This is a genomic window from Streptomyces sp. NPDC056452 (assembly GCF_042796085.1).
In the GTDB taxonomy this organism is placed as follows: Bacteria; Actinomycetota; Actinomycetes; order Streptomycetales; family Streptomycetaceae; genus Streptomyces.
The window spans coordinates 114690-172360 of the sequence record NZ_JBHTRI010000005.1 but is presented as its reverse complement, the minus strand read 5'-3'; the positions used below and the strand labels follow the sequence as shown (position 1 = coordinate 172360).

The 57671-nt window shown below is 70.1% G+C and carries 46 protein-coding genes (1 of these 46 only partly in view); 18 read left to right on the top strand and 28 right to left on the bottom strand.

Annotated elements, in window-relative coordinates; translation table 11 throughout:
- The 8 genes from ACFQ6X_RS07210 to ACFQ6X_RS07175 form a co-directional block, all read left to right on the top strand.
- A protein-coding gene (locus tag ACFQ6X_RS07210; RefSeq protein WP_383177209.1) for a nitrate- and nitrite sensing domain-containing protein crosses the window boundary here: on the top strand, positions 1 to 2956 show its 3' portion. Its footprint begins 707 nt before the window's first position; 2956 of the gene's 3663 nt are visible here — the last part of the coding sequence; the start codon falls outside the window, past its left edge; it ends in the stop codon at positions 2954 to 2956.
- A gap of 9 nt (positions 2957 to 2965) precedes the next feature.
- Positions 2966 to 3379 (top strand): roadblock/LC7 domain-containing protein, encoded by a 414-nt coding sequence (locus ACFQ6X_RS07205; protein ID WP_168713747.1) that lies wholly within the window; start codon positions 2966 to 2968, stop codon positions 3377 to 3379.
- 134 nt (positions 3380 to 3513) lie between these two features.
- Positions 3514 to 3921: a DUF742 domain-containing protein gene (locus tag ACFQ6X_RS07200; protein ID WP_003966010.1), complete on the top strand. Its 408-nt coding sequence runs from the start codon at positions 3514 to 3516 to the stop codon at positions 3919 to 3921.
- A complete protein-coding gene (locus tag ACFQ6X_RS07195) occupies positions 3902 to 4483 on the top strand; it encodes an ATP/GTP-binding protein (protein WP_128848843.1) in 582 nt (193 codons plus the stop codon). The genes ACFQ6X_RS07200 and ACFQ6X_RS07195 overlap by 20 nt, the downstream gene beginning before the upstream one ends.
- A 349-nt stretch (positions 4484 to 4832) precedes the next feature.
- Complete coding sequence (locus ACFQ6X_RS07190; protein WP_383177206.1) at positions 4833 to 8033, top strand: nitrate- and nitrite sensing domain-containing protein; 3201 nt, start codon at positions 4833 to 4835, stop codon at positions 8031 to 8033.
- A 10-nt stretch (positions 8034 to 8043) separates the two neighbouring features.
- Positions 8044 to 8457 carry a roadblock/LC7 domain-containing protein gene (locus ACFQ6X_RS07185; RefSeq protein WP_006127847.1) on the top strand — a complete coding sequence of 138 codons (414 nt, stop codon included), beginning with the start codon at positions 8044 to 8046 and terminating at the stop codon, positions 8455 to 8457.
- 89 nt (positions 8458 to 8546) lie between these two features.
- Positions 8547 to 9191, top strand: a complete 645-nt coding sequence (locus ACFQ6X_RS07180) for a DUF742 domain-containing protein (protein ID WP_383177201.1) — start codon at positions 8547 to 8549, stop codon at positions 9189 to 9191.
- A complete protein-coding gene (locus ACFQ6X_RS07175; RefSeq protein ID WP_205022613.1) occupies positions 9172 to 9753 on the top strand; it encodes an ATP/GTP-binding protein in 582 nt (193 codons plus the stop codon). Before ACFQ6X_RS07180 ends, ACFQ6X_RS07175 begins: the two co-directional genes overlap by 20 nt.
- 104 nt (positions 9754 to 9857) lie before the next feature.
- Here the strand turns inward: ACFQ6X_RS07175 and ACFQ6X_RS07170 are convergent, their stop codons facing one another.
- The 3 genes from ACFQ6X_RS07170 to ACFQ6X_RS07160 form a co-directional block, all read right to left on the bottom strand.
- Complete coding sequence (locus ACFQ6X_RS07170) at positions 9858 to 10061, bottom strand: acyl-CoA carboxylase subunit epsilon (RefSeq protein ID WP_329207026.1); 204 nt, start codon at positions 10059 to 10061, stop codon at positions 9858 to 9860.
- Between the two features lie 71 nt (positions 10062 to 10132).
- Positions 10133 to 11716 carry an acyl-CoA carboxylase subunit beta gene (locus ACFQ6X_RS07165; protein ID WP_383177198.1) on the bottom strand — a complete coding sequence of 528 codons (1584 nt, stop codon included), beginning with the start codon at positions 11714 to 11716 and terminating at the stop codon, positions 10133 to 10135.
- Positions 11717 to 12000: 284 nt separating this feature from the next.
- The gene (locus ACFQ6X_RS07160) at positions 12001 to 15870 is read right to left on the bottom strand and encodes an endo-alpha-N-acetylgalactosaminidase family protein (protein WP_383177195.1); all 3870 of its coding nucleotides are present in this window, start codon (positions 15868 to 15870) and stop codon (positions 12001 to 12003) included.
- Between the two features lie 356 nt (positions 15871 to 16226).
- On the opposite strand from ACFQ6X_RS07160, the gene ACFQ6X_RS07155 reads away from it, so the two are divergent.
- The 3 genes from ACFQ6X_RS07155 (at position 16227) to ACFQ6X_RS07145 (ending at position 20779) form a co-directional block, all read left to right on the top strand.
- Entirely contained in the window at positions 16227 to 17453 is a 1227-nt protein-coding gene (locus ACFQ6X_RS07155; protein WP_329207032.1) for a glycoside hydrolase family 64 protein, read from the top strand.
- A 207-nt stretch (positions 17454 to 17660) separates the two neighbouring features.
- Positions 17661 to 19409, top strand: a complete 1749-nt coding sequence (locus ACFQ6X_RS07150) for an amidohydrolase (protein ID WP_383177191.1) — start codon at positions 17661 to 17663, stop codon at positions 19407 to 19409.
- Positions 19410 to 19558: 149 nt separating this feature from the next.
- The gene (locus tag ACFQ6X_RS07145) at positions 19559 to 20779 is read left to right on the top strand and encodes a cysteine desulfurase-like protein (protein ID WP_383177188.1); all 1221 of its coding nucleotides are present in this window, start codon (positions 19559 to 19561) and stop codon (positions 20777 to 20779) included.
- Between the two features lie 62 nt (positions 20780 to 20841).
- On the opposite strand, the gene ACFQ6X_RS07140 is transcribed toward ACFQ6X_RS07145, so the two are convergent.
- The gene (locus tag ACFQ6X_RS07140; protein ID WP_383177185.1) at positions 20842 to 21363 is read right to left on the bottom strand and encodes a hypothetical protein; all 522 of its coding nucleotides are present in this window, start codon (positions 21361 to 21363) and stop codon (positions 20842 to 20844) included.
- Positions 21364 to 21617: 254 nt separating this feature from the next.
- Here ACFQ6X_RS07140 and ACFQ6X_RS07135 point away from each other — a divergent pair, with 254 nt between their 5' ends.
- Positions 21618 to 22235: a YceI family protein gene (locus ACFQ6X_RS07135; RefSeq protein WP_383177182.1), complete on the top strand. Its 618-nt coding sequence runs from the start codon at positions 21618 to 21620 to the stop codon at positions 22233 to 22235.
- 88 nt (positions 22236 to 22323) lie between these two features.
- Here the strand turns inward: ACFQ6X_RS07135 and ACFQ6X_RS07130 are convergent, their stop codons facing one another.
- The 3 genes from ACFQ6X_RS07130 to ACFQ6X_RS07120 are packed head-to-tail and all read right to left on the bottom strand — an operon-like array spanning position 22324 to position 24455.
- Positions 22324 to 22956 carry an SAM-dependent methyltransferase gene (locus tag ACFQ6X_RS07130; protein ID WP_383177179.1) on the bottom strand — a complete coding sequence of 211 codons (633 nt, stop codon included), beginning with the start codon at positions 22954 to 22956 and terminating at the stop codon, positions 22324 to 22326.
- Entirely contained in the window at positions 22953 to 23993 is a 1041-nt protein-coding gene (locus tag ACFQ6X_RS07125) for an NAD(P)/FAD-dependent oxidoreductase (RefSeq protein ID WP_383177176.1), read from the bottom strand. The genes ACFQ6X_RS07130 and ACFQ6X_RS07125 overlap by 4 nt, the downstream gene beginning before the upstream one ends.
- Before the next feature lie 15 nt (positions 23994 to 24008).
- A complete protein-coding gene (locus ACFQ6X_RS07120) occupies positions 24009 to 24455 on the bottom strand; it encodes an ATP-binding protein (RefSeq protein ID WP_383177173.1) in 447 nt (148 codons plus the stop codon).
- Between the two features lie 111 nt (positions 24456 to 24566).
- Between ACFQ6X_RS07120 and ACFQ6X_RS07115 the strand changes: the two genes are divergently transcribed.
- Together ACFQ6X_RS07115 and ACFQ6X_RS07110 are read left to right on the top strand one after the other, a co-directional pair.
- Positions 24567 to 25388 (top strand): helix-turn-helix domain-containing protein, encoded by an 822-nt coding sequence (locus ACFQ6X_RS07115; RefSeq protein WP_383177170.1) that lies wholly within the window; start codon positions 24567 to 24569, stop codon positions 25386 to 25388.
- Positions 25385 to 25636, top strand: coding sequence for a DUF397 domain-containing protein (locus ACFQ6X_RS07110; RefSeq protein ID WP_383177167.1), 252 nt, complete (start codon positions 25385 to 25387; stop codon positions 25634 to 25636). Before ACFQ6X_RS07115 ends, ACFQ6X_RS07110 begins: the two co-directional genes overlap by 4 nt.
- 5 nt (positions 25637 to 25641) lie before the next feature.
- Here ACFQ6X_RS07110 and ACFQ6X_RS07105 read toward each other — a convergent pair whose 3' ends face one another.
- Together ACFQ6X_RS07105 and ACFQ6X_RS07100 are read right to left on the bottom strand one after the other, a co-directional pair.
- On the bottom strand, positions 25642 to 26676 hold the full coding sequence (locus ACFQ6X_RS07105) for an RNA polymerase sigma factor (RefSeq protein ID WP_383177164.1): 1035 nt from the start codon (positions 26674 to 26676) through the stop codon (positions 25642 to 25644).
- Between the two features lie 112 nt (positions 26677 to 26788).
- Positions 26789 to 27022: a hypothetical protein gene (locus ACFQ6X_RS07100; protein WP_383177161.1), complete on the bottom strand. Its 234-nt coding sequence runs from the start codon at positions 27020 to 27022 to the stop codon at positions 26789 to 26791.
- 621 nt (positions 27023 to 27643) lie between these two features.
- On the opposite strand from ACFQ6X_RS07100, the gene ACFQ6X_RS07095 reads away from it, so the two are divergent.
- Positions 27644 to 29014, top strand: a complete 1371-nt coding sequence (locus tag ACFQ6X_RS07095) for a cellulase family glycosylhydrolase (RefSeq protein WP_383177158.1) — start codon at positions 27644 to 27646, stop codon at positions 29012 to 29014.
- Positions 29015 to 29202: 188 nt separating this feature from the next.
- Positions 29203 to 30297 carry a cellulose-binding domain-containing protein gene (locus tag ACFQ6X_RS07090; RefSeq protein ID WP_383177467.1) on the top strand — a complete coding sequence of 365 codons (1095 nt, stop codon included), beginning with the start codon at positions 29203 to 29205 and terminating at the stop codon, positions 30295 to 30297.
- Positions 30298 to 30365: 68 nt separating this feature from the next.
- On the opposite strand, the gene ACFQ6X_RS07085 is transcribed toward ACFQ6X_RS07090, so the two are convergent.
- The 4 genes from ACFQ6X_RS07085 to ppk2 all read right to left on the bottom strand — a co-directional run bounded on the left by ACFQ6X_RS07085 (position 30366) and on the right by ppk2 (position 33759).
- Positions 30366 to 31397, bottom strand: coding sequence for an ABC transporter permease subunit (locus ACFQ6X_RS07085; RefSeq protein ID WP_383177155.1), 1032 nt, complete (start codon positions 31395 to 31397; stop codon positions 30366 to 30368).
- Positions 31394 to 32287, bottom strand: coding sequence for an ABC transporter ATP-binding protein (locus ACFQ6X_RS07080; protein WP_383177152.1), 894 nt, complete (start codon positions 32285 to 32287; stop codon positions 31394 to 31396). Before ACFQ6X_RS07080 ends, ACFQ6X_RS07085 begins: the two co-directional genes overlap by 4 nt.
- Positions 32284 to 32673: a GntR family transcriptional regulator gene (locus tag ACFQ6X_RS07075; RefSeq protein ID WP_329207062.1), complete on the bottom strand. Its 390-nt coding sequence runs from the start codon at positions 32671 to 32673 to the stop codon at positions 32284 to 32286. Before ACFQ6X_RS07075 ends, ACFQ6X_RS07080 begins: the two co-directional genes overlap by 4 nt.
- Before the next feature lie 135 nt (positions 32674 to 32808).
- Complete coding sequence (ppk2, locus tag ACFQ6X_RS07070) at positions 32809 to 33759, bottom strand: polyphosphate kinase 2 (RefSeq protein ID WP_383177148.1); 951 nt, start codon at positions 33757 to 33759, stop codon at positions 32809 to 32811.
- A gap of 159 nt (positions 33760 to 33918) precedes the next feature.
- On the opposite strand from ppk2, the gene ACFQ6X_RS07065 reads away from it, so the two are divergent.
- Positions 33919 to 34497, top strand: a complete 579-nt coding sequence (locus ACFQ6X_RS07065; RefSeq protein WP_383177145.1) for an MSMEG_1061 family FMN-dependent PPOX-type flavoprotein — start codon at positions 33919 to 33921, stop codon at positions 34495 to 34497.
- A gap of 58 nt (positions 34498 to 34555) precedes the next feature.
- On the opposite strand, the gene ACFQ6X_RS07060 is transcribed toward ACFQ6X_RS07065, so the two are convergent.
- The 10 genes from ACFQ6X_RS07060 to ACFQ6X_RS07015 form a co-directional block, all read right to left on the bottom strand.
- Positions 34556 to 35953, bottom strand: a complete 1398-nt coding sequence (locus ACFQ6X_RS07060) for a hypothetical protein (RefSeq protein ID WP_383177142.1) — start codon at positions 35951 to 35953, stop codon at positions 34556 to 34558.
- 61 nt (positions 35954 to 36014) lie between these two features.
- Complete coding sequence (locus ACFQ6X_RS07055) at positions 36015 to 39101, bottom strand: glycoside hydrolase family 3 N-terminal domain-containing protein (protein WP_383177139.1); 3087 nt, start codon at positions 39099 to 39101, stop codon at positions 36015 to 36017.
- Positions 39102 to 39139: 38 nt separating this feature from the next.
- Positions 39140 to 41014, bottom strand: coding sequence for a discoidin domain-containing protein (locus ACFQ6X_RS07050; protein ID WP_383177136.1), 1875 nt, complete (start codon positions 41012 to 41014; stop codon positions 39140 to 39142).
- A gap of 21 nt (positions 41015 to 41035) precedes the next feature.
- Positions 41036 to 42445: a GH1 family beta-glucosidase gene (locus ACFQ6X_RS07045; protein ID WP_383177133.1), complete on the bottom strand. Its 1410-nt coding sequence runs from the start codon at positions 42443 to 42445 to the stop codon at positions 41036 to 41038.
- Positions 42446 to 42492: 47 nt separating this feature from the next.
- Positions 42493 to 43488 (bottom strand): ABC transporter ATP-binding protein, encoded by a 996-nt coding sequence (locus ACFQ6X_RS07040; RefSeq protein WP_383177130.1) that lies wholly within the window; start codon positions 43486 to 43488, stop codon positions 42493 to 42495.
- Positions 43485 to 44498, bottom strand: coding sequence for an ABC transporter permease (locus ACFQ6X_RS07035; protein ID WP_329207078.1), 1014 nt, complete (start codon positions 44496 to 44498; stop codon positions 43485 to 43487). The genes ACFQ6X_RS07040 and ACFQ6X_RS07035 overlap by 4 nt, the downstream gene beginning before the upstream one ends.
- A 2-nt stretch (positions 44499 to 44500) precedes the next feature.
- Positions 44501 to 45481, bottom strand: coding sequence for an ABC transporter permease (locus ACFQ6X_RS07030; RefSeq protein WP_383177126.1), 981 nt, complete (start codon positions 45479 to 45481; stop codon positions 44501 to 44503).
- Positions 45478 to 46533 (bottom strand): ABC transporter ATP-binding protein, encoded by a 1056-nt coding sequence (locus ACFQ6X_RS07025; RefSeq protein ID WP_383177123.1) that lies wholly within the window; start codon positions 46531 to 46533, stop codon positions 45478 to 45480. The genes ACFQ6X_RS07030 and ACFQ6X_RS07025 overlap by 4 nt, the downstream gene beginning before the upstream one ends.
- A 19-nt stretch (positions 46534 to 46552) precedes the next feature.
- Positions 46553 to 48232, bottom strand: coding sequence for an ABC transporter substrate-binding protein (locus ACFQ6X_RS07020; protein ID WP_383177120.1), 1680 nt, complete (start codon positions 48230 to 48232; stop codon positions 46553 to 46555).
- 141 nt (positions 48233 to 48373) lie between these two features.
- Positions 48374 to 49348, bottom strand: a complete 975-nt coding sequence (locus tag ACFQ6X_RS07015; RefSeq protein ID WP_329207086.1) for a LacI family DNA-binding transcriptional regulator — start codon at positions 49346 to 49348, stop codon at positions 48374 to 48376.
- A gap of 302 nt (positions 49349 to 49650) precedes the next feature.
- Here ACFQ6X_RS07015 and ACFQ6X_RS07010 point away from each other — a divergent pair, with 302 nt between their 5' ends.
- The gene (locus ACFQ6X_RS07010; RefSeq protein WP_383177116.1) at positions 49651 to 51519 is read left to right on the top strand and encodes a lectin; all 1869 of its coding nucleotides are present in this window, start codon (positions 49651 to 49653) and stop codon (positions 51517 to 51519) included.
- Between the two features lie 9 nt (positions 51520 to 51528).
- Here ACFQ6X_RS07010 and cimA read toward each other — a convergent pair whose 3' ends face one another.
- The 5 genes from cimA to ureA all read right to left on the bottom strand — a co-directional run bounded on the left by cimA (position 51529) and on the right by ureA (position 57605).
- Entirely contained in the window at positions 51529 to 53136 is a 1608-nt protein-coding gene (gene cimA / locus ACFQ6X_RS07005) for a citramalate synthase (RefSeq protein WP_383177113.1), read from the bottom strand.
- A gap of 342 nt (positions 53137 to 53478) precedes the next feature.
- Positions 53479 to 54084 (bottom strand): TetR/AcrR family transcriptional regulator, encoded by a 606-nt coding sequence (locus tag ACFQ6X_RS07000; protein WP_383177110.1) that lies wholly within the window; start codon positions 54082 to 54084, stop codon positions 53479 to 53481.
- A gap of 57 nt (positions 54085 to 54141) precedes the next feature.
- On the bottom strand, positions 54142 to 55167 hold the full coding sequence (locus tag ACFQ6X_RS06995) for an agmatine/peptidylarginine deiminase (protein WP_383177107.1): 1026 nt from the start codon (positions 55165 to 55167) through the stop codon (positions 54142 to 54144).
- A gap of 57 nt (positions 55168 to 55224) precedes the next feature.
- A complete protein-coding gene (locus tag ACFQ6X_RS06990; protein WP_383177105.1) occupies positions 55225 to 56907 on the bottom strand; it encodes an urease subunit alpha in 1683 nt (560 codons plus the stop codon).
- Positions 56907 to 57605, bottom strand: coding sequence for an urease subunit gamma (ureA, locus tag ACFQ6X_RS06985; protein WP_383177101.1), 699 nt, complete (start codon positions 57603 to 57605; stop codon positions 56907 to 56909). The genes ACFQ6X_RS06990 and ureA overlap by 1 nt, the downstream gene beginning before the upstream one ends.
- Positions 57606 to 57671: the final 66 nt, after the last annotated feature.

The window sequence follows — 57671 nt, the reverse complement described above, 5'->3', positions numbered from 1 at the left end:
GGACATGGCGCAGGCGACCAGCAACCCGGACATGATCAAGCGGACCCGCGCCCTGGCGGCCTTCTCCTCCGCCAAGGAGTACGCCTCGGTCCAGCGCGCGATCATCGCCGCGGCACTTCCGGGCGGTGACAGCGCCGACACGCACCTCAACGACAACGACAAGGTGTTCGGCCGCAACGCCAACCGCAAGGAGGCGCTGGCCCTTCAGACGTTCGAAGGCGCCTACACGACCACGGGCAGCGACGCCGCCGAGCTGACGGACTCGCTCAAGAACGGCAACCCCGAGATCACCGCCGCGGACATGTACGCGAAGCAGGTGCTCGACAGCCCGCTGGGCATGGAGGGCCGCAAGCCCCGCACGTACATGGACTGGTACGACCAGAGCTCCAACAAGATCCAGGCCATGAAGACCATCGAGGAGACCCTCCTCGGTGAGATGGAGGGCAAGGCCCGCGAGCTCCGCGAGGCCTCGCAGCGCGACGCCATCCTCAACGGTGCGGTCATCCTCATCGTCCTCGGTGTATCCCTCGTCGGCGCCTTCGTCGTGGCGCGGTCCATGATCCGCTCGCTGCGGCGACTGCAGGACACCGCGACCCGGGTCGCCCAGGACCGGCTGCCCGAGCTCGTCAAGCAGCTCTCCGAGACCGACCCGCAGGACGTCGACACCTCGGTCGAGTCGGTCGGTGTGCACTCCCGGGACGAGATCGGCAAGGTGGCCGCGGCCTTCGACGACGTGCACCGCGAGGCGGTCCGACTGGCCGCCGAGCAGGCGCTGCTGCGAGGCAACGTCAACGCGATGTTCACCAACCTCTCGCGCCGGAGCCAGGGCCTCATCCAGCGCCAGCTCTCGCTCATCTCCGAACTGGAGTCGCGCGAGGCCGACCCGGACCAGCTGTCCTCCCTCTTCAAGCTCGACCACCTCGCGACCCGTATGCGCCGTAACGGCGAAAACCTCCTCGTCCTCGCGGGCGAGGAGCCGGGCCGCCGCTGGACCCGTCCGGTGCCGCTGGTCGACGTGCTCCGCGCCGCCGCGTCCGAGGTGGAGCAGTACGAGCGCATCGAACTGGCCGCGGTGCCCGCCACCGAAGTGGCCGGCCGCGTCGTCAACGACCTCGTGCACCTCCTCGCCGAGCTGCTGGAGAACGCGACGTCGTTCTCCTCGCCGCAGACGAAGGTCCGGGTCACCGGTCACGCACTGCCCGACGGGCGTGTGCTCGTCGAGATCCACGACACGGGTATCGGCCTCTCCCCCGAGGACCTCGCGGCGATCAACGAGCGGCTCGCATCGCCGCCCACCGTGGACGTCTCGGTGTCCCGCCGCATGGGTCTGTTCGTGGTCGGCCGGCTGTCCCTGCGTCACGGCATCCGGATCCAGCTGCGTCCCTCCGACTCCGGCGGTACGACCGCACTGGTCATGCTGCCCATGGAGGTCGCGCACGGCGGCAAGCAGCCGCCGTCGAAGCAGGGTCAGGGCCCGCAGGGCGGTTCCCCCGGTGGTCTCCTCGCCGGTGGCAACGGCTCCGGCGCGGGCGCGGGCCAGCGTCCCGGGCTTGCGGGTTCCCCGTCCGCTCCTCCCGCCAAGGGCCTGGGTTCCGGTCCGCAGCGCGGGCAGGTCGGCACGGGCTCGGGCCCGCGGGCCGCGCTGCCCTCGCGTGACGGCGGTCCACAGGGCCCCGGCAACGGTCCGCAGGGCCCCGGCCGTCCGAACCAGCCCCAGGGCGGCGGCGGCCTCTCCGGCGCCTTCGGCGGCGGCGCCCGGATGGGCGCGCGTGGTCAGCAGGAGTCTCCCGGCCGTACGGACTCCGGCCAGCCCAACCTCTTCGGTCACACGGGGGGTCCGGCCCAGCCCGGTCCGCAGGGCCAGCAGGGCCGTCCGAGCGGTCCGCCCGCCCGGCAGGCCCCGCAGCCTCAGCAGGCACGGAACGATCAGGCCGGCTTCCAGCAGCCCGGCGGCCCCGGCCGTCAGCTGCCGCCGTCCGGCGGTCCCCGGGCCGAGCTGCCCGGTGGCAACCCGCAGCCGCAGCGTCCGCAGAGCGCGAGCTGGGGCGTCGAGGAGCAGGGTGCTCCCCGGCGTACTCAGCCGGACGCGCCGCGCGGTCACGAGGAGCCGGACTCCGGCCGGTTCGCCCGCCCGGGCAGCTCCGCTCCCCACCAGCCGTTCAACGCGCCGAACCAGCGTCCGCCCATGAACGACCGTCAGGGCCCCGGCGCCACGGCCGAGTTCGCCCGCCCGGACTTCTCCGCGCCGCAGGCGCCGGACCCGGCGAGCACCGCGCAGTTCTCGCGCCCGGACTTCAACGCCCCGCTGCCGCAGGACCAGGGCTACGGCGCCCAGGCCCCGCAGAACCACCAGATGCCCGCACCGCGCCGGCAGGACAACGCCGACTTCGGCGCACCGCGTCCGCCGGTCCAGCCCGCGGGTGAGCCGCCGCGCCGTCCGGCGCTGCCGCAGCAGCCCGAGGCGCTGCCGCCCGCCGGTCCGGGTGACGGGCGTACGCCGCTGTACGACACGCTCGAGACGAACTGGTTCCACGGCCCGGGGCAGGGCGGCGCTCAGCCGCCGGCAGCCGAGCCGCAGGCACCGTCGGCTCCTGAGCCCGTCGGCACCCCGGCTCCGCCCATGCCCCGGCGTGGTGCGGCCGATGCCGGCGTCACCAGTTCCTGGCGCGCCTCGCCCAATGACGAGCTCGTTCGTCAGGCGGAGCGGGTCAAGAAGCCCGCTGCGGGCGGGATCACCACCTCCGGGCTGCCGCGCCGGGTTCCGCGTGCCAATTTGGTACCGGGCACTGCTCAGCAGCAGAATCATCAGTCCGGACCTCAGGTTTCGCGTGCGCCCGATGACGTACGCGGCCGTCTGACCAATCTCCGCCGGGGCATCCAGCAGGGACGACAGGCCAACAACGGCTCGTCTACCGGCAGTTTCCAACTCGGCCCCACTCACCAGCAGGAGCGTTAGTTGAGCCCCATGAGTCAGGCCGCGCAGAATCTGAACTGGCTGATCACCAACTTTGTGGACAACACCCCAGGGGTGTCCCACACGGTGGTGGTCTCCGCGGATGGCCTGCTGCTGGCAATGTCCGAAGGTTTCCCGCGCGACCGCGCCGATCAGCTGGCGGCAGTCGCCTCCGGTCTGACGTCGCTCACCGCGGGTGCCTCCCGGATCTTCGAAGGCGGCGCCGTGAGCCAGACCGTTGTGGAGATGGAGCGGGGATTCCTTTTCCTCATGTCCGTCTCGGACGGTTCGTCTCTGGCCGTTCTGGCCCACCCGGATGCGGACATCGGCCTGGTCGGGTACGAGATGGCACTCCTCGTCGACCGCGCGGGGTCGGTACTCACCCCTGACCTCCGCGCCGAACTACAAGGCAGTCTGCTCCACTAGGCGGCCATGCAGCAGACCCCTGACACGATCCCCCCAGGTACTACTCGAAACCCTCACCCGTCCGGCCGTCAAAGACCCCCCACCGGCCCTTCCCGACGGCAAGGCGACACCCTGCTGTCACGCCCGGAGGATTCATGACCCCGCCACCCGCCTCACCTGATCCGTACGGCGCACTGCACCACGCGTCGTACGACGGTGAAGGCGACCAGCCGCTGGTCCGTCCGTACGCAATGACCGGCGGCCGGACCCGGCCGCGCTACCAGCTCGCGATAGAGGCGCTGGTCAGCACAACAGCAGACCCCGCTCACCTCGGGACGCTGCTCCCCGAGCACCAGCGGATCTGCCACCTCTGCCGTGAGGTCAAGTCGGTGGCCGAGGTTTCGGCCCTGCTGTCCATGCCGCTGGGCGTGGCCAGGATCCTGGTGGCGGACCTGGCGGAAGCCGGCATGGTGGCCATCCACCAGCCGGGCAATGGAGAGGCCGGCGGCGCGCCGGATGTGACACTGCTCGAAAGGGTGCTCAGTGGACTTCGCAAGCTCTAGCGGCGGGACGGCCCGCGCAACCACCTCGGCGAAAATCGTGGTGGCAGGGGGCTTCGGCGTGGGTAAGACCACGTTTGTCGGTGCCGTTTCGGAGATCAACCCGCTGCGCACCGAAGCCGTGATGACGTCCGCGTCCGCGGGCATCGACGACCTGACCCACACCGGGGACAAGACCACCACCACGGTGGCCATGGACTTCGGCCGCATCACCCTCGACCAGGACCTGATCCTGTACCTCTTCGGTACACCGGGCCAGGACCGCTTCTGGTTCATGTGGGACGACCTGGTCCGCGGCGCCATCGGCGCCGTCGTCCTCGTCGACACCCGCCGTCTCGCCGACTGCTTCCCCGCAGTCGACTACTTCGAGAACAGCGGCCTCCCCTTCGTCATCGCCCTCAACGGCTTCGACGGACACCAGCCCTACACCCCGGAAGAAGTACGTGAGGCCCTGCAGATCGGGCCCGACGCACCGATCATCACGACGGACGCCCGTCACCGTGCAGACGCCAAGAGCGGTCTGATCACGCTGGTCGAGCACGCGTTGATGGCGCGGCTCAAGTAGCGCGAAGTCGGTATTGATCTACGGAAGTTGCTGTAGTCAAGCGGGGGCGGCCTGTGTCCTTTGACACGATCCGCCCCCGTGTTCATAACATTTCGACAGAGAATTGCAGCGGCATCAACACACGACGCATCCGAGCAGTACCACTGTGCTCACATGAGCCCCGCCTTTTGACGGGGCTCGTTCTTTATGCCCGTTTTATCTGAGGCACGCGCCACCCGGAATCAGGCATTCCGACTGTTTGGAACGCGGCCGGTCCGCGTGCTGCAATGCGTCGAACTACCGAGTAATACGGCCCTGAACGAATAATCCGGCACAACGTAGGTGCCGACGCCGAGAGGTTGTTGGTCGAGTGAGGCGAAGCAACGAGGGCTCCGCGGCGCAGCCGGAACGGGGCAACTTCACCCCGCCGCCGCGCGCTGCGGTGTCGCCTGCGGAGATATCCGAGGCGGAGCCGGCAGGTGGCAGCACCAGTCGGCTGTCGCCGCGCAACTGGCGGGTGCCCACCCGGCTGAACGCGATTCTCCTGATTCCCGCGCTGGTCGGCCTGATCATGGGCGGCTTCCAGGTCAAGGGGTCTGTCGACAGGTGGAACGAGGCCCAGGACGCCGAGAAGACGGCCCAGGTCGTCCGCGCGGCCGCGGAGTACGGTCAGGCGCTGCTCAACGAGCGTGACCTCACCGCCCAGCCGTTGCTGTCCAACAAGCGCACGGCAGCCGAGGTCGAGGACGCCCGCGCCATCACGGACGAAGCGGCGACGAAGTTCGACACCGCCGTCCAGGACATGCCGGACAAGGCGGGGCTTGACCGCCGCCTCAAGCTGTTCAAGGTGGAGGAGCCGCTCCTCCCCGAGCTGCGCAAGGCCGCCTACGCCGAGGCGATGGACCCGGTGAAGACGGAAGAGGGCTACACCAAGGTCCAGCACTCGCTGATGGAGTTCTCCAACGAGCTCGGCCTGGGCAGCAGCAACATCACCACCTACGGCCGGACCGTGTACGCGATCGAGCTGGCCAAGGCTGCCGAATCGCTTCAGCGCTCCATCGGTATGCACCTGCTGGTTCGTCCCAGCCAGAAGGAAGCCACTTTCGACGCCCAGGTCAAGGCGTTCGGCTCGTACAACTACCTGGAGCAGATCGCCCTCGGCGAGTTCGTCTCCGGTGGTACCGAGGCCGACGTGGCGCGGCTCAAGGAAGTCATGGCCGGCAAGGCCGCCGAGGGCGCCAAGCAGCTCAAGGCCGCCAAGGAGCAGGCCGCGGCCACCGGTCAGCCCTTCGTGGCGCCGCCGAGCATCGACGGTTCGGTCTTCGACGGCATGGCCCAGCAGATCGGCCAGGGCCAGCGCCCCTCGGAACTCCGGAAGAAGGGGATCACCCCCGAGACCTGGATGGCCGCCGCCACCGCCAAGTTCGACGGCTACACCACCGTTGAGGACGAGCTCGTCGACAAGGCCGTCACCGAGGCCGCGGACATCTCGTCCAGCGCCCGGAACGACGCCATCGTCAACGCCGCGATCGTGATCATCTCCCTGCTGGCCGCGTTCATCATCGCGGGCCTCATGGCCCGCCAGATGAGCCGCGCGATGCGCCAGCTGCGTACCGCCGCCTTCGGTATCGCCGAGCAGCGCCTGCCGATGCTCGTCGACCAGCTGTCGCGGACCGAGCCCGGCCGCGTGGACACACGGGTGCAGCCGATCCCGATCAACACCCAGGACGAGATCGGCGAGGTCGCCCGCGCCTTCGACCAGGTGCACCGCGAGGCGGTCCGGCTCGCAGCCGAGCAGGCCATGCTGCGGGGCAACGTCAACGCGATCTTCACCAACCTGTCGCGCCGCAACCAGTCGCTCATCGAGGGCCAGCTGACCCTCATCACCGACCTGGAGAACAACGAGGCCGACCCGGACCAGCTGGAGAGCCTCTTCAAGCTGGACCACCTGGCGACCCGTATGCGCCGCAACGGCGAGAACCTCCTCGTTCTCGCCGGCGAGGAGCCCGGCCGCCGCTGGAACCAGCCGGTTCCGCTGGTCGACGTCCTGCGTGCCGCCTCCTCCGAGGTGGAGTCCTACGAGCGCATCGAGCTCACCGGTGTTCCGGAGAGCGAGATCCACGGCCAGGCCGTGACCGACCTCGTGCACCTGCTGGCCGAGCTGCTGGAGAACGCCACCACGTTCTCCTCGCCGCAGACCAAGGTGCGCGTCACCGCGACCCGGCTGCCCGACGGCCGTGTCATGGTCGAGATCCACGACAAGGGAATCGGCCTCACCGCCGAGGACTTCGCCGACATCAACCACAAGCTGGCCAACCCGCCGACCGTGGACGCCGCGGTGTCCCAGCGCATGGGCCTGTTCGTGGTCGGCCGGCTTGCCGACCGGCACGGCATCCGTGTCCAGCTCCGCCCCTCGGGCGAGCAGGCGGGCACCACGTCGCTGGTCATGCTGCCGGACGCGATCACCCATGGTGGCGGTGGCGAGTCGGCGCCGCAGGGCGACTTCACCGTCTCCTCGATCATTCCCGAGCAGCAACAGCCGCAGCCGTTCGAGCTGCCCGCCCACCACGCTCCGATGCGTACGGCGGCGGAACTCGGCTTCGACGACTCGCGCTACGACACCCCGGCTGCGGACTCCCCGCAGCTCGACCCGGTCGGCCGCTCGCTGATGCGTGAGGAGCGCCGGGCCGCGCTGGAGGCGCAGACCGGACCCGAGCACTCGGCGTTCCAGGACAACGGCGCGGGTCAGCAGGGCTACGCCCAGGACCAGTACGGCCAGGAGCAGTACGCGCCCGAGCAGTACGCCCCGGAGCAGCAGGGCTACGCACAGCCCGGATACGACGGCGGCTACGAGCAGTACGGCGCCGAAACCGGCTACCAGCAGCCCCAGCAGGGCTATGCGGAAGCTTCGTACGCCGCACCGGAGCCCCAGCAGGAGCAGTACGCCGACCAGTTCGCCCCTCAGTCCGACCAGTCCCACCAGGGTGATTGGGCGGATCAGGGCGGCTACCAGGGCGGGTACGAGCCGCTCGCGCAGCCGGAAGCGGAATCTGTTCCAAGCGCCCCCGCCGAGCCGCAGGAGCGCGTAGGCTTCGACCGTCCGGGGCCCACCGCGAACAACGGTCACGACCTGACGACCGCGGGTCTCCCGCGCCGGGGCGCCGGCCAGCAGCACTGGCAGCCCACCGGCCGTGGAAACGATCAGCCTGCGGCAGCGGAACAGCAGCAGCAGCGTCCGCCGAAGCAGCAGGAGAAGCCTCAGCCGCCGCAGGCAGCACCGGCGAGCGGGGACGGCCCCGACGACTGGCGCTCGGCGAACGACGAGCGCTGGGAGCGGGCCGAGAAGCTCAAGGATCCGAAGGCGGGCGGAATCACCCCGTCCGGGCTTCCCCGGCGCGTGCCCAAGGCCAATCTGGTCGAGGGAACGGCGGAGCAGACCCAGCAGGGCGGCCCACAGGTCTCCCGTGCCCCCGAGGACGTGCGTGGCAGGCTGAGCAATCTGCGACGTGGTGTCCAGCGGGGACGTACCGCGGGGTCGGACACAAGTAATACCTACAACCAGGAGCGTTAGTGTGAGCCCGATGAGCCAGGCGGCGCAGAATCTGAACTGGTTGATCACCAACTTCGTGGACAACACCCCCGGGGTGTCGCACACGGTGGTGGTCTCCGCCGACGGACTCCTGCTGGCGATGTCCGAAGGTTTCCCGCGTGACCGCGCCGATCAGCTGGCGGCTGTCGCCTCCGGTCTGACGTCGCTGACCGCGGGTGCCTCCCGGATCTTCGAGGGCGGCGCCGTCAACCAGACCGTTGTGGAGATGGAGCGAGGATTCCTCTTCATCATGTCCATCTCTGACGGATCTTCACTCGCCGTCCTCGCCCACCCGGACGCCGATATCGGTCTGGTTGGGTACGAAATGGCGCTTCTCGTAGACCGTGCAGGAAGTGTTCTCACCCCGGATCTTCGCGCCGAGCTCCAGGGAAGTCTTCTTAACTGACAGACAGACAGTGCGTTTCTCGTCACCGCGCCATAAGGTGCGGTGGCGCGGCACCACTGGGATGGCGACCGGCAGTCGGAGGAGGAAACGTGGCAGCACCCACAGGCGGACACCCGTACGAGGGTGGTCGGCGCGTTCCGGGTGAGCAGGGCGACAACCGCTTCAACCACCCCGGCGTGCAGGGTTCGCAAGACCCATATCAGCCGTATCAGCCCTACCAGCAGCCCCAGCAGTCGCCGCAAGGCGCGCAGGGGGGCGGCTGGCCGCAGCAACAGCCGCAGCAGCCGGGGTCCGGGTGGCCGCAGCAGCAGCCCCCGCAGCGCTACGACGCACCTCCGTCGCGCATCCAGCCGGTCCAGCGGCAGGCGCCCGAGCCGTCGAAGCCCGCGGCGCACAACCCGCTGGTCCGTCCGTACGCCATGACCGGTGGCCGGACCCGGCCGCGGTACCAGCTCGCCATCGAGGCACTGGTCAGCACCACGGCCGATCCGTCGAGGCTCCAAGGGCAGCTGCCCGAGCACCAGCGGATCTGCCGGCTCTGCATCGAGATCAAGTCGGTCGCCGAGATTTCGGCCCTTCTCACGATCCCCCTCGGCGTTGCCCGGATCCTCGTCGCCGACCTGGCCGAGGCCGGACTCGTCGCTATCCATCAGCCCGGCGGCGACGAGGCCGCCGGCGGCCAACCAGCCGTGACACTGCTCGAAAGGGTGCTCAGTGGACTTCGCAAGCTCTAGCGGCGGAGCAGCCCGCTCCACCACCTCGGCGAAAATCGTGGTGGCAGGGGGCTTCGGCGTGGGTAAGACCACGTTTGTCGGTGCCGTTTCGGAGATCAACCCGCTGCGCACCGAAGCCGTGATGACGTCCGCGTCCGCGGGCATCGACGACCTGACCCACACCGGGGACAAGACCACCACCACGGTGGCCATGGACTTCGGCCGCATCACCCTCGACCAGGACCTGATCCTGTACCTCTTCGGTACACCGGGCCAGGACCGCTTCTGGTTCATGTGGGACGACCTGGTCCGCGGCGCCATCGGCGCCGTCGTCCTCGTCGACACCCGCCGTCTCGCCGACTGCTTCCCCGCAGTCGACTACTTCGAGAACAGCGGCCTCCCCTTCGTCATCGCCCTCAACGGCTTCGACGGACACCAGCCCTACACCCCGGACGAGGTGCGCGAGGCCCTGCAGATCGGGCCCGACACCCCGATCCTGACGACGGACGCCCGTCACCGCGGAGACGCCAAGAGCGCGCTCATCACGCTCGTCGAGCATGCGCTGATGGCCCGCCTGCGCTGAGGTCCCGGACACGCGAAAGGCCCCGCACTCCCTCGGGAGTGCGGGGCCTTCCTGTGCGTGCGTCCGGGACCCCAGGGGCCCGGAAGGGGCCTGAGGGGCCCTTCTCAGCCCTGCCAGCTGTGCGGGGCACGGAAACCGGGGGTGCGCTCCAGTCGGCGCCATCCGGCGTGGTTACGGCCCCGGTGGGCGGGCGCGTCGGGCTGGGCGGCGGCGCGTGCGAGCAGGACCGCGGTGATGGCCGCGAGCTCCTCGGGGCCGGCCTGGCCCTTCTCGACGCGCAGCACGGACTCGGCGGGAGTGACGCTCATGGTGTCTCCGTCTTCTGGACGTTCTGGGCAGCTGGTCGTCTACGCCTCCGGGGTTGCCGGGGCGGCTGCGACTACTGCGGGGGGTTGCCGTGCTTGCGGGACGGCAGGTCCGCGTGCTTGTTGCGGAGCATCGCGAGAGAGGCGATCAGTACCTCACGCGTCTCGGCGGGGTCGATGACGTCGTCGACCAGACCGCGCTCCGCGGCGTAGTAGGGGTGCATCAGCTCGGCCTTGTACTCCTTGACCATGCGGGCCCGCATGGCTTCGGGGTCCTCGGCGTCCGCGATCTGACGGCGGAAGATGACGTTGGCGGCACCTTCGGCGCCCATCACCGCGATCTCGTTGGTGGGCCAGGCGTAGGTGAGGTCGGCTCCGATGGACTGACTGTCCATGACGATGTACGCGCCTCCGTATGCCTTGCGCAGGATCAGCGAGATCCTCGGCACGGTGGCGTTGCAGTACGCGTACAGGAGCTTCGCACCGTGCCGAATGATTCCACCGTGCTCCTGGTCGACGCCGGGCAGGAAGCCGGGTACGTCCAGCAGAGTGACGATGGGAATGTTGAAGGCATCGCACATCTGGACGAATCGAGCGGCCTTCTCGGACGCCTCGATGTCCAGGACACCGGCCAGCGACTGCGGCTGGTTGGCCACGATGCCGACGACCTGGCCGTCGAGCCGGGCCAGGGCGCAGATGATGTTGCGGGCCCAGCGCTCGTGGATCTCCAGGAAGTCGCCGTCGTCGACGAGCTCCTCGATCACCTTGTGCATGTCGTACGGGCGGTTCCCGTCGGCCGGGACCAGGTCCAGCAGGACGTCGCCGCGGCGGTCGGCCGGGTCGTCGCTCGGCACGACGGGCGGGTTCTCGCGGTTGTTGGACGGCAGCATCCCGATCAGGTAGCGGACCTCGGCGATGCAGGTCTCCTCGTCGTCGTACGCGAAGTGCGCGACGCCCGAGGTCTCGGCGTGCACGTCCGCGCCGCCGAGTCCGTTCTGGGTGATCTCCTCGCCGGTGACCGCCTTGACGACGTCCGGTCCGGTGATGAACATCTGCGAGGTCTCACGGACCATGAACACGAAGTCGGTGAGGGCGGGGCTGTAGGCCGCGCCGCCCGCGCACGGGCCGAGCATCACGCTGATCTGCGGGATGACACCGGAGGCGCGGGTGTTGCGCTGGAAGATCCCGCCGTACCCGGCGAGCGCGCTCACGCCCTCCTGGATGCGGGCGCCGGCGCCGTCGTTCAGCGAGACCAGCGGAGCACCGGCCGAGATGGCCATGTCCATGATCTTGTGGATCTTGGTGGCGTGGGCCTCGCCCAGCGCGCCGCCGAAGATCCGGAAGTCGTGCGCGTAGACGAAGACCGTGCGGCCCTCGACCGTGCCCCAGCCGGTGATGACACCGTCGGTGTACGGCTTCTTGGCCTCCAGGCCGAATCCGGTCGCCCGGTGGCGGCGGAGCTGCTCGACCTCCTTGAACGTGCCGGGGTCGAGCAGGAGCTCGATGCGCTCCCGGGCGGTCAGCTTGCCCTTGGCGTGCTGTGCCTCGGTCGCCCGGTCGCTCGGTCCGCGCCGTGCCTGCTCGCGCAGGTCCAGCAGTTCGGCCACCCGGCCACGCGTGTCACTCGGCTCGCCCGGGATTTCGTCCACAACGGTCATGTATCGACCCTACGAACCCGACCCAGGGAATCGTGCCGTCGACTCCGGACAGTCTCCTGCCCGGTTTCCTGGTGGCACCTGACAGAACCGGCGCGCCATGCAGCCCATCTGCCAGCCCTTGGGGCTGCTCCGTTGTAGGCCTCCCACAAAGAGGGGTCTGTGGTGTGGGGCACATCGGTGGCTGCGCGCCACGCCGCGGATCCACCGGCCCGGCGGACCTCGTACCCACAATGGCAGGGGGCGGAACCGGAACCGGAACCGCCCCCTCGTGAGAAACCCCTGGTTCAGTTTCCGCAGTGGAAGCGGGCGCTGCCCCAGTCGGCGTGGTCGTTGCCGTTGTCGTCGCCGCCGTCCGCGACGGCCAGCTCGACGTACTTCGCGCCGGTGACGTCGGCCTCCAGCCGCCACGCGGTGTCCGCCGCCTTCAGTACGGGCGAGGCGGCCTTCACCGTGCCGTCCGCCGTGACGGAGAACTGCACACTCCCCCGCGAGGTCTGCACATCGTCCACACCGACCTCGGCGGTGAACGAGGTGCACTTCCCGCCCAGGTAGTAGCGGACCTTCGCCGGGGCGTGGGTGCCCAGGCCCTTCTCGTACGCGGCGCCCCCGATCTTCAGGGGCGTGCCGTCGCCGGCGCCCGTCCCTCCGTTGGAGAGGTCTCGCTCGACCGGGCCCCAGCCGTTCTCCGCGCTCGTCCAGTCCAGGTCACTGGCCCAGCTGTCGGTGACGGGCGGCGGGGGCAGGGTCCGCACGGTGGTGGTCGCGCCGAGGGTGCGTGCGGTGCCGGCCACCGTGTACGAGGCGGCGGCGGCCAGGTCGTACGCCTTGTACGCGGCGTCCGCGGGCGGGGTGACCTGCCAGCTCGCCTCCGTCCTCGCGCCGGGTGCGACCCGGTCGACGGTGACGGGGCCGGCGGGCTGTGCCGTCCAGCCCTCCGGGAGGGTCAGTCCGACTTCGACGCCGGTGGCCTCCGTCGCCTCGTGGTTGGTGAAGGCGGCCTTCACCGTGGTGGCCACTCCGGGCTCCAGCGCCTGGGTTCCGGCCGTGACGGCGAGCGTGGCGCAGGCGGCCTGCTCGCCCGCGGGGGCGGGTCCGAGGTCGGTCACAGTGAATCCGTCGAGAACGAGGTCGGCGCCCTCGGGAGCGTCGCCGCGCTTGCGCAGCCCGGTCCAGGTGTCCCCGCAGCCGGCGGTGACGGTCTCGGTGAAGTGACCGGTGGTGAGCTGCCGGCCGATCGGCGTGGCCCGGGTCTCGGTCGAGGCGGGGGCGCCGTCGGCGTCGATCCGGTCGTATCCGTCGACCCACTCGTAGGCGCCGGCATGGCTGGACTGGTAGTCGTACTCGACCTTGTAGCGGCGGCCGTCGGTCATCGGGACGGTCCAGGGTGCGGTCCGGTAGACGAGGCCGGTGTTCTCCTCGTGCGCCTTGAGGGACTCCTTGCCGCCGAGCACGTCGTCGACGAGCTTCCCGTTCCAGCCGGCCTGGGTGTAGGGGGCGTGCAGCTGGGAGATGCTGGTGCGGGGGTCGGTGGAGCCGCCCGCGTCTCCCTTGAGGAAGGGTCCCCAGCCCTGGTCGACATCCTCGAAGTCCTCGTACGCGACGGTGCCCGGTTTCGTCGCCGGGGCGTTGGCGACGATGCGTACGTCGTCGGCCCGCACGGTCGCCGTGCTGCCGCCGGCCGCCTCGATGCGCAGGGTGGTGCGGCCGTCGGCGGGGGCGGTGAAATTGACCTTGGCCCGCTGGAAGTACGTGCCGTGCCGGTCGGACGCGGCGACGTGGTCCTCGGCCGTGGACCGGTCCACGGCGACGGACTTCCCGCCGGCCGAGAGGGTGGTGTGCCGGCTGCTGCCCGGCTCGACCTCGATGAACGCGGAGGCGGTGTAGCGCGTCCCGGGCTTCAGTCCGGTGATGCGCTGGGAGAGCGCGGCCGTGCCGGAGCCGGAGAGCTCGGCGCTGTTGCGTCCCTGGTCGTCGGTGTCACGGGTGACGGTGCCGGTCCGCGTCCAGTCCTCGAGCCCGCTGTTGTTGAAGCCGGGGTCGTCGACCGGGGTGTCCTCGCCCCACTGCGGGTCGGCGGCCTGCGGCGCCCTGTCCGGGTAGAGGACGTAGGGCTGTCCGGCGGTGGCCTTCAGCGTGATCTTGCCGCCGACGGGCCGGACGGTGCCGGTCTTGACGCGGCCGTTGTCGGTGAGCTTGTAGACGGTGTACGCGCGTGTGCCGGGCACGGCCCAACTGCTGGTGCCACCGGCCTTGTTGTAGTGGTAGAGCTTCTTGCCGCCGTCCCAGGGCAGCAGGTAGCCGGTGCCGCTGAGGACCTTGCGTCCGTGATCGTAGAAGGTTCGGCTGCCGTCCTCGACCGTGCCGCGCACCCCGCCGGTGAGGGTGATGTCGTTGCCGTCCCAGCGGGTGATCTTCTGCTGCTGGAGGTACTTGGCGGGGAGGTTCCTCTCCCAGATGTTGGCGTAGAAGGCGTTCCAGTCGGTCTCGCCGGTCCAGCCCTCGAAGTCCTCCAGCGCGGTCTGGCCGAGGACCGGGTCGTTGTTCCAGATGTCCTTCTCGTCGTTGCGGATGAAGCGGATGATCTGTGAGTTGAGGCCCTTGTTGGTGGCCCCGCCGTAGTCGAGGTCGTTGGCCCAGTGGGACCAGAGCGAGCCGCGCTCGAACTTGTCGGCCCATTCGGTGCCGACGTTCCAGCCCTGCTCCTGCACGGCCCGGAGGGTCTTGTCCGCGATCCAGCCGTGCGAGTAGTAGACGTCGATGTAGAGGAAGCCGAGGTTGTCGTCGGTCTCGTCGCGCAGCTGCTGGAAGCGCTTGGCGAGGTCTCCGCTGTTGATGTCGCGGCGCTGGTCGATGTAGTAGCTCTGGTTGAGCCAGTTCCAGCCGGGCTTCGTCCTGTCGACGAGCTTCTCGTCGAACGCGTTGGCCTCGGGGTAGGACTCGGTGGCGTTGACGTGGACGCCGAAGGTGGCGCCCCACTTCTTGCCGTCCTCGAGCAGTGCGTTGAGGTCCTCGATGCCGCCGGCCCGCTTGTTGTAGTTGCCGCCGTAGTCGGGGTGGGCGGAGTCGTGGCCCTCGGATCCGTAGCCCTTGAGCACCGCGAGCTGGCCGAGGCCGTCGGTGGCGAGCGAGACCCTCTTGACGTCGTCGAGAGTGCGCAGGAAGGGGTGGGTGGCCTGGCTGGCGAAGTTGAACGGGATGTGGGTGATGACCCGGTTCGCGGTGTCCTTCGAACCCGGCGCCGTGATTCCGATGGACCGGAAGGCCACCGCGCCGTCCTGCCAGTTCACGGCCTTGTCGCCGTTGGCGTCGGGAGTGACGACGACCTTCGCCCAGGGCAGGTTCGCCCCGCTCTCGGGTTTCGGCGCGCCCTCGCCTCGGTAGGTCCACTGACCGGACCACACCCCGACCCGGACGCTGCCGTCGGCGGCCTTGCGGGCCTGGTGCCAGAAGCGGGCGTCGTCGCCGCCGGTGGCGCCCGCGGGCTTGTCGTACGTGGAGTTGGACTCGATGGCGGCGGCCAGGGTGCCGGTGTTGACGATGGCGTACGAGGCGCCGAGCGGCGCACTGTCGGCGGCCGTCTCCTCGGTGACCTTCGCGAACACGTCGGCGGTCTTCGTGGAGTCCGGGTCCAGCCGGGTGAAGGCGGTGGCGGCACCGGTCTCGGCGGAGCCGACGGAGACCAGGTCGTGGCCGGGTATGTCGATGGTGCCGACGCGGAAGGCCTCGGTGTCACGGACGGCGGCCACCTTGAAGGTGGTGGCGCGTCCGGCCACGGAGAGCGTGGCGTCGATCTCCACGCCCGGCAGGTCCTCGAAGGTGAGGGTGTAGCGGGCCTCCCCCGCGGTGAACTCCGGGGCGCCCTTGAGCCGCACGGGGTGGGCGGCACCGTTGAGCGTGACGGCGGTGACCGGCTGCGTGCTGCCGGCCAGCTGCGCGCCACTGGCCCGGTCGGTGTACGTCAGGACGCGCGGGAAGTCCTCGGCGACGGAGACGGACAGCTGCTGCGAGGCGATGACGGCGCCCGCTGCGGCGGGATCGGCTGCCGCGGCGGGCGGCGGGTCGGCGGCTGCGGCGGGGAGCGCGGTCCCCACGAGGGCCAGGACGGCGGCTGAGGCGGCGGCGACTGCGCCCGCCGAACGGAATCTTGACGACATGAGGACTGAGTAATCCCCCGGCCTCGACAGGGTCAACGTCATACCGCCCCGGAGGACTTACCAGTCCAACAACCGCGGTCAGTTAGTCCAAGAGCGGTAGGCCGGACCAGGCCGGGTCACGCGTTCAGTTCCTGTTCACCGCGAGCACCCGGCCATCGACCGAGGGTGGCGAAATGCTCGTCCGAACCGTCGAGTTGTGAAGAATTCCGATTCTTGAGAGCGCTCTCAGTCGTAAGTCTTGACGGTCGCGGCACCCGTGGCGAAAGTGGTTCGCACCGCAGGCGGCCCCCACCGCACGCCTCCCTCTCCACCACCCCATGACTCCGCCTGCGGCCCCCACACCTCGGGAGTTCTTCATGATTTCGCGCAGAATGTTCCTGACGGGCGCCGCCGCCTCCGCGACCGCGCTCACCTATCCGCTCTGGGGCAGCGCCCTGAGCCCGCGCACGTCGGCCGCACCGGCGACATGCGAACTCGCCCTGGAGAACCGCTCGTTGCCGGGCACGGTCCACGCGTACGTCACCGGCCACGAGCAGGGCACCGACCGCTGGGTGCTGCTGCGGGCCGACGGCAGCGTCTACCACCCGGACTCCCCGGGCGCACCGCAGACCCCTCTCCCGGTGGACTGCGCCATACCGCTGAAGCCCGCGGGCGCCGGACCGGTCGTGCTGACGCTCCCTCAGATGTACGGTGCGCGGGTCTACTTCGTACGGGACGACAAGCTGGACTTCTACCTCAACCCGGGCCCCTCGCTGGTCGAGCCGGCGTTCGCGACGCCGACCGACCCGAACTACGGGCGGACCTGGTCGTTCTGCGAGTTCACCTTCAACCCGCAGCAGATCTACGCGAACATCAGCTACGTCGACCTGGTGACCGCGCTGCCGATCGGCCTGACCCTGGAGGGCGACACCACGCACACCGTGGCGCCGCTCCCGGACGGCGCGGTGCAGCGCATCGCCGACGACCTGACGGCGCAGGCCGCCGCCGACGGGCAGCCCTGGGACAAGCTCGTGACGCGCGGCTCGGACGGGAAGGTCCTGCGGGTCGTCTCGCCGCAGAACCTGATGGCGCCGTTCTTCGACCGGCCGAACGAGATGCCGTTCCGGGACCTGTTCACGGCGCAGATCGACGAGGTCTGGGAGAAGTACCGCTCCACCGACCTGCGGATCGATCTCCAGGGCGGCCGGGGCACGCTCGCGGGCCGGGTCAGCGGCGACACCCTGACGTTCGAGGGCGGTCACACCTTCGTCAAGCCGACGTCGAAGGACATCTTCACCTGCAACCACGGGCCCTTCACGAACAACCCGGGTGACTCCGACGACAAGAAGGCACTGCTGGCGAGGATCGCCGCGGGCTTCAACCGCTCGATCATGCTCAGCCACCCCCAGCAGCCCAACGGCACCACGGTGGCGGACTACTACAAGGGCGCGGTGACCAATCACTGGTCGCGCGTCGTCCACGCGAACTCGCCGATCGGGTACGCGTTCCCGTACGACGACGTACGCCCGGACGGCCAGCCGGACGTCTCCGGGGCGGCCCACGACGGCAACCCGCGGCGCTTCACGGTGAGCGTCGGCTCCTGACCGGAGCCCCGCCCCAGGACCCCCGGGCCGCCCGCCGTCCCCCACACGGCAGGCGGCCCGGACTCCTGCCCTCCCGGCGGCCCGGCGGCCGTCCGGACAACCGGAACGTGTAACTCCAGAGATACGCGGACCTCTTGACTTCGCAACATCGGGAATGGAGAGTGCCCGGCACCCATACTTGTATATGCCATCGGCCCGGAGGCGCCTGTGTGCGACTTGCACGATCCCAGCGAGCACAACCATGAGATCCACGCCGCCGGTGACGGGCTCAGCCGCCGCCGGATCATGCAACTGCTCGGAGCCGCCGGGATCGCCACCACGGCGGTTGCGGCATCCGCCGACCCGGCGATGGCGGCGGCCTCCGACGAGGCCGCGGGCCTGATGGCGGCGGGCGCCGCCTACACACCGCCCGAGGGACTCGCCCAGGATTCGCCGGCCAAGCGGACCGCGCTCGGCTGGATCGAGCGGAACGCGTCACGGATCACCGGTCTGAACGACGAGATCTGGGAGCACGCCGAGCTGAGTCTGCGGGAGTGGAACTCCTCCCTCGCCCAGGCCGACTTCCTGCGCCGGGCGGGCTTCGACATCGAGTTCGGCACGGCCGGCTTCCCGACCGCCTTCACCGCCACGTACACCCGCGGCAAGGGTGGCCCGGCCATCGGCTTCAGCGGCGAGTACGACGCGCTGCCCGGCCTGTCCCAGAACAAGGGGGTGGGCGAGCACGATCCGAAGGAGTACGTCCACGACCCCTTCGCTCCGAGTTACGGGCCCGGTCACGGCTGCGGCCACTGCGCCCTGGGCGCGGCGGCCGCGGCGGCGGCCGCCGCGGTCGCGGAGGCCGCCCGGAGCCACAAGCTCGACGTGACCGTGAAGTTCTTCGGCTCGACCGCCGAGGAACAGCTGATCGGCAAGACCTACGCCGTCAGCCGGGGCGTGTACGACGGGCTCGACGCGTTCCTCGACTGGCACCCCTCCACCGGCAACGCCACCGGCTGGGGCACCTCCAACGCGATGACGGCCGTCACCTTCACCTTCCTCGGCGTCGCGGGGCACGGAGGCACCCCGCTCGGCAACAAGAGCGCGCTGGACGCGGCCGTGATGATGGCGACCATGTCGGAGTTCCTCCGCGAGGAGAGCATGGCGTCCTCCGCCCGGCTGCACTGGGTGATCAACAACGGCGGCGACATCCCGAACGTGACGCCGGAGATCGCGGAGATCTCCTACTACGTGCGGGAGGGGAGCGTCGAGCGGGTCCAGTCGCTGCTGGAGAAGGTCATAGCCGTCTCGGAGGCGGCTGCCACCGCCAGCCGCACCTCGGTGCGGCACAGGATCACCTCGGCCTGCTGGAACCAGCTCCCCTCGAAGGCCTTCGCCGAGCTGATGTACGACAACATGCGGCAGATCGGGCCGCCGAAGTTCTCCGCGGAGGCCCAGCGGCTGGCCAAGGAGCTCCAGGGCTCGCTGGGGCTGCCGCAGAGTGGTCTGCACGACGAGATCGGTGAGCTGTCGCCGCCCAACCCGGTCTTCCTGGGGGGCGGCTCCACCGATGTGGCCGACATCAGCTGGCAGGTTCCGACCGTGTCGATGGGTGCCGCTCTGGCCCCCATCGGATCGAAGATGCACACCTGGTCGACCGCCTCCTGCGCGGGGGCGGCGCCCGCCCACGCGGCCGTGAAGGCCGCCGCCGCCTACCTGGCCGCGACGGCTGTCGACCTCCTGGTGAAGCCGGAGCTGCTGCGCGGGGTCACGGAGGAGTTCGAGAAGCGGCGCAAGGACGTGGCCTGGAAGACGGCGCTGCCGGACGGGTACGAGCCGCCGATGTACGAGCCGCCGGCCTGGTTCCTGAAGAGGACGGGACAGAGCTGGCCGCCGGAGAACATCACCTGGCCGCCGCGCCGGGTGATCAGCAAGGAGAAGTTCTCCTCGCTCGGGCCGGCGTTGCCGCCGCAGACCTGACCCGTGACGGGCCGGGTGCCCGGCGGCCCCGAGCGGCTGCCGGGCACCCGGCTGCGCGCCGCGTACCGGCGCGGGGCAGGATCCTGTCCGGGGCCCGTACCCGTGCGCCGCCTCCCCAGCTGGTCCGCAGCCATGTTCCAGGAGAACGCATGCCCTTCGACGTCCACGCAGTCCGCGCGCAGATCCCGGCCCTGAAGTCCGGGTCGGCCCGCTTCGACGCGCCCGGCGGCACCCAGACGCCCCAGCCGGTCATCGACGCGATCACCGACGCGCTGGCGAACCCGCTCGCCGTCCGGGGAACGCAGAACGAGGGCGAGCGCAACGCGGAGGCCATCGTGGCCGGGGCCCGGTCCGCACTGGCCGACCTCCTGGGGGCCGAGCCGCGCGGCATCGTGTTCGGCCGCAGCTCGACGCAGCTCACCTACGACCTCTCCCGCACCCTGGCCAAGGACTGGGGGCCGGGTGACGAGGTGGTGGTCAGCCGTCTCGACCACGACTCCAACATCCGTCCCTGGATCCAGGCCGCCGAAGCGGTGGGCGCGACGGTCCGCTGGGCCGAGTTCGACCCCGAGACCGCGGAGCTGACGCCCGGCCACGTCGCCGCCGTACTCGGCGAGCGGACCCGGCTGGTCGCCGTCACCGGCGCGTCCAACCTCGTCGGCACCCGCCCCGACCTGCCCGCCATCGCCGGGCTCGTCCACCGCGCCGGCGCCCTGCTGCACGTCGACGCCGTGCACTACACGGCTCACGCGGCCGTCGACCTGACCGCCCTCGGCGCGGACTTCCTGGTCTGCTCGCCGTACAAGTTCCTCGGTCCGCACATGGGCGTGCTCGCGAGCCGGCCCGAACTGCTGGAGACCCTGCGGCCCGACAAGCTCCTGCCGTCCACCGACGCGATCCCGGAGCGCATGGAGCTGGGCACCCTCCCGTACGAGCTCCTGGCCGCCGCCCGCGCCGCGGTGGACTTCATCGCCTCGCTGGCTCCCGGCACCGAGGGCACCCGGCGGGAGCGGCTGCTCGCCGCCTTCGAGGAGATCGAGGCGCACGAGGACGCCCTGCGGGCGCGTATCGAGACCGGGCTGGCCGCCCTCGACGGGATCACGGTGCACTCGCGGGCGGCCCTGCGCACACCGACGCTGCTGCTGACGTTCCCGGGCCGCTCGGCCGCACTGGCCTCGCGGTACCTGGCCGAGCACGGGGTCGACGCTCCGGCCGGCTCCTTCTACGCCCTGGAGGCCTCGCGTCATCTGGGTCTGGGCGATGGGGGCGGGCTGCGGATCGGCCTCGCGCCGTACAGCAGCGCCGAGGACGCCGACCGGCTGCTGGACGCCCTGGCCGCGTTCCTCACCGCCCACCCCGCCGACGCCTGAGCGCCCCCGGACCACCCACGGTGCCCCCGTCCCGCCGGACGGGGGCACCTGTGCGTGCGGGATCAGCAGCCGCCGCAGTTGTAGTACGTCACGTCCCAGTGGTTGCCCTCGTCCGCGTAGACGTTGCCGGATCCGGACTGGTACTGGGGTGCTCCGTCGCCCCGTACGCCGATGTAGGTGAACGCGCTCTTCACGTAGTTCGTCAGGCAGGTGGTCTTGCCGAAGTCGAGCTTGTAGCCGTTCCAGTGCGAGTACGTGCCACTGGCGTGCCCGGTCTCGGTGCCGCCGGTGATGTTGAGCCCGCATCCCGTGGCGCTCTTGAGCGTCTGGGCGCCCTGGGCGCTGGTGAGGTTGAGCTGGTCGAAGGACGTACAGGTGGAGACGTTCCGGTTGGAGCAGCCGCCGGACGAGGACCAGGTGATCCCGGAGGAGCTGAAGCGGGAGGTCGCCTGGGAGTGGGTCAGCTTGGTCACTGCGTGGGCCTCGGTCGTGCCGCCGATCACGCCGACGCCGGGTGCGAAGAGCACACCGAGGACGAGGGCGAGGGCGGTCAGGGCCGAGCGGAGTACGGGACGGGTCAGCATGGGGGGATTCCTCCTGCTCATGACAAAACGGGGGATGAGCGAGCTGCCGTGCGGGGCGAGCAGGGAGATCCTGCCCGGTTCTACGCGCGTCCGCCAGAGGTACCGCACGACCGAACAGCGTGCGGAGCGGCTTTCGGAAGGGCCTGGACCCTTGTTGTTGAATTTCGAACCACATTGGTCTACAGTCAATCTCGTTGAAGGTTAAACAAGAACTTCGACAGCCACTCGTCTGAACACGTCCCCGAGGAGGAGCCATGGCTCTGTTCAACCGCAAGAACAACGACGCCCCGTCCACCACCGCCACCCTCGCGGTGGACCCCGCACTGGCCGCCCTGACCGGCACCTACGCGATCGACCCGGCGCACAGCAGCATCGGCTTCACCGTGCGCCACGCCATGGTCACCAACGTGCGCGGCTCCTTCGGTGAGCACGAGGGCACCCTGCAGCTGGACGGCACCGACCCGGCGAACTCCTCCGCCTCCATCGACGTCAAGATCGCCAGTGTCGACACCGGCATCGCCGACCGTGACGGCCACCTGGTCAGCGGCGACTTCTTCGAGGCCGAGAAGTTCCCCCTCATGACCTTCCGGTCCACCACGGCCCAGCAGCTCGGGGGCGACAAGTACCGCGTCACCGGCGACCTCACCATCAAGGACGTCACGCGCCCGCTCGCCATCGACCTGGAGTTCAACGGCTCCGCCACCGACGTCTACGGCAACGAGCGCGTGGGCTTCGAGGGCAGCACCGACATCCTGCGCTCCGACTGGGGCCTGACCTGGAACGCGGCGCTGGAGACCGGCGGCGTGATGGTCAGCGACAAGGTCAAGCTGAACTTCGACATCTCCGCGATCAAGGCCGCCCCGCAGGCCTGAACCGTACGGAGATCCTTAAACCGAGCGCGCCCGCCTTCGCTCCCCCACGGGGGAGGAAGGCGGGCGCTCGGCGTCCGGGGCCTCCCGGTCACACGGTGCGGCGCACCTTCAGTGCGTTGTCCGTGCGCGTGGTGGGGTTCCCGTCCGGGTCGTTCTGGATCCGCTCGTGCTCCGCACTGAGCAGCACCTCCCACTCCCCGTCCGGGAGTTCGAGGGAGGCGAGCACCTCGTCCGTGGTCGGCAGCTGCACATCCGGGTGGTCGTGCTCCCAGGAGGGGAAGCCCGCGTGCCCGACGATCAGGAGTACGCCGCCGGGCGCGACCACCGAGGCCGCCTGCCGCAGGATCCGCTCGCGCGGCAGATCGCCCATGGAGTGCAGGAACTGGGCGGAGACCAGGTCGTACTCCCCTTCCGGGAACGAGGCCCCCAGGTCGTGCCACTGCCAGTCGATCCGGTCCGCCACACCCGCGTCGGCCGCGTGCCCGGCCGCCCGCTCCAGGGCGACCCGCGAGATGTCGGTGCCGGTGACCGTCCAGCCCCACCGGGCGAGCCAGACCGCGTCGGCACCCTCGCCGCAGCCGAGGTCGAGGGCGCGCCCCGGCTTCAGGCCCTCCACTTCGCGGACCAGCGCGGTGTTGGGGTTCCCGCTCCAGATCCGGTCGCTCTCGCGGTACCGGTCGTCCCAGAGTTCGGCGTCGGTCCGGGTGGTGTCGTCGGTCATCGGGTCTCCTGCAGTCCATGACGGCGGTTTCCGAGCACGCGCTCGGTGACTTGTCGCTCGGCCTCGGCCGAGAAGGGTTCCTGCCGGGCGGCGACCGCGCGGCGGGTGTCCTCGGTGACGAGGTCCGCGTTCATGGCCGCCCCCGCCTTCAGCCCCGCGGCGGCGGCGCCGACGACCTGCTCCATGAGGTTGGCGACGTTACCGGCCACCCATACCCCGGGTACCTCGGTCGCACCGGCCGGATCGGCCTCGAAGTACGTGCCGACGAGGTGGTCGCCCATCTCCATCGCCGTGGGCACCAGGCCGAGGCTCTCCAGGACCCCGGATCGCGCGGTGAAGCGCGGCTGGACCACGAGCACCTCGCGCGGGATCACCGTGCCGCCGGCCACCCGCACTCCGGTGATCCGGTCGTCCTCGACGTCCAGCCCGGTCACCTCGCCGTCCACCACGGCGATGCCACGCGCGGCCAGCTGCTCGTACTCCTCGTCGGTGAAGTCGGACCGGAGGTGCCGGAACAGCACCACGTCATCGCTCCACTGCCGCCAGAGCAGCGCCTGGTGCACAGCCATCGGGCTCACGGCCAGGACGCCGATCGCCCGGTCCCGCACCTCCCAGCCGTGGCAGTACGGGCAGTGCAGCAGATCGCGGCCCCAGCGCTCGGCCAGGCCTTCCACCTGCGGCAGTTCATCGACCAGCCCGGTGGTCACCAGCAGCCGGCGCGTCTCGACGGTGCTCCCGTCCCCCCGTACGACCCGGAATCCGCCGTCGGGGAGCTTCTCGGCCGCCACGACCTCGCCCTCGACGATCTCGGCCCCGTACGCGGACGCCTCCGCCCGGCCGATCGCCAGCAGCTCCGAGGGCGGGGTGCCCTCGCGGCCCAGGTAGTTGTGCACGTGGGACGCGGGTGCGTTGCGCGGGCTGCCCGCGTCGATCACGAGCACGGAACGCCGCGCCCTGGCCAGGGCCAGGGCCCCGCTCAGCCCGGCGGCCCCGCCACCCACCACGACCACGTCGTAGCGCTGATTCTTGTCGCTCATGCGAAACACCTCCATCTACGGCAGATGGTGCGCGCACTCTCCCATTTCGACAAGCTTGCTTGCCGAAGCGGCAAACTCGCACCAGACGGCCTTCCCCGGGCTCCGCTCCCCCACCCCCCATGCGTCGGCGAGCGCCCCGACGAGCACCAGGCCGCGCCCGTACTCCTGGTGCGGGGCGGGGTCCGGCCCCGCCTGGACCTCGCCGCCGCCGCTGTCGTGGACCTCGACCCTGAGCACCCGCTCCCAGGAGAGGCGCACACGGAATCCACGGCCGGGCGGGACGCCGTGGACCAGTGCGTTGGTGGCGAGTTCGCTCACACAGAGCAGTACGTCGTCGACGGGCACCCCGCACGCCCAGTCGAGCAGCGCCGCACGCACGAACTGCCGTGCGAGGGGGATCGACCTGCGTTCGCGGCGGTAGAACGCCTCACGGAGGCAGAGGAGTTGAGTTGATTCATTCACGCGACGACTGTCACAGACCGTCACTATGGTTGATCAGCGCGTCAGGTCGTACATCGCGTTTGTACGGGTGCTGACGGGTCCGGCGGGGTCGCGTACGGGGAGAGGCACAGCATGCACTCGGCAAAGAGGAACAAGCGGGTCACGTCCTGGCACGTGATCGGCGCGCAGCTGGCCACGTTCCGCAAGGCGGCCCGGCTGACGCAGGCGTCGCTGGCCGACCGCTTCTGTGTGGGCGAGGACACGATCGCCTCGATCGAACAGGGCCGCCGGCCGCTCCAGGCGGACTTCGCGACGCAGCTGGACGAACTGCTGGACACCAAGGGGGTGTTACGGGTCGCGGTGGCAAAGGTGCCGCAGAGGGAGCGGTTCCCGGCGTTCGCGCAGGACTTCGTGGAGTACGAGCAGGAGGCGGTGACGCTGCTGTCCTACGAGAACCAGGTGGTGCCTGGGCAGCTCCAGACGGAGGAGTACGCCCGGTTCGTCTTCTCCTGCCTCTACCCACCCCTCGAAGAGGAGCAACGCGAGGAGTGGGTCAGCGCACGACTCGACCGCCAGAAGCTTCTGGAACGCAAGCCGCGTCCGATGCTGCACTTCGTGCTGGAGGAGAGCATCCTCCGCAGCGAGATCGGAGGTCTCGCCATGCGAAGGGAGCAGATCCAGCACCTGCGGCGGTGCATGGAACTCCCCTTTCTGGGCCTTCAGATCATGCCCATGAAGTTGTCAAGACACGCTGGCCTCGCGGGCCCCATGGTGTTGCTCGAGACCCCCGATCATGACCATCTCGCCTACGTTGAGGCCCAGTTGGCCAGCGTGCTCCACGACGACCCGGCCGACGTCAGTGTGCTCCAGCAGAAATATGGGATGCTGCGTTCGCAGGCGCTTTCCGTCGAAAACAGTGCGCGCCTACTGGACGACCTGCTTGGAGAGTCATGAATCGCGCAGCACGCGGCACAGCCCTCAGTTGGTTCAAGTCCAGTCACAGCAGCGACCAGGGCGGCAACTGTCTCGAAGTCGCCTACGACTGGCACAAGTCCAGTTACAGCAGCGACCAGGGCGGCGCGTGCGTCGAGGTCTCCGCCCACCCCGCCGCCGTGCACATCCGCGACTCCAAGGTCCTCGACGGCCCGGTCCTCACCGTGTCCCCGGCCGCCTGGGCCGCTCTCGTCAGCGCCGCGGCCTAGCAACTTCAGCGCAGATCGACCGCGCCGCCCAACCTGGCGGTGGTGATGCCGGACGGTACCGAGGGCGCTTCCGGACGAGGGGCATCTGACGCGTCCACCGGCAGTGACGGCATCGACTCGGGCATGGTCACCGACGGCAGCGCCGGAACCTGCGCGCCGTATTCGATCGAGACCTCCACGGTCACCGCGTCCAGCGGCTCGTGAGTCCTCGGCTGGCCCGGATCGGACCGCGAGATGCCCTGAGGCCCCCGGTCGATGCGATGCGGGCCCAAGGAGGGCGATGCCCCGTGAGGACGTGACCCGGCGCGGGGAGCGGGGAACTCCACGGCCGGGGCGGCACGCGCCACCACCGCCTCGGGCCTGCTCCCGGAAGGCAGGTCGTCCGGCCGGTCGAGGGGTCCGGCAGGGAGAACCGCTCCCGCCACGGCGAGCGTCATCGCCGCTGATGTCGCCCCCGCGGACTGGGCGACGCCCGTACGGGGAAATCTGCGTGCGCACATCCACACGGTCGCGGCCAGCGTGAGGCTCCCGGCCAGGACGTTGCGCAGCGACCGCCTGGCTCTGGCGAGCAGTGACTCGGTCGCCCGGTAGCTCAGCCCCATGGCCCGGGCCACCTGCCCGACGTCGAGGTCCTGCGCCTGGAGTCGCAGCGCCTGCACCTGGCGGGCGGGCAGCAGCTCCGCGCTGCGGGCGGCCAGCCACCTGGCCTCCGCCCGGTCGCAGGCCACCTCCTCGACCAGGAAGGGCTCGACCGGAGCGACGGACAGGCTCTTGCCCAACTCCCGGTCGCGGGCGACCTCGCGGTTCCGGTCGGCGCATGCGCGTACGGTCGCGAGCCTGAGCCACGAGCGCACCCGGCCGAGCTGGACGTCAGGGTCCTCCACGGCGCGGATCATCGCTTCCTGGACGGCGTCCTCGGCCTCTTCGTCGCTAGATGAGCGACTGCGGGCGATCTCCAGCAGCTCGTCCCGGTGACTCCAGACGAGCTCCCACCGGTTGCCCGGGCCGTCCGGGCGACGAGCGGTACGCGGATCGCTCACGCGCAGAGCCTCCGGTCCTTGGATTCAGGTCCGATGTGCAGGGACCATGGTGCGGCCGGCCCCTATGCCCCGCGACCTGGCAGGTATCGGGGCATACGGGCTCAGCGCCGGATCAGACCGCGAGAGTCGCGGCGGAGCCGAGCCCGGCGACGCCGAGCACGCTGCCGCCGAGGGCGCCCGAGAGGCTGCCGGCGAGCGGCAGCGCGCCCAGGTCGGCACCGACCGCACCGGCGATGCCACCGACGAGCGGCGCCTCGAGCGAAGCCGCGCCGGCGATGCCGCCGGACACGACGTCCAGGTCCGCGTCGGAGATTTCCTGGGTCTGCACCTGGGGGGCGGAGCTCATCATGTGAATTCCCTTCGCATTAATTCCGAATGACTGGAGCCAACTCCGCAATAGCGAAAGGCCCTTGTCGCTGCCGCGATTACCGAAGCCTCGCCCTGCGCCCGAAGGCGGCGAACTTCACCGCGGCGCGATGTGAGGGATGTAAGCACGTGAGGGCGTTGCGGGGCCAGCCTTCAGCAGTCCCGCGAATTGCCCTCCGGTATCGATGGGACAACACGGTCACATTGCTCCATGGACCGGTACAGATTCTTCACTCGCCCGACCGACGGACGTTCCGTCGGCCGAATCTTCGATCCGCCATGAAAGGGACATTGTCGGCCGTCGACGCGACGGATCCGGTCCCCACCCGGAATGCCGCAGGGCGCGACTCGCCACCTGCGGACACGGTGTGCAGATCTGCCGCAGACGGCTCGGGCCCGTCTGCCGGAAGCTCGGCCGGGGGCTCGATTCCGGACCTCGGCCGGTTCGGCGGGACGAGCGCCGGTTCCGCGGTGCCGTGCCTCCCGTACCACTCTTCGCCGTATGTCTGTACGCGCATCGGCGCGCGGTGTACGGTGTCGGGCCGATGGGCAATGGGAGCGCTCCCACCGCGCTCTTCCCGCTTCGCACGAGGAGAACGCCATGAAACGCCTGCTCGCCTTACTGGCGACCTGCGCGACAGTCCTGGGCCTCACGGCCGCGATCGCCCCCCAGGCGGCGGCCGCAGCCGGCTGCAGGGTCGATTACACAGTCACCAGTCAGTGGACGGGCGGCTTCCAGGCCGGAGTGAAGATCACCAACCTGGGCGCCCCCGTCACGGGATGGACCCTCGGGTTCGCCCTGCCGGACGCGGGGCAGAAGATCGCCCAGGGCTGGAACGCCACCTGGTCGCAGTCCGGCTCCGCGGTCACCGCCGTCGGCGTCGACTGGAACCGCACGCTGGCCACCGGCGCGGCGGCCGACGTGGGGTTCACGGGTTCCTTCACGGGCGCCAACCCGAAACCCACGGCGTTCACGCTCAACGGCGTCGCCTGCACGGGTACCACCGAGGAACCCCCGCCCGTCCCGGCCGACGGCACCCCCGTGGACATCAACGGCCCGCTCCACGTCTGCGGCGTGAACCTGTGCAACCAGTACAACCGCCCCGTACAGCTGCGGGGCATGAGCACGCACGGCATCCAGTGGTTCAGCGAGTGCTACAACGCCGCGTCCCTGGACGCCCTGGCGAAGGACTGGAAGTCGGACCTGCTGCGCATCGCCATGTACGTGCAGGAGGACGGCTACGAGACCGACCCGGCGGGCTTCACCAGCCGCGTGAACAGCCTCGTCGACATGGCAGAGGCCCGTGGCATGTACGCCTTGATCGATTTCCACACCCTGACGCCGGGTGACCCGAACTTCAACCTCGCACGCGCGAAGACGTTCTTCGCCTCCGTCGCCGCCCGCAACGCCGACAAGAAGAACGTGATCTACGAGATCGCCAATGAGCCCAACGGCGTGAGCTGGTCGGCCATCAAGAACTACGCCGAGCAGGTCATCCCGGTGATCCGGGCCGCCGACCCGGACGCCGTCGTCATCGTCGGCACCCGCGGCTGGTCCTCGCTGGGGGTCTCGGACGGCTCCAACGAGAGCGAGATCGTCAGCAATCCCGTCAATGCCACCAACCTCATGTACGCGTTCCACTTCTACGCCGCGAGCCACAAGGACAACTACCGCACCACGGTGAGCCGGGCGGCTTCACAACTGCCCTTGTTCGTCACCGAGTTCGGCACGGTGAGCGCCACCGGCGGTGGAACGATGGACGCGTCGAGCACCACGGCGTGGCTGAACCTGCTCGATCAGCTGAAGATCAGCTACGCGAACTGGACCTACTCCGACGCCCCCGAGAGCAGTGCGGCGCTGCGGCCCGGCACCTGCTCCGGCGGCGACTACAGCAGCAGCGGGGTGCTGACCGAGTCCGGAGCGCTGCTCAAGAACCGGATCAGTACTCCCGACAGCTTCCCCACCGGCTGACGTCCGGCGGGGGCTCCGGCCGGGCCGGAGCCCCCGCCCGATGACGGGACCCGTTCCCGTCGCCCTTCCGCACCCCCTCACCCCCTGCCTCGGAGGCACACGTGCGCGTCCTTCTCCCTCGATTACTGCACAGGCGGTGGACGGCGGTCCTCACGGCCGTCGTGCTCCTGGCGTCCGGCTTCACGGCGATGTCCGCGAGCGGCGCCGAGTCCGGCTGCCGGGTCGACTACACCGTGAACAAGTGGACGGGCGGCTACACCGCCCAGATCAAGGTCACGAATCTCGGCCCGGCACTGGACGGCTGGCGTCTGAACTGGACCTACACCGGCGACCAGCAGGTGACTTCGGCGTGGAACGCGGGCGTCACCCAGACCGGTAGCTCCGTCGTCGCCGTGGGCTCCGGCTGGAACGGCACGCTGGCCACGGGTGGCACGGCCGACTTCGGCCTGCAGGGGACCTGGCGCTCGGCCGACCCCGCACCGAGCGACTTCAGCCTCAACGGCACGCCCTGCGGCGGTGACGGCACCTCGCCGCCGACCACTCCCCCCACGACACCGCCGCCCACCACCCCGCCACCCACGACTCCGCCCGGCGCGGACTGCGGCAGCGCCGTGATCTGTTCCGATTTCGAGGACCAGACCGGCCCCGCCCCGTCCGGCGCCTGGCAGTTCACCGCACCCGACTGCCAGGGCACCGGTACGGCCGCTGTCGACACCGCGGTCGCCCACAGCGGCAGCAGGTCACTGCGGGTCGACGGCGGAACCGGCTACTGCAACCACGCCTTCGTCGCCTCCACCGCGGACCTGTCCTCGGTGGGTCCGGTGATGCACGTACGCATGTGGGTGAGGCACACCACCACGCTCCCCGCCGCCCACGTCACGTTCGTCTCCCTGCCCGACAGCTCCCAGGCCGGCCGGAGCCTGCGCGTCGGGGGCCAGAACGGCGCCCTGCAGTGGAACCGGGAGAGCGACGACGCCACACTGCCGGCGCAGAGCCCGGTCGGCGTGGCGCTGAGCAGGCCGCTGCCGACGGGAAGCTGGCAGTGCCTGCGGTTCGCGATCGACACGACGGCGCCCGGTCTCGACACCTGGCTCGGCGACGAGCAGATTCCGGGCCTGCACGCCGACGGTGTCCCCACACAGGACATCGACCAGCAGTGGCTCGCCCGAACCGCACCGCCCCGGCCCACGGCCCTGCGACTGGGGTGGGAGAGCTACGGGACGGGTGACGACACCCTGTGGTTCGACGATGTGACCGTCGGCTCCGCTCCCATCGGCTGCTGACAGGTCGTAGAGTCGCAAGGGCGGCCGAAGCCAGTTGCGTTGGCTTCGGCCGCCTCAGCGGTTCCCCGTCAGTTCAGGCGGCGGCGCAGCCACCAGACGCAGAAGCCGGTCAGCAGTCCGGACAGGGCGAGGAAGATCGCTGTCTCGATCCACTGGAACGGCCAGTAGCGGTCGGCGGGATGGTAGGACACCTCGACGTGGAGGTCGGACTCCGCGAAGCACTTGATGGCGTCCGTGTCGCGGCTCGCGCAGCCCTCGGCCCCCCGGACCTCCCTGCCCGCCGAATCGAGCACCGGCCCTGTGCCGGACACCACCCAGGCGCCCGGTTTGGACACGCCCACGTCCAGGCTCGCGTTGTCGTCGTCGCCGGACAGGAGGATGTTCGTCGCCGTCCACTCCGGCGTGGCGGACGACTCGGCGCCGCCCTCGTCCCCGGGCATGGTGATCGCCTTGAGCGATACGACGGCATGTTCCGGCGCGATGAGGTGCGGGCGGACGGCGAAGGGCATGAGGACCTGGACCGCGACGAACAGGGCGAGTGTGGCCGCCATCGCGGGGACCGTTCTGCGGATCAGCAGTCCGGCGCAGGCACCGGCGGTGAAGGCGAAGGCCGCGTAGGCGAGCGGGACGATGCCCCGCCCGTCGAAGAGGACGGGGGTGAAGCGTTCGCTGTAGACCTCGTCGAGCGGGGCCGCCCACCAGGTCACCCCGAGGCTGAGCAGTCCCGCGACGGCCACGGCGCTCAGGCCGACGGCCGAGAGTTTGACCGCGAGCCAGTGGGTGCGGCTGATGCTCTGGTTCCAGACCAGCCGGTGGGTGCCGGTCTCCAGCTCCCGGGCGATCAGCGGCGCGCCCCAGAAGATGCCGAAGACCCCGGGGACGGCGATGACGAGACCGGTGGCGAGGAAGTACAGGGACTCGTACTCGGTGATGAACGCGTTCTTGGCCGATCCGCAGTCGGTGCCGCAGCCGAGGATGTTGCTGTCGTAGGTGTCCCGGATCTGGATACCGGTGACCAGGAGGGCCGCCGCGATCACGACGAGGGCCGCGAGGGCCACCAGGGTCTGGACACGGTACTGGCGCCAGGTGAGCCAGATCATCGCTGTGCCTCCAGTGCGGAACGGCCGGCCGGGCGGGCCCTGCCGTCGGCCATGTACGTGAGGACGAGGTCCTCCAGGTCGAGGGGTTCCAGGACCCAGGCGGGGTCGTGGACCGGGGCGGCGGCCCGGACGATGAAGGTGCTCTGCCGCTCGGTGTGCGTGGCCGTCAGGACCCGCATCCCGTCCGGCAGGTCCTCCGCGTCACGGCGTGCCGTCGTGAGCCGGAAGTGCGTGCCCAGGAGGTCGTCGACGTCGCCGGCGATCTGGACGCGGGAGGCGACCAGGGAGATCAGGTGGTCACAGACCCGCTCCAGGTCGGAGACCAGGTGCGAGGAGAGGATGACGGTGGTGCCGTGCTCGGCGACGTACTCCATGAGTCCCTGCAGGAACTCGCGCCGGGCCAGCGGGTCCAGGGCGGCGACCGGCTCGTCCAGGATGAGCAGTTCGGGCCGCTTGGCCACGGCGAGGGTCAGGGCGACCTGGGCGCGCTGGCCCCCGGAGAGCTTGCCGACCCGCTGGGCGGGGTCCAGGCCGAGGTCCTGGATCCGGCCCAGGGCCAGCTTATCGTCCCAGGCCGGGTTGAGCCGGGCACCGAGGCGCAGGTGATCGGCGATGGACAGCCCGGTGTACGTCGGGGTGTCCTGGGCGACGAAGCCGACCTTGGCCAGCTGCCCGGGCCCGGACGCGGGGCGTCCGCCGAGGACTTCGATGGTGCCCGCGGTCGGGGTGATCAGCCCGCAGGCCAGCTGCAACAGCGTTGATTTTCCTGCCCCGTTGGGGCCGACCAGGCCGACGACCCGGCCGGCGGGCACGCTCAGGGTGCAGTCGTCCAGCGCCTGGCGGCGGCCGTACCGCTTGCCCAGGCCTCTCGCTTCCAGAATTGCGGTCATTTCTCCTCTTCGGTGGAGGTGCGGAAGGTGCTCAGGAACAGGGCCTCGATGCTCTCCTCGTTCAGCCCCGCTGCTCGCGCCCGCTCCAGCCAGCCGCGCAACTCCTGCCGCAGCGGCTCGTGTTCGGACAGCGAGGCATCGCTGAGGGTGCTGGACACGAACGTCCCGACGCCGGGCTTCTTGGCGACCAGGCCCTCGTACTCGAGCTCCCGGTACGCCTTGAGCACGGTGTTGGGGTTGATCGCGACCTTCGCCGCGACGTCCTTGACCGTGGGCAGCCTGTCGCCCTCGAACAGCAGTCCCAGCCGCATCGCCTGACGCACCTGGTGGACGAGCTGCAGGTACGGCGCGACGCCGGACCGGGAGTCGAGGTGAAACTCGATCACCGTCTCCTCTATTCATCTAGGTTCCTAGCACTATAGGACTCTAGCGATCCCTGATCTGTCAACGGAACCGGCCGGGCGCGCGGAAAAAGGGCGGCACATGTGTGTGCCGCCCTCGGGATCCGTACGCCGTACGCCCTACGGGTGTTCGCCCGGACCTTCCGCGTTCGGAGCGAAGCGGGTGGGTGAGAGCGCCGTGTCCTCCTCGCCCGGTTCCAGCAGGGTGGCGGCGGCACCCACGATGAGGGGGTCCGGCCGACCGACGGCCTCGACGTCCTTCGCCGCGTAGTCGATACGGGCCAGGAGGCTGCGCATGGCCTCGATGCGGGCGCGGCGCTTGTCGTTGCTCTTCACGACGGTCCACGGCGCGTGCGCGGTGTCGGTGACGCGGAACATCTCGACCTTCGCCGTGGTGTAGTCGTCCCAGCGGTCGAGGGAGTCGATGTCGGTGGACGAGAGCTTCCACTGGCGCACCGGGTCGACCTGGCGGATGGCGAAGCGGGTGCGCTGTTCGGCCCGGGAGACGGAGAACCAGAACTTCACGACGATGATGCCGTCCTCGACGAGCATGTCCTCGAAGGCCGGGCACTGCTCGAGGAACACCTCGTACTCCTGCTCCGTGCAAAAGCCCATGACCCGCTCGACGCCGGCCCGGTTGTACCAGGAGCGGTCGAAGAAGACGATCTCGCCCGGCGCCGGCAGGTGGGCCACGTAACGCTGGAAGTACCACTGGCCCCGCTCACGCTCCGTGGGCTTGTCCAGGGCGACGATGCGGGCGCCACGGGGGTTGAGGCGTTCGGTGAAGCGCTGGATGGTGCCGCCCTTGCCGGCCGCGTCCCGCCCCTCGCACACCACGACGACGCGCGCGCCGGCGTCCTTCGTCCACCGCTGGAGCTTGAGCAGCTCGATCTGCAGGATGCGCTTGGTCCGGTCGTACTCCTTGCGGCGGATCTTGCGGTCGTACGGGTAGTTCTGCCGCCAGGTCTTGATCGGCCGGCCCGCCTCGTCGAGCAGGACCGGCTGCTCCGGCCTGCTGGTGTCGACGGTCAGCCCGTCCAGCAACTGCTTGCCCACCTCGTCGCGGTCCACCCTGCCCAGCCTGGCACCCGTTCGCACCGGGTGCCACCGGATCGCGGACGGATCGCGCGCCCCTCCCCGCACCGACACCCACGGGGTTCCAAGTAAGGTAACCCTAATAACGGCAGGTCGGCGATGAGCTGCCGCATCCCGCGAGGTACGGAGAAACCCTTGTCGAACGCCGCGCCCGCCGCGCCCTCCCGTACCGGGGACCCGCTGGCCGGAGCCGTACCCCTGCAGTCGGCGGAGCAGTTGCGGGAGATCCTCGGCGTTCCGTGGCCCCTCGTCATCGACAAGGTCCATGACACGCTCACCGACGACGACCTCGGCCTGCTGGCCCGTGCGCCGTTCTGCGCCGTGTCCACCTCCGACGCCGACGGCAACTGCGACACCTCCCCGCGCGGCGGCGAGCCGGGCTTCACCCGGGTCCTGGACGCGCGCACCCTCGCGTTGCCCGACCTTCCGGGCAACCGGCGCGGCGACAGCTTCCACAACATCCTGTCCAACCCACACGTCGGCCTGCTCTACCTCATACCCGGGGCGATGACCGTTCTGCGGATCAACGGCCGCGCCCGGATCCTCACGGACGCACCGTTCTTCGACGACATGACGGTCAAGGGCAAGCGTCCGGATCTCGCTCTGGTCGTCGAGATCGACGAGATCTACCTGCACTGCCCGGCTGCCCTGCGTCGCTCCGGCGTCTGGGCCCCGGACACGTGGGAGGGAGCCGTCCAGGCTTCCCCGTCCTGAGTCGGAACCCCTGAGTCGGAAACCCCTGAGTCAGACCCCCTGGGTTCGGACCCCTGGGTCAGAACCCGCCCCCGCCGAAGTCACCACCGCCGAAGCCGCCGCCGTCACCAAAACCTCCGCCGTCGCCGAAGCCGCCGCCGCCGAACCCGGAGGAGTCGAAGTCGGAGCCGGAGGAGTCGCCGCCGCCCCACTCCCCGCCGCCCCCGCCGAAGTCACCGCCGCCGTACTCCGACGCATAGGCCGGGGTGGCGAGCATCGAGCCGAGCATGGTCCCGACCAGCAGGCCGGGCAGCAGGCCGCCGCCGAAGTAGCCGCCCGCCCAGGGGCCGTACGCCGGGCCCGCCTCCCAGTACGGGCGGCGCCGGCCGTCGCCCACGTCGACGGTGCGGCTCATCGGGTCCTCGCCCTCGCGCAGCCGCACCTCGTCCGCGCCGCAGACCGGAACCTCCCGGGCGGCGCCGCCGGACGGGCTCCACAGGGCGTCGGCGACCGACGGGCCGTGGCGCGGGTCGAAGAAGCAGGGCGGGCGACGGGCCGGGAGGGCACCGCCCTTGCGGCGGGCCTCCAGGACGGCGAGGGAGAAGCGGCCGTCCTCCAGGGCCTGGGTGACCCCGCGCACGTCGGACGGGTGGCGGGCATGGCCCATACGGGACTTGGCGTCCTCGTAGGAGTCGAGCGCGCGCTCGTAGTCCGTGCGCATCGCGTCGTCGGCGCCCGCCTCCGCGGGGTGGAAGTCGAGCCGGTCCAGGGTTTCGCCGTACGCGGTGATGTCCTCGTCCACGACGACCCGGAGCTTTTCGAGAGAGGCCTGTTCCTCTTCCTCCTTGCGCTTCCTGTTGCGGCGGACGATCGCGTACGCGCCCGCGCCGCCGGCCACCGCCACCGCGCCCAGGGCGATCAGGCCGGCCGCACCCGCCGCGCCGTTCTCGTCGCCGTCGGTGCCGGACCACGAGGCGGGGGCGCTGCCCCTGGCCTGTTCGACGGCGCGGTCGACGAAGGTGTTGAGCTGGGTGGCGGCGTTCGTGTCCGTACCGGGCGCCTCGACGGCCGTGGTGAGGTTGTCCACCGCCCGGACCGGCATGACCTGCGGGTCGGCGCCCGCGTCGAACCCGTCGCCGAGCCTGACCGCGTAGACGCCGGTGATTCCGGTGGAGGTACGGAGGTTCTGGAGGAGGTTCTGCTCGGGGAATTCGGACGTCGCCGGGAGCACGGCCACGAAGACCGGCTTGTCGGCGTCGAGGATCTTGTCCTCCAGGGCCTTCTCCTGCGAGGCGGAGAGCTGGCCGGTGGCTGCCGGGTCCACGTACACCGGGTCCTCGCGCAGGGCCTGACCGGCCTGGTCGACCGTGGCGGGGGCGGCGGACACGGCCGGTGCAGCGGGGGACAGCGCCAGCACGGCCGCCGTGAGTATCAGCAGCAGGCAGGCCCAAAGGGGGGCGAACAGCCTCTTCCGCATACTCCGAAAGTAACCCAAGTGGGCGACAAATGCGCCGCCCACTTGGGTTTCCTCCGTGTTGTTACGCGGCGCGGTACGCCGTGCGCAGCTTCGCCACCGCTCCGGTCAGGTCACCGGTGAGCAGCAGGTGGTCGGCCTCGGCGAACGGCTTGGACACCGCCGCTGTCGGCGTCCCGCCGGCCTTCTGCTGGACCAGCAGCCTGGCCTGGTCCACGATCGCCTTGCCCGCCGGGGTCTTCCCGAGGTGCGCCTTCTCGGCGAGGTGCGCGGCCGCGGCGAGGGCGGTGAGGGTGAGCTCGCCGCCTCCGGGGACCTTCTTCAGGGTGGTCAGTCCCCATCCGTACGGGAACTGCGGGTCGTACGCCGCGTCGCCGACGTTGATCGGCAGCTGCGACTCGGACTTCGGCCAGGTCACCGGGAGCTGTCCGGTGAAGGCCTTCTTTCCGTAGAGGACGTCGGCGACGCCGTCGCCCTCGGTGCCCGGCAGCCAGGAGGCCACCAGCGCGTCGATGTCACCGAGCTTGTCGCCGATGAGCTGCGGACGCCCGGAGACGATCAGGACCGCGCACTTCATCGCCGCGCAGACCTTGTCGACGGCTGCCTGATCGGCGGCCGTGAGCACCAGGTCGTGGCCGTTGCCGACGTCACCGATCCCTTCGGCGTACGGGGTCTCGCCGACGACCACGACACCGACGTCGTAGCCGTCCGTGGCAGCCGAGGCGTCCTTGGAGTACGTGGCCGAGGCGTTGTTCTTCCTGATGCCCTCCAGGATCGTCGTACCCGTGGTGGTCCTTCCGGATGCTCCCTGCCAGCTGACCGTCCAGCCGCCGGCCTGGTTGCCGAGGTCGTCGGCGTTGGAGCCGGCGACGTAGACCTTCTGGGACGGCCGGAGCGGGAGGACCGCGCCGTCGTTCTTCAGGAGGACCTGGGACTTGGCAGCCGCCTCGCGGGCGACCGCGCGGTGGTCCGCCGAGCCGACCTCGTCCAGGTTGGAGGGGTCCGCGTACGGCTTCTCGAAGAGGCCGAGGCGGAACTTCTGGGTCAGGATCCGTGACACCGCGTCGTCGATCCTGGCCTGGCCGATCCGGCCGGCGGTGACCTCGGCCTGAAGGGTCTCGGTGAACTCCTGGTATCGCGTCGGGACCATGATCATGTCGAGTCCGGCGTTGACGGACGTCCGCACGTCACTGGCGTAGTCACCGGGTATCTGGTCGATGGCCTGCCAGTCGCTGATGACGAAGCCCTCGAAGCCCATCCGGTCCTTCAGCACACCGTTGATCATCTCGGCGTTGGCGTGCATCTTCACCGGGCCCACGTCGTCACCGAGGATGTCCAGCGAGGAGTAGGACGGCATGACCGTGCCGACTCCCCGCTTCACGGACTCGGCGAACGGCGAGAGGTGGACCGCTTCGAGCTCCTCGCGGGTGACCTTCGTGATGCCCTGGTCGATGGGGTACGAGCCGGTGGTCGACGAACCGAACTCGGTGCCGCCGTCACCGACGAAGTGCTTGGCGCTGGCCAGCACCTTGTCGCTCCTGGCCAGGTCCTTGCCGGAGGCGTGGCCCTGCATGCCGGTGATCACCGTCTCCATGGCTTCCACCAGGGCGGGGTCCTCGCCGTACGCCTCGTAGGAACGGCCCCAGCGCTCGTCGCGGGTCACGCACACGCAGGGGGCGAAGTCCCACGGGATGCCGGTCGCACGCACCTCGCTCGCGGTGACCGCACCGGTCTTCTCGGCGAGCTTCGGGTCGCGGCCCGCACCGATGCCGATGTTGTGCGGCATGATCGTCGAGCCGATCACGTTGTTGTGGCCGTGCACCGCGTCCACGCCGTAGATCAGCGGGATCTGGAAGCGGGTCGCTCGGGCGCGCAGCTGGTAGGCGTCGACCATCTTCGCCCAGGCCGCGGCCGTGTTCGGGGTGGGTACCGAGCCCCCGCCGGAGAGCAGCGAGCCGAGGTCGTACGCGGCGATGTCGCCCTGGGACCTGAGCGCGTTGCGCTCGGCCTGGGTCATCTGGCCGGCCTTCTCGGCCGGCGACATCCTCGACAGCAGGTCCTCGACGCGCTTCTTCACCGGAAGCTTCGCGTTCTGGTACGGCAGTCCGTGGGCGTCGATGACGACCTGCGGGTTCTCCTTGGGCGGCTTGGCCCCGGTGACGGTGAGTTCGAGCGGGACCGTCTCGGCCGACTCGGCGCCGCCGTCCTTCCGCGTGGCCACCGAGACCGTGTGCGTGGTGCCGGAGGCGGTACCTGCGGGGAAGGTGTGGGTGCCGGTGACCGGGGTGTAGTCCTTGCCGGACTCGGCGCTGCCGCCCTGGGTCGTGTACGCGACGGTGACGGGCTCCTCGATGGGGACGGAGCCGGTGGTGGCGACGGAGATCCTGATGTCCGCCGTGCCGCCCTCCTTGACCGGGTGCACGGCCGAGTCGATGACGACGCTCGACTTCAGTGCGGGGTCGGCCTTCCCGTACAGCTCGACCGCGTCCATGGCGAACGCGCCGGGGGCGCCGGGCGGGAGCGTGAGGGCGTAACCCCACATCTCGTCGAGGCCGAGGACCTGGTCGATGCCGCCGACGGGCTGGTAGTCGGCCCGGTAGACGAAGTCCGCGAACGGGATCTCGACCTGGTGCCAGCCCTCCCAGTCGTCGGTGAACGAGGTGGTCCACAGCTCGGACGCGCCGCCGTTGGCGCCGCCGTCCTTGATCTCGAAGTTGATGCGCTTGCCCGAACCGGGCGGCAGGGGCGCGGTGTTCTGGCCGTACCACCAGAAGCGGATGCCCTTGTGGGCGGTCCAGTTCTCCGGGGGCTGGTCGACGGCGAACTCGTGGCTGAGTCCGCCCCAGGCGCTGATGTCGTAGGTGCCCTGGAGGACCTTGGCACCCTCGGGGGCGTCGGCGCGCTCCTTGAACTCCAGAGCGGGGTGGTCATCGGCGTCGCCGCCCCAGGTGAAGAGGGAGTTCGCGGGCGGGTTGCCGAGCGGCACCTCGCCCTCGAAGCGGTCGACGAGTACCGGTGCGGGCTCGTCCCCCGCCGCTGCCGCGCTGGGGACGGCCCCGGCGAGCAGTCCGGCGAGGACCGTGACGGCGGCGAGCGCGGCGGTCGCCGGTCTCGCTCGGTTGAGTGGGCGGGTGTGCGGTGTGCGTGGCATTGCGGCTCGTCCCTTGTTCGGTCGGTCTCGGGTGTCGGCTACTTCTGCTCGACCCGCACCCAGTCGATCTCCGCCTTGATGCCGCCCTGCGCGACACGGTCGACGCTGGACTGCGGGAGACCCCAGTAGGGCTGGGTGACCTTGTTCCACCCGGCGGGGTAGGCCCCGCCGAGGGCCAGGTTGAGGATCACGTACTGGTTGTGGTCGAAGACCCACTTGCCGCGGGTCGACTCGAGCTTCTGGCGGGAGGTCTGCTGGACGACGCGGTCGTCGACGGTGAACGTCATGCCCTCGGGCGTCCACTCGACGCCGTAGGTGTGCCACTGGTCGGCGCGCCCGCCGTTCGGGAAGGTCTGCTGCTTGCCGATGTTGCCGTCGGCGGAGTAGCCGGGTCCGTGCAGGGCGGAGCTGGTCCAGTCGCCGTATCCGATGTTCTCCATGATGTCCGTCTCACCGGAGCCCGGCCAGGAGACCGCCGGGTCGTCGACGTCGCTGCCGAGCATCCAGAAGGCGGGCCAGTAGCCGTCGCCGACCGGGAGCTTCATGCGGGCGCTGACCTTGCCGTAGGTGAAGTCGAACTTGGTGTTCGTGTCGACCCGGCCCGAGGTGAAGTCGAAGGTGCCGTTGGGCGTGGAGGTGCAGCCCTTGCAGTACTTGGACTCCAGGACCAGGGCGCCGTTCTCGGTGCGGATGTTGTTCGTCGAGTCGACGTACGCCTGCGACTCGCCGTTGACCGGGCCCATCTCCGTACCGGTGCGCACCACGCGCCACTTGGAGCGGTCCAGTCCCGAGCCGGTGAAGTCGTCGAAGAAGCGGGTGGTGTACGCGCCGCCCGGGTCCTTGGGCAGGGCCGGGTAGGCGGCAGCGGCGTTGCCGCCGGTGCCCCAGACCTGGAACTCGTAGAGGGAGTAGCCGAACTGGGCGGTGGAGGGTGCGGGGTTGTAGAAGGAGCGGCGCTCCTTGCCGAGCATCCGGACGTAGCGGCCGGTTGCCGGGGCGGCCAGGTTGATCGTGTCGTGGCGCCCGACGGCGTCGCCCGGGGACTTCACGTCGGCGCGCCTGGCGGCGACCTCGGCGGCGGACGGGCGGTGGACGGTGCGCCAGTTCCTGTTGTCGTCGGAGACCTGGATCTCGTAGTCGACGGCGTAGGCCGCCTCCCAGTACAGGTCGACGCTGCTGATGGTGGAGGTGGCGCCGAGGTCGACGCCGACCCAGCGGTCCGCGTTCCAGTCGGAGGACCAGCGGGACCGGTCCGCCTTCAGGTCGGCGGGCCAGCCGCCGTCGGTGACGTAGGCGGGCGAGTTGCCGGCGTGCTGGTAGAGGTTGCCGAACGTGGGGTGGTTCAGGGCGAGGTTGGCGCGGGTCGTCGAGGCGGGGGCCGGCTCGCCTCCGTACACCTGGAAGGAGAAGAGGGAGTAGCCCCAGGCGGTGGCCCGCTCCACTCCGCGCATCCGGACGTAGCGGCCGGTGACCTCCTGCGGGTACGTGTGGGCGGTGACGGTGCCGCCGGTGCCTTCGGTCTCGGTGTAGAAGGTCGTCCAGTTGGTGCCGTCCTTGGACACTTCCAGGACGTACCGCTTGCCGTACGCGGCCTCCCACTCCAGCTTGACCTGGTTGATGCGGATGGTGGAGCCGAGGTCGACGCGTATCCAGGCGTCGTCGGCGAAGTTGCTGGACCAGCGGGTGGCGGCGTTGCCGTCGGCGGCGGCTCCGGGTCCCGATGCGCCGTTCTCACTGCCGGACGCGGTGACCGCGCCGGGGTTCGCGGTGTAGGCGGACGCGGCCCGGTCCGTGTCCCAGGCCGCGGCGGCGGCTCGGACGGCGGGGTCGGGGGTGGGTGCGGCGAAGGCCATGGGGGTGGCGAGTGCGACCAGGGCGGCGGTGGTGGCGAATAACGTCGTACGGGAGGGCATGTGGGGGTGCTCCAATGCGGGTCAGTCGTGACGAGCGTTCCGGGTGAGGTGGACCGTGTCGCGGTACCACTTGGCGCTGTCCTTGAGCGTCCGCTCCTGCGTGTCGTAGTCGACGCGGACGATGCCGAACCGCTTGTCGTAGCCGTAGGCCCACTCGAAGTTGTCCATCAGCGACCAGGCGAAGTAGCCCCGGACGTCGGCGCCCTGGGAACGGGCTTCGGACACGGCTGCGATGTGGTCGGCGAGATAGGCGGTGCGGTCCGCGTCGGGGACGGAGCCGTCGGCGGCGACGGTGTCGTCGAAGGCCGCCCCGTTCTCCGTGATGACGGTCGGCAGCGCGTAGTCGCGCTGGAGCCGCAGGAGCAGATCGGTGAGTTCGGTCGGGGTGATCTCCCAGTCCATCGCGGTACGGGGCAGGTCACGCTCCACACCACGGGTGACGGGGAGTCCGTCGGCGTCGGTGGGCGATCCGTCCTCGGTGACTCCGGAGAACAGGGCGCCGCGGTAGAAGTTGACGCCGAGGACGTCGAGGGGGGTGGCGATGACGGCCAGGTCGCCGTCCTGGACGGGCAGTTCGATGCCCTGGGCCGCGAGGTCGTCGACGACGTCCTGCGGGTAGCTGCCGCGGACGATCGGGTCGAGGTAGAGGCGTGTGCCCATGCCGTCGGCACGGCGGCAGGCCTCGCGGTCGGCCTCGCTGTCGGTCTCCGGGGTCGCGGTGCCGAGGTTGAGGGTGATGCCGAGCTCCAGCGGATTGTCGCCCGCGGCCTCCCGCATCCGCTGCGCCGCGAGCCCGTGGCCCAGCAGGAGGTGGTGGACGGCGCCCATGGCGTCGCCCATGTCGCTCCGGCCGGGGGCGTGGGCCCCGTAGGCGTAGCCGAGCATCGCCGAGCACCACGGCTCGTTCAGCGTCGTCCAGTGCTCGACCCGGTCGCCGAGCGCCTCGTAGGCGAGCATCGCGTAGTCGGCGAAGCGGAACGCGGTGTCACGGGCCGGCCAGCCGCCCGCGTCCTCCAGCTCCTGCGGCAGGTCCCAGTGGTAGAGGGTGATCCACGGGGTGACGTTCCTGTCCTGGAGTTCGTCGATCAGCCGCTTGTAGAAGTCGATGCCCTTGGCGTTGACGGGCCCCCGCCCGCCCGGCTGGATGCGCGGCCAGGCGAGCGAGAAGCGGTACGTGTCGACGCCGAGGCCCGCGATGAGCTCCACGTCCTGGGGCATCCGGTGGTAGTGGTCGCAGGCCACGTCGCCGTTCTCCGCGTTGTGCACGGCGCCCGGGACCTCGCAGAAGGTGTCCCAGATCGACGGGGTGCGGCCGTCCTCCCGCGGGGCCCCTTCGATCTGGTACGAGGAGGTGGCGACGCCCCAGCGGAAGTCGGCCGGGAGTCCCTGGACGGCGGCGGGCTGCAGGCTGCGGGGCGTGGCGAGATTCATGGGTCTCCGTAAGTCCTTTGTGGGGGTGCGGTAGGGCGTCGGGCGGGTCAGGCCGGCTGGGTGTGCAGCCAGCAGGCGACCTCACGGTCCTGGGTGGCGTCCGGCGCGGCCAGGACCGGGACCCGCTGGGCGCACGGCTCGAAGGCCTTGCCGCAGCGGGGGTGGAAGGCGCAGCCGGTGGGCATCGCGCTGAGGTGCGGGGGAACGCCGGGGATGCCGGTGAGCTCGCGCCGGGGTCCGTGCAGCGCGGGGAAGGAGTGCAGCAGCCCGTCGCTGTAGGGGTGGCGGGGGTCGCGGTAGATCTCGGCCGCGCCGGCCTGTTCCACGATCCGGCCCCCGTACATGATCGCGATCCGGTCCGAGAACTCGATCAGCAGGGAGATGTCGTGGGTGATGAACACGACGGAGAAGGAGAGCTGTTCCCTCAGCTGGACCAGGCGGCGCAGGATCTGGCGCTGCATCACGACGTCGAGCGCGGTGGTCGGCTCGTCCATGATGACGATCTCGGGTTCCAGGGCGAGCGCCATCGCGATCATCACGCGCTGGCGCATTCCGCCGGAGAGCTGGTGCGGGTAGGCGGCGAGCCGGTCGGTGGAGATGCCGACCAGGGTCAGCAACTCCTCTGCCCGTGCGGTCCGTTCGCGGGACCGCATGTCCGGACGGTGCGCCTTGAGGACATCGGTGAGCTGGCTGTGGACGGTGTGCACGGGGTTGAGGGAGTTCATCGCCCCCTGGAACACGATCGACAGTTCCTGCCAGCGGAAGGCGCGCAGCTCGTCCGGGGACAGGGAGAGGATGTCGACGGGCTCGGCGCCCGGACGGTGGTAGTGGACGTCGCCGCCGGTGATCACCCCGGGCGGGGAGAGCAGCCGGGTGACCGCGTACGCGAGGGTGGACTTCCCGGATCCCGACTCGCCCGCCAGGCCGAGGACTTCGCCGCGGTGCAGGGTGAGGTCGATGTCGCGCAGTGCCTGCACACCGCTCGATCCGGTGCCGTAGTCGACGTTCAGTCCGCTGATGGTGAGGATCGGCTCGCCGGTCATTCGCTCTGCTCCTTGGTGCGCGTGCCGGTGCGGGCGGCGTGGGTGCCGGTGCGGTCCGTACGGGCCACGGGGGTGAATCCGACCCGCATCTTGACCTTCCGTGAGGCGCCGGTCGCCGTACGCAGCCGCGGGTTGACGAACTCGTCGATGCCGAAGTTGATCAGGGCGAGGGCGGTGCCCAGGAGGGCGATGCACAGGCCGGCGGGGACGAACCACCACCAGGCGCCCTGGGCCAGGGCCTGGTTGGACTGGGCCCAGAAGAGCACGGTGCCCCAGTTCCAGTGGGAGATGTCGGCGACGCCGATGAAGGCGAGGGTGATCTCCGAGAGGATGGCGAAGATGACGGTGCCGACGAAGCCGGACGCGATGACGGCGGTCAGGTTCGGCATGATCTCGAAGAGGATGATCCGCCAGGTCGACTCGCCCGTGGCGCGGGCCGCCTCCACGTAGTCGCGCCGTCTCAGCGAGAGTGTCTGCGCCCGCAGGATCCGCGAGCCCCAGGCCCACGAGGTCAGGGCGATCACGGAGGCGATGAGCAGGTCCCCGGTGTCCGGGACGAAGCTCGCGATGATGATGATCAGCGGCAGTCCGGGGATGACCAGGAAGATGTTGGAGAGCATCGAGAGGATCTCGTCGGCGGCCCCGCCGAGGAATCCGGCGCTGACCCCGATCAGTACGGACAGGGCGGTCGCGAGGATGCCGGCGATGAAGCCGACGACGAGGACGCCCCGGGTGCCGACGAGGATCTGCGAGAGGACGTCCTGCCCGGTCTGGGTGGTGCCGAACCAGTGGGCGGCGGACGGGGCCTGCAGGAGTTCGTCGCTCATCATGTCGGGGTCGTACGGCGCGAGCCAGGGCCCCGCGACGGCGAGGATCACGAAGAAGCCGAGGATCAGCAGCCCGGTGCGGGCCTTCCCGCCGCGCAGGAAGCGGAACCTGGCCCTGCTGGTGGGTGCGGCCGGGGCGGGCACCCCTTCGAGCACGGCGGTGTCGGTGGCGGTGACGGCCATCGTCAGGCCTCCTTACGGGTGCGCGGGTCGAGGAGGGCGTAGATCATGTCGGCCAGCAGGTTCGCTGCGAGCACCGAGAGCGTGATGATCAGGAAGACGCCCTGCATCAGCGGGTAGTCCTTGGCTCCGACGGCCAGGAAGAGCTGGTAGCCGATGCCCGGATAGGAGAAGACCATCTCGACCAGCAGCGTGCCGCCGACGATGAAGCCCAGTGAGAGGGCGAAGCCCGAGATGTTGGGCAGGATCGCGTTGCGGGCGGCGTAGCCGAACATCACGCGCCGCTCGGAGAGCCCCTTGGCCTGCGCCACCATGACGTAGTCCTCGGAGGAGACCGTGACCATCATGTTGCGCATGCCGAGGATCCAGCCGGCGATGGCGCTCAGCACGATCGTCACGCCGGGCAGCACCGCGTGGTAGAGCGCGCTGGAGATGAACGGCCAGTCGAAGGCCGGGACGAGGGAGCTGTCGTACCCGCCGGCGGCCGGGAAGAACGGCCACTTCACGGCGAACAGGGCGATGGCGATGAGGCCGAGCCAGAAGTACGGGATGGCGGAGATGAAGGTGGTGACGGGCAGCAGGCCGTCGAGCCAGGAGCCGCGCCGCCAGCCGCTGTAGACGCCGATCCCGGTTCCGAGCAGGAAGCTGATCATCGTGGTGACACCGACGAGCGCGAGCGTCCACGGCAGTGACTGGGAGATCACCTCGCCGACCGGTGTCGGGAAGAAGGTGAAGGACAGGCCGAGGTCGCCGTCCAGGAGGTGCGACCAGTAGTCGGTGTACTGCTCCCAGATGGATTGGTTCTCGTCGAGGCCGAACAGTGCCTTCAGGGAGGCGATGGCACTCGTGTCGAGCTGCCCCTGGTAGCGGCTGATCAGCGCTTCGACGGGGTCACCCGGCATCAGGCGCGGGATCAGGAAGTTGATGGTGATGGCGGCCCACGCGGTGACGGCGTAGAAGGCGAGCCTCTGCAGCATGTACTTCACTTGCCGCCCCCCTGTGCGGTGGTTCCGTCGTACAGCCAGCAGGCGGCCCACTGGCCGTCCGCCAGGTCGAAGCGCGGCGGCAGCTCGGTGCGGCAGCGTTCCATGGCCTTGGGGCAGCGGGGGTGGAAGCGGCAGCCGTCCGGCGGGGCGATCAACGAGGGCGGCTCGCCGCTTCCGGTCTCTTCCTGCGCCTGCTCGTCGGCAACCCGGTCGGGGTCCGGCGCGGAGGCGATCAGCAGCTGCGTGTACGGGTGCGCGGGGCGCTGGGTGACGGTCTCGCTGTCTCCGCCCTCGACGATCCGGCCCGCGTACATCACCAGGGTCGTGTCCGCGAAGTAGCGGGCGGAGGCGATGTCGTGGGTGATGTAGAGGATCGCGAGGTGCAGGCGCTCCTTGAGGTCGCGCAGCAGGTTGAGGACGCCGAGCCGGATCGACACGTCGAGCATCGACACCGGCTCGTCGGCCAGCAGGACCTGCGGGTCGGCGCCGAGCGCGCGCGCGATCGCGACGCGCTGGCGCTGCCCTCCCGACAGCTCGTGCGGGAACTTCTCCAGGAACTGCTGGGGAGGGGTCAGCTGGACCCTCTCCAGCAGGGCGGCCAGGTTCTTCTCCAGGTCCACCTCCCCGTTCCCCGCCCGGCCGTGGATCTTCAGCGCCCGGGTGAGGTGGTAGCGCACGGTGTGCACGGGGTTCAGGGAGGCGAACGGGTCCTGGAATATCAGCTGGACCTGTTTCACGTACGTACGGAAGGACCGGCCACGTCCCGCCTTCACGGCCTTGCCGCCCATGTGTATCTCGCCCTCGGTGAGCGGATACAACTGGGCGAGCAGCCGTGCGACGGTGGACTTCCCGGAGCCGGACTCCCCCACCAGGGCCGTGACGGTGCCGCGCCGGAGCTTCAGCGAGACGTCGTCGACGGCGTGGACGGTGCGGCGTCTGCGGGCGAGGATGTCGCCGCCCGTACGCCGCACGGGGAAGTGCTTGGTGACTCCGCGTGCTTCGAGGACCACATCGGTCTCGGTGCGCACGTCGTGGGACTGTTCGGTGCTCATGGCCGGTTCTTCCCTGTACTTACTTGGCGGGCGTCAGGTTCAGCACGATCTCCAGCGCGGTCGGCTGGGTGTGCTGCGGCGGCGCGTAGGGAGAGGACTCGGTGGGCCAGCCCACCCAGTTCTTCGTGGAGTACTCGGCACCGATGGGGGCCGCGGCCGTCGGGATGACCGGAGCCTCCTCGACCATGATCTTCTGAATGACGTTCAGGGCCTTGGTGCGGGTGGCGTCGTCCGTGGCGTTGGCGTACTCCTTGAGCGCGGCGGTGGCCTCGGGGCTCTTGAAGCGGCCGAAGTTGCCGAGCTGGGAGCTCTTGCCGATGGGCTGGAGGATCGCGCCGTCCATGATGTTCTGGTACAGGTCGTACGGGGTGGCGCCGCTGTTGGTCCAGTGCAGGGTGGCGTCGAAGTTCCCGGTGGCGACGTCGTTGCCCCAGGCCTCGGCGGTCTGCGTCTTGACCTTGGCCTCGATGCCGAGTTCCTTGATGCTGTCCTTGATGATCGACAGCCCGGTGATGTAGTCGTTCCAGCCGGCCGGGTCGGTGAAGGTCAGCTTCACGGGCTTGCCGCTCGGGTCCTTCAGGACTCCGCCGCTGAGCTTGAATCCCGCCTCGTCCAGGATCTTCTTGGCCCCGGCGACATCCGGCTTGGTGGTGGCGTCCTTGTACTCGGGCGCGAGGAACGACTCACCCGCGGGCAGCGGGATGCCGGTCGGGTTGGTGATCTCCGGGTAGAGCGTCGCCTGGGCCTGGACGTGGATGGCCCTGCGGTCGACGACCATGGCCATCGCCTTGCGGAGCGCCGGGTTGTCGAAGGGCTTGCGTGCGGTGTTGAACCACAGGCCGTGGATGCCGAGCCCCGAGGGGAACCACAGCTTGTGGTTCTTGGGGTCCTTGGCCACGTACAGCTGCTTGTAGTTCGGCATGAAGACGAACGACCACTCGACCTTGCCGCCCGCGAGCGCCGTGGTCGCCGCGCTGTTGTCGTTGTACGCGGTGTAGCGCAGCTCCTTGACCTTCGTCTTGCCCTTCCAGTAGGTGGGCGTGGCGGTCAGGGTGGTGGTCTGCGGGGTGAACGTCTTCAGCTTGTACGGGCCGGAGCCGACCGGGGTGCGGTTGGGCCAGGTCTCCGGGTTCTCGACCTTCTCCCAGATGTGCTTGGGCACGATGAACGTCTGGATGATCTTGTTCTGGTTGACGAACTGGGATTCCTTGAAGGTCAGGACGACCTTGTCGCCCTCGACGGCCACCCCGTCGAAGGGGATGCCGTTGCCGTTGAGCGCCGGGTGCTTCTTGAGCAGCTCGAAGGTGAACGCGACGTCCGCGGAGGTCAGCGGCTTGCCGTCGGCCCACTTGGCCTTGTCGTCGAGGGTGAAGGTGACCTTGGTGAAGTTGGACTCCCACGTCCAGTCCGTCGCCAGCCAGGGGTCCGCCTTGTCGGTGGGGCGGATCTGGTTCGTCATCGTCAGCGGCTCGTAGATCATGTAGCGGTAGCCGAGCACGGCGCCGGCCGACGTCGACAGGAACGGGTTGCTGTTGTTCGTCTGCGGCCCGTCCGGCTTGCCGATGGTCAGTACGCCGGAGGCACCGGCGCCGCCCCCTTTGTTGGCGCCCGAGTTGGCGGACGAGCAACCGGTGGCGAGTGCGACCACGGCGGTGGCGACGGCGACCGCTCTGAGCGTGGTGTGACGGCGTGCGGACATGGCGACTCCAGGAAGGACTGCGGGTCTGGGAGATCCGGGATACGGGCAGCGCTCGGCGCGCCGGTTACGGGCGGTGCGACTTACGGGTGGTGCGTCGTGGAGGACTTCAGGAACGGACGGGGCCCGTCGGGGCCCTGTCCGTCACGGCGCCGATTGGCGCACGACCAGTTCGGTGGGCAGCACGACCGGTCCGTCCGGTACGGCGGTGCCGCCGAGGTGGGAGAGCAGCAGCCGCGCCGCCGTTTCGCCCATCTGCCGGGTGGGCTGGTGCACGGTGGTGAGAGGCGGTTCGGTGTGTTCGGCCATCGGGATGTCGTCGAAGCCGACCACGGCGATGTCGTCCGGCACACGGCGTCCCGCGGCCCGAAGGGCCCGCAGGACGCCTGCGGCACTGATGTCGTTGTGGGCGAAGACCGAGTCGAACTCCGTACCGGAGGCGAGGAGTTGCTCCACCGCCAGCCGGCCGCAGCGTTCGGTGAAGTCTCCGCTCACGACCAGATCGGTGGGCAGGACCGACCGGAACCCCGCAAGCCGGTCGCGTACGCAGCCGAAGTGCTCGGGTCCGGTGAGGACCAGGGGCCTGGTGCGTCCGGCTGCCTGCAGATGGCGGGCGGCGGACGCGCCTCCCTCGTGGTTGGTGGTCACGACGGAGGGGAATTCGGGGTGGTGGCCGCGATCGTCGATGAGCACGATCGGCAGGCCGGACCGGTGCAGTTCGGTGAGGTGGGCCAGGGTGTTCTCCGGTTCGACGACGACGAGTCCGTCGAAGGCGCGCGCTGACACCTGGCTGGTGAAGCGCTCCACAGACTCGGCACCCCGGTTGCAGGTGAAGAGCAGCAGTCCGTAGTCGGCGGCCTCCACCGTGTCGACGACGCCCTGGAGCACTTCGCCCATCCACGGCCAGGTCAGCGAGGGCACCAGCATCCCGACCGTGCGGCTGCTGCCGCGGGCCAGTCCGACGGCGCCAGAGCTGGGCACATAGCCGAGGTTGGCGATCACTTCACGAACGCGGGCCGCCGTTGAACCGTCGACCTCGCCCTTGGTGTTGATGACCCGGGACACGGTCGTCTTGCTGACGCCGGCCTCACGGGCGACATCGGCGATGGTGACACGCAACGGGGCCTCCAGGGACAAGGCAGGACAGGGCGGGGCAAGCGGTGGACCACGACTTCGGTACCGGTTCCGCAACCGGTACCGGAACCGGTACCGGCGTTGCGGCTGGAGTTAACCCCGCCGGAACAGGGCCGTCAATACTTCACGCCGAGATTGGTCCGGACCCATCGTCGAAGCAGGTCCGAGAGCCCATTCGTTCACTTCTTGAACGTGCCTACCTCTTGACGCGAACACGTAAGAGCAGTTCACTCACGCCTCGTTCGACGGCACTTCCCCCACGCCCCTGCCGAGAAAGGCAGCAGCCCATGATCCGAACAAACAGAGCGGCGAGAGTCATCGTCGCCACGGCGCTCGCGACCGCAGGCCTGGCCGGGCTCTCCTCCGGTACCGCACAGGCGGCCGGCGAGACCGTGAACATCGTGCTGACCACGACGGACGACTCCGGCGGCCGCCATGTGACCCGCGGCCTCCAGGCGCAGACACCCGTCGCCTTCGGCGCGGGCAACGGCGGCTCGGGCACGAACATCACGGTCGACGAGAACACCCGGTACCAGACCTTCACCGGCGGCGGCGCCTCGTTCACGGACACGGCGGCGTGGCTGATGAAGGGCAGCGGCGCACTGAGTCAGGCGACCCGCGACGAGACGATGAAGAAGCTGTTCTCCCCCACCGACGGCATCGGGCTCTCGTTCGTACGCAATCCGATGGGCGGTTCCGACCTCGCGCGGTTCGGCTACACGTACGACGACATGCCGGCCGGGCAGACGGACCCGAACCTCGACCACTTCTCGATCGCACATGATCTGCAGGACGTGCTGCCGCTCACCAAGCAGGCCAAGCAGCTCAACCCCGCCCTCACGACGGTCGCCTCCCCGTGGACCGCGCCGGCGTGGATGAAGGACAACGGGCAGCTGAACGGGGGCTGGCTGAAGGCCGAGAACTACGGCGCGTACGCCAACTACTTCGTGAAGTACCTCCAGGCCTACCGCGACCAGGGCGTCCCGGTCGACTACGTCACCGCGCAGAACGAGCCGACGTGCTGCTCCGGCTACCCCTCGATGAGCTGGAACGGCTCGGGGCTCGCGTACTTCACCAAGAGCGAGCTGCTGCCCAAGCTCCAGTCCGCCGGCCTCGCCACGAAGGTGCTGGCCCACGACTGGAACTGGGACACCTACGACGCGTACGCCGCCGCGACGGTCGACGACGCCGCGGTGCGCAGCCACCCCAACTTCGGCGGGATCGCCTGGCACGGCTACGGCGGAGACATCGCCAAGCAGACCACCGTGCACAACCAGTACCCGGGGCTGGACGCCTTCCAGACCGAGCACTCGGGCGGCACCTGGATCGCCGACCAGCAGCGCGAGGACATGCTCAACATCATCGACTACACCCGCAACTGGGCGAAGTCGGTGACCAAGTGGTCGCTCGCCGTGGACCAGAACCGCGGCCCGCACAACGGCGGTTGCGGCACCTGCGACGGGCTGGTCACCGTGCACAACGGGGACAGCAGGCACGGCCAGGTCGACTACACCGTCGAGTACTACACGATGGGCCACCTGACGAAGTACGTCCGGCCGGGGGCCTCCCGCATCTCCTCCACCGCGAGCTCCACCGTGCCCAACGTGGCCTGGCGCAACCCTGACGGATCCAAGGCCCTGATCGCCTACAACGGCTCGACGTCGGCGCAGCAGGTCACGGTCAACTGGGGCGGGCAGAAGTTCACCTACTCGCTGCCCGGCCGCACCTCGGCGACGTTCACCTGGGCGGGCACCCAGTCCGGCTCCTCCGGCAGCTCGGGAGCCCTCGTCGGCACCGGGGGCAAGTGCCTGGACGCCACCGGCAACACCGGGGCGAACGGCACGCCCGTCCAGATCTGGGACTGCACGGGCGCGGCCAACCAGCGTTGGACGGTCTCGGGCGACGGTTCGATCAAGGTCCTGGGCGCCTGCCTGGACGTGACCTCGGGGTCGACGGCCGACGGAGCAAAGGTCCAGCTGTACACCTGCAACGGGTCGGGAGCGCAGCGCTGGACGTACAACTCCTCGACCGGGGACGTGGTCAACACGGCCGCGGACAAGTGCCTCGACGTGACCGGCCAGTCCTCGGCGAACGGCGCCGTCACCCAGATCTGGTCCTGCACCGGAGCCGCCAACCAGAAGTGGCGGCTCCAGTAGGGATCCCTCCTAGTCGGTGGGCTCGACGCCGGCCCGCAGCAGGCCGTAGGTGTACGCGTCCTCCAGGGCCTGCCAGGACGCGGCGATGACGTTCTCGGCCACGCCGACCGTCGCCCAGTCACCGGATCCGTCGCCCGTGGTGATCAGCACCCGGGTGGTGGATTCGGTGCCGGTGCGGCCCTCCAGGATGCGGACCTTGTAGTCGACCAGTTCCAGCTTGGCCAGCTGCGGGTAGATCCGCTCCAGACCGACGCGCAGCGCCCGGTCCAGGGCGTTGACCGGGCCGTTTCCCTCGGCCGTGGCGACGATCCGCTCGCCCTTCGCCCAGAGCTTCACGGTCGCCTCGTTGGCGTGGGTGCCGTCGGGGCGGTCCTCGACGATCGCCCGCCAGGACTCGATGCGGAAGTAGCGGCGGGGCCTGCCTTCGACCTCCGTACGCAGCAGCAGCTCGAAGGACGCGTCGGCCGCCTCGTAGGTGTAGCCCTTGAGTTCGCGCTCCTTGACCCGCTCGACGACCCGCCCGACGAGCGCGCGGTCGTCGCCCAGGTCGATCCCGAGCTCCTTGCCCTTGAGCTCGATGGAGGCACGGCCCGCCATGTCGGAGACGAGCATCCGCATGGTGTTGCCGACGAGTTCCGGATCGATGTGCTGGTAAAGGTCCGGGTCGACCTTGATCGCGGAGGCGTGCAGTCCGGCCTTGTGCGCGAAGGCCGAAACACCCACGTAGGGCTGGTGGGTGGAGGGGGTGAGGTTGACGACCTCGGCGATGGCGTGCGAGATGCGGGTCATGTCGGCGAGCGCGCCCGCGGGCAGAACGGTCTTGCCGTACTTGAGTTCCAGCGCGGCCACGACGGGGAAGAGGTTGGCGTTGCCGACCCGCTCGCCGTAGCCGTTGGCGGTGCACTGGACGTGGGTGGCGCCCGCGTCCACGGCGGCAAGGGTGTTGGCGACCGCGCAGCCGGTGTCGTCCTGGGCGTGGATGCCGAGGCGGGCGCCGGTGTCGGCGAGGACGGTGGCGACGACCGCCTGGACCTGCGCGGGAAGCATGCCGCCGTTGGTGTCGCAGAGGATGACCACGTCGGCGCCGGCCTCGTAGGCGGTGCGTACGACCGACTTGGCGTACTCGGGGTTGGCGCGGTAGCCGTCGAAGAAGTGCTCGCAGTCGACGAAGACGCGGCGGCCCTGTTCGCGGAGGTGGGAGACGGTGTCGCTGACCATCTCCAGGTTCTCCTCGAGGGTGGTGCGCAGGGCCAGTTCCACATGGCGGTCGTGGGACTTGGCGACCAGCGTGATCACCGGGGCGCCCGAGGCGAGGAGCGCCTGGACCTGGGGGTCCTCGGCGGCCTTGCCGCCCGCTCTGCGGGTGGCGCCGAAGGCGACGAGCTGGGCGTGCTGGAACTCGATCTCCTGCTGCGCGCGGGCGAAGAACTCGGTGTCGCGGGGGTTGGCACCCGGCCAGCCGCCCTCGATGAAGCCCACACCGAAGTCGTCCAGATGCCGGGCGATGGTCAGCTTGTCCGCGACCGTCAGGTTGATGCCTTCACGCTGCGCACCGTCGCGCAGGGTGGTGTCGAAGACATGGAAGCTGTCGTCGGAGGCCGTGGCCTTGGTGGTCATGCTGTCTGACTCCTGTCGGGTGAGCGGATCCGGACGAATCGGCTCCACTTGCCCCCATCATCTCGCGTGCCTCGCCCCGGCCGTGGTGGGGGCCGGAAAACGAAAAAACCCCTCGCGGGTGCGAGAGGTCTGCGCGCGGGTCTGGGGCACGATGGCCGTGCCGTACGAGGTGGTACGGGACGGTCACTGCGGACCGGCGCGCCTGCTGCCGATAATCATGGCGAACGAGGACACGGCAGCAGTCTGGCACAGGACGGCCGCCGCACCCTGCGCCGTCTCAGGATGCGGGCGTGACGCTCATCGCTCCGGCTGCTCCGTCCCGCCACGTTCCGGTGGACGCGTTCACCGGAGCAGCGAGTCCCGCAGGAACTCCCGCACGTGGGTCAGGACCTGTTCGCGGCCGGTACCGGGGATACCGACGGCGACATGGACGCTGAAGCCGTCCAGCAGAGCGCGCAGCCGGGCGGCGAAGCGGTCCGGGTCGACAGCCCGGAACTCGCCGCGCGAGATGCCCTCGGCCAGCAGCGCCACCAGGTCCCGGTGCCAGGCCCCCTCGATCGTGGCCTGCCGCCCGCGCGCGTCGGCATCGGCGTTCTGCGAGCGGTTCCAGACCTCCAGCCAGAGCGTCCAGTGGGGGTCCCGCGGCCCCTCGGGCACGTACAGGCGCACGTACGCGTCGAGCCGCTCGGCGGCCGGCGCCTGCCGGGAGAGCAGGGCACCGCGCTCGGCGCCGAGCCGGCCCTCGCTCCACTCCAGGGTCTGCAGCAGGAGCTCGTCCTTGGTCCGGAAGTAGTACAGCAGGTGTCCGCTGCTCATCCCGACCTCCTGCCCGAGCCCGGTCATGGTCAGCCCGCCGAGCCCGCGCTCGGCGATGGTCGCCATGGCGGCGCCGAGCAGGGACTCGCGGGGCGGGGCGGTGTTGCGCCGCCGGCCGGGGGGCGGGGTCATGCCGCGGCCGGCGCGCTGGGCATCTCGTTCACCCGTACGTTCTACCGGATCGGCCGGTCAGCCACGTACCGCGGGCTGCTGCTGCGTGATGCAGTGGATGCCGCCGCCGCCCGCGAAGATCGCACGGGCGTCGACGAGGGTGACGGTGCGCCCGGGGTACAGCCGCCGGAAGATGCCTGCCGCGATCTCGTCCCGGGGGTCGTCGAAGCCGCACAGCACGACGCCGCCGTTGCACACGTAGTGGTTGATGTAGGAGTAGTCGACCCAGTGGCCGTCCTCGTCCCGCACCGCCGTCGGGGCCGGGACCTCGACGATCCGCAGGGCACGGCCCTGCGCGTCGGTACGGGAGCGGAGCAGCTCCACGTTCTCCTTGCAGAGCTCGTGGTCGGGGTGGGACGGGTCCGGCTGGGTGTGGACGACCACGACGCCCGGGCCGGCGAACGCGGCGACGATGTCGACATGGCCGAGGGTGCCGAAGCCGTGCGGCGGGTAGTCTCCGGTCAGGCCGCGCTTCAGCCAGATCGCCTTCGTGGTGCCGAGCTTGGCGTGTATCTCGGCCTCGACCAGCTCCTTGGTCCAGCCCGGATTCCGCTCGGGTCCGAGCTGCACGGTCTCGGTGAGCAGGACGGTGCCCTCGCCGTCGACGTGGATGCCGCCGCCCTCGTTGACCAGGGGCGAGCTGTGCACCGGGACGCCGGCGAGGTCCGCGACATGGCGGGCGATCTTCGCGTCGTGCTCCCAGCTGGCCCAGTCCTGCGCACCCCAGCCGTTGAAGATCCAGTCCACCGCGGCCAGTCGGCTGCCGTCGGTGACGAAGGTCGGCCCGATGTCGCGCATCCAGGCGTCGTCCAGATCGCGTTCGACCAGCTCGATGTCGGGGCCGAGGCAGGCGCGGGCATCCCGCGACTGGCCGGTCGGGACGACCATGGTCACCGGCTCGAAGCGGCGCACGGCCCGGGCCACGGCGGCCCACGCCTCGCGGGACTCGGCCAGGTCGTCACCGGTGAACGTGGCGTTGGGGCCCGGCCAGGCCATCCAGGTGCGTTCGTGCGGGGCCCACTCGGCCGGCATACGGAAGGTCATGTCGTCGGACTCCTGAGGCTGTGTTCTTGAAGGGCCGTGTCTCGAAGCGCTGTGCGTTTACAGGAAGTAGAGGCGGTTGAGCGAGATCGAGTCGGCGGGTTCGGACCGCACCGGGGCCCCGTCCAGCGTCACCAGGCCGCTGTCCCCGTCCACCCCCACGTCCCCGATCCGGGAGTTGAACCGGAGGTCCGCCGGGCCGATGGAGCGGGTGCCGCGTACCGCGACCCTGCGCCGTCGCGTCGGCATCAGGTCGGAGCCGAGATCGGTCGCGGCCTTCGCCACGAAGGCCACCGAGATGTCGGCCGGGGTCGCTCCGTGCCCGCCGAACAGCGGCCCCAGGACCAGTGGTTCGCAGGTGTCGGTCGCCGCGTTGGGGTCGCCCGTGACTCCCCAGGCGGGGAAGCCCGACTTCAGTACCATCTGCGGCTTCGCGCCGAAGTACTGCGGCTTCCACAGCACGATGTCGGCGAGCTTGCCCACCTCGATCGAGCCGACCTCGTCCGCGAGGCCGTGCGCGATGGCCGGGTTGATCGTCAGCTTCGCCACGTAGCGCAGCACCCGGGCGTTGTCGTCGTGCGGGCCGTCGCCCTCCATCGGGCCCAGCTCGGCCTTCATCTTGCCGGCCATGGCGAAGGTGCGGCGCACGGTCTCGCCCGCACGTCCCATCCCCTGCGCGTCCGACGAGGTGATGCCGATCGCGCCGAGGTCGTGCAGCACGTCCTCGGCACCCATCGTCCCGGCCCTGATCCGGTCGCGCGCCATGGCGGCGTCACCGGGCAGGTCGGTCTTGAGGTCGTGTACGGAGACGATCATCCCGTAGTGCTCGGCCACCGCGTCCCGGCCGAACGGCAGGGTCGGATTGGTGGAGGAGCCGATGACGTTCGGTACGCCCGCCATCTTCAGCACGTTCGGTACGTGTCCGCCGCCGCAGCCCTCGATGTGGAAGGCGTGGATCGTCCGGCCGTCCAGGACGCGCAGGGTGTCCTCGACGGACAGGCATTCGTTCAGCCCGTCGCTGTGCAGGGCGACCTGGACGTCGTGCTCCTCCGCGACCCGCAGGGCGGTGTCCAGGGCGCGGGTGTGCGCGCCCATGTCCTCGTGCACCTTGAAGCCGGATGCGCCGCCCTCGGCGAGCGCCTCCACGAGCGGCGCGTCGTCGGAGGACGAACCGCGGGCCAGGAAGCCGATGTTGACCGGCCAGGCGTCGAAGGCGGCGAAGGCGTGGCGCAGCGCCCACGGCGAGTTGACGCCGACGCCCCAGACCGGGCCGAACTCCTGGCCGATGACCGTGGTGACGCCGGAGGCGAGCGACGCCTCCATGATGCGCGGCGAGAGCAGATGGACATGGGTGTCGACGGCGCCGGCCGTGGCGATCATGCCTTCGCCGGAGACGATGCTGGTTCCCGTACCCACGACGACGTCCACGCCGTCGAGCGTGTCCGGGTTGCCGGCCCGTCCGATCGAGCAGATCCGTCCCTCGCGGATGCCGATGGAGACCTTCCGGATGCCCTGGGCCGCGTCGATGACCAGCACGTTGCTGATGACGACGTCGCAGGTGTCGCGGACGGCCGCGGCCTTGAGGTGCAGCCCGTCGCGCGCGGTCTTGCCGAATCCGGCCAGAAACTCGTCGCCGTGCTGCTGTGCGTCCGATTCGACGCGCACCACCAGGCCGGAGTCGCCGAGCACGACCCGGTCCCCCGCACGCGGGCCGTGGACCGATGCGTATGCGTACGGATCCATCAGGCGTCGCCCTCCGCTCCCAGATAGCCGCAGGCCACCGCACGTCGCAGGGCCTCCTCCTTCGCACCCGGCGCGTCCAGCGGACCGTCGACCAGGCCGGCGAAGCCGATCGCGATCCGGGCTCCGCCGATCGGGAGCAGGCCGACCTCGGCCTCGCCGCCCGGATCGAACCGGACCGACGAACCGGCAGGAACGCACAGCCGCATGCCGTACGCCGCCGCCCGGTCGAAGTCGAGCCGGGGATTGGCCTCGAAGAAGTGGAAGTGCGACGTGACGCTGACCGGGACGGTCGCGGTGTTGCGTACGGTCAGCCGCAGCGCGGGCGCCTGTTCGGCGTGCGGCGGCGCCGGCAGCACCGCTCCGGGGGCGCTGTCACCCAGCCGGATCCCGGCGCCCGCGCCGATGGGGTCGGGCACGACGGCCATCCGCGATCCGTCGTCGAAGACCGCTTCCACATGCACCTCGGTGACCACGTCCGCCACTCCGGGCAGCACGTCGTCGGGTCCGAGCACGCTCCGCGCGGCCGAAATCGCCTCCGCGAGCCGTCGCCCGTCGCGGGCCGCCTCGCAGACGGTGTCCGCGACGAGCGCGGTCGCCTCGGGGACATTGAGCCTCAGCCCACGCGCCCGGCGTGCCCGCGCCAGTTCGGCGGCTCCGAAGAGCAGCAGCCGGTCCCGCTCGGTCGGGGTCAGTCGCACGTCACCACACCTCTCGTTTGACCACCACTCTAACTATGACTTCCCCGTATCAGGAAGACCGAGACC

What these genes read in the sequence shown, in the direction of transcription:
- ACFQ6X_RS07205 (WP_168713747.1), top strand. Translation starts at nt 2,966, where the DNA reads ATGAGTCAGGCCGCGCAGAATCTGAACTGGCTGATCACCAACTTTGTG.
- ACFQ6X_RS07200 (WP_003966010.1), top strand. Translation starts at nt 3,514, where the DNA reads ATGACCCCGCCACCCGCCTCACCTGATCCGTACGGCGCACTGCACCAC.
- ACFQ6X_RS07185 (WP_006127847.1), top strand. Translation starts at nt 8,044, where the DNA reads ATGAGCCAGGCGGCGCAGAATCTGAACTGGTTGATCACCAACTTCGTG.
- ACFQ6X_RS07170 (WP_329207026.1), bottom strand. Translation starts at nt 10,061, where the DNA reads ATGAGCGTCACTCCCGCCGAGTCCGTGCTGCGCGTCGAGAAGGGCCAG.
- ACFQ6X_RS07165 (WP_383177198.1), bottom strand. Translation starts at nt 11,716, where the DNA reads ATGACCGTTGTGGACGAAATCCCGGGCGAGCCGAGTGACACGCGTGGC.
- ACFQ6X_RS07160 (WP_383177195.1), bottom strand. Translation starts at nt 15,870, where the DNA reads ATGTCGTCAAGATTCCGTTCGGCGGGCGCAGTCGCCGCCGCCTCAGCC.
- ACFQ6X_RS07155 (WP_329207032.1), top strand. Translation starts at nt 16,227, where the DNA reads ATGATTTCGCGCAGAATGTTCCTGACGGGCGCCGCCGCCTCCGCGACC.
- ACFQ6X_RS07145 (WP_383177188.1), top strand. Translation starts at nt 19,559, where the DNA reads ATGCCCTTCGACGTCCACGCAGTCCGCGCGCAGATCCCGGCCCTGAAG.
- ACFQ6X_RS07140 (WP_383177185.1), bottom strand. Translation starts at nt 21,363, where the DNA reads ATGCTGACCCGTCCCGTACTCCGCTCGGCCCTGACCGCCCTCGCCCTC.
- ACFQ6X_RS07135 (WP_383177182.1), top strand. Translation starts at nt 21,618, where the DNA reads ATGGCTCTGTTCAACCGCAAGAACAACGACGCCCCGTCCACCACCGCC.
- ACFQ6X_RS07130 (WP_383177179.1), bottom strand. Translation starts at nt 22,956, where the DNA reads ATGACCGACGACACCACCCGGACCGACGCCGAACTCTGGGACGACCGG.
- ACFQ6X_RS07125 (WP_383177176.1), bottom strand. Translation starts at nt 23,993, where the DNA reads ATGAGCGACAAGAATCAGCGCTACGACGTGGTCGTGGTGGGTGGCGGG.
- ACFQ6X_RS07115 (WP_383177170.1), top strand. Translation starts at nt 24,567, where the DNA reads ATGCACTCGGCAAAGAGGAACAAGCGGGTCACGTCCTGGCACGTGATC.
- ACFQ6X_RS07110 (WP_383177167.1), top strand. Translation starts at nt 25,385, where the DNA reads ATGAATCGCGCAGCACGCGGCACAGCCCTCAGTTGGTTCAAGTCCAGT.
- ACFQ6X_RS07100 (WP_383177161.1), bottom strand. Translation starts at nt 27,022, where the DNA reads ATGAGCTCCGCCCCCCAGGTGCAGACCCAGGAAATCTCCGACGCGGAC.
- ACFQ6X_RS07095 (WP_383177158.1), top strand. Translation starts at nt 27,644, where the DNA reads ATGAAACGCCTGCTCGCCTTACTGGCGACCTGCGCGACAGTCCTGGGC.
- ACFQ6X_RS07090 (WP_383177467.1), top strand. Translation starts at nt 29,203, where the DNA reads ATGTCCGCGAGCGGCGCCGAGTCCGGCTGCCGGGTCGACTACACCGTG.
- ACFQ6X_RS07085 (WP_383177155.1), bottom strand. Translation starts at nt 31,397, where the DNA reads ATGATCTGGCTCACCTGGCGCCAGTACCGTGTCCAGACCCTGGTGGCC.
- ACFQ6X_RS07080 (WP_383177152.1), bottom strand. Translation starts at nt 32,287, where the DNA reads ATGACCGCAATTCTGGAAGCGAGAGGCCTGGGCAAGCGGTACGGCCGC.
- ACFQ6X_RS07060 (WP_383177142.1), bottom strand. Translation starts at nt 35,953, where the DNA reads ATGCGGAAGAGGCTGTTCGCCCCCCTTTGGGCCTGCCTGCTGCTGATA.
- ACFQ6X_RS07055 (WP_383177139.1), bottom strand. Translation starts at nt 39,101, where the DNA reads ATGCCACGCACACCGCACACCCGCCCACTCAACCGAGCGAGACCGGCG.
- ACFQ6X_RS07050 (WP_383177136.1), bottom strand. Translation starts at nt 41,014, where the DNA reads ATGCCCTCCCGTACGACGTTATTCGCCACCACCGCCGCCCTGGTCGCA.
- ACFQ6X_RS07045 (WP_383177133.1), bottom strand. Translation starts at nt 42,445, where the DNA reads ATGAATCTCGCCACGCCCCGCAGCCTGCAGCCCGCCGCCGTCCAGGGA.
- ACFQ6X_RS07040 (WP_383177130.1), bottom strand. Translation starts at nt 43,488, where the DNA reads ATGACCGGCGAGCCGATCCTCACCATCAGCGGACTGAACGTCGACTAC.
- ACFQ6X_RS07035 (WP_329207078.1), bottom strand. Translation starts at nt 44,498, where the DNA reads ATGGCCGTCACCGCCACCGACACCGCCGTGCTCGAAGGGGTGCCCGCC.
- ACFQ6X_RS07025 (WP_383177123.1), bottom strand. Translation starts at nt 46,533, where the DNA reads ATGAGCACCGAACAGTCCCACGACGTGCGCACCGAGACCGATGTGGTC.
- ACFQ6X_RS07020 (WP_383177120.1), bottom strand. Translation starts at nt 48,232, where the DNA reads ATGTCCGCACGCCGTCACACCACGCTCAGAGCGGTCGCCGTCGCCACC.
- ACFQ6X_RS07010 (WP_383177116.1), top strand. Translation starts at nt 49,651, where the DNA reads ATGATCCGAACAAACAGAGCGGCGAGAGTCATCGTCGCCACGGCGCTC.
- cimA (WP_383177113.1), bottom strand. Translation starts at nt 53,136, where the DNA reads ATGACCACCAAGGCCACGGCCTCCGACGACAGCTTCCATGTCTTCGAC.
- ACFQ6X_RS07000 (WP_383177110.1), bottom strand. Translation starts at nt 54,084, where the DNA reads ATGACCCCGCCCCCCGGCCGGCGGCGCAACACCGCCCCGCCCCGCGAG.
- ACFQ6X_RS06995 (WP_383177107.1), bottom strand. Translation starts at nt 55,167, where the DNA reads ATGACCTTCCGTATGCCGGCCGAGTGGGCCCCGCACGAACGCACCTGG.
- ACFQ6X_RS06990 (WP_383177105.1), bottom strand. Translation starts at nt 56,907, where the DNA reads ATGGATCCGTACGCATACGCATCGGTCCACGGCCCGCGTGCGGGGGAC.